The 56,410-nt window shown below is 63.8% G+C and carries 54 protein-coding genes and 1 pseudogene (2 of these 55 running past the window's edge); 25 read left to right on the forward strand and 30 right to left on the reverse strand.

Annotated features, from left to right (window positions below; genetic code table 11):
* From ligA to ACFEMD_RS10725, 4 genes are all read right to left on the reverse strand, one after another.
* On the reverse strand, positions 1-615 hold the beginning of the coding sequence (gene ligA / locus ACFEMD_RS10710; protein WP_394740996.1) for an NAD-dependent DNA ligase LigA. The gene continues 1,470 nt to the left of window position 1, outside the view; only the first 615 of its 2,085 coding nucleotides appear in the window; it begins with the start codon at positions 613-615; the stop codon falls past the left edge of the window.
* An 81-nt stretch (positions 616-696) separates the two neighbouring features.
* The gene (locus tag ACFEMD_RS10715) at positions 697-1,086 is read right to left on the reverse strand and encodes a 2Fe-2S iron-sulfur cluster-binding protein (protein ID WP_394740997.1); all 390 of its coding nucleotides are present in this window, start codon (positions 1,084-1,086) and stop codon (positions 697-699) included.
* The gene (locus ACFEMD_RS10720; protein WP_394740998.1) at positions 1,083-2,483 is read right to left on the reverse strand and encodes a selenium-binding family protein; all 1,401 of its coding nucleotides are present in this window, start codon (positions 2,481-2,483) and stop codon (positions 1,083-1,085) included. The genes ACFEMD_RS10715 and ACFEMD_RS10720 overlap by 4 nt, the downstream gene beginning before the upstream one ends.
* 50 nt (positions 2,484-2,533) lie before the next feature.
* Entirely contained in the window at positions 2,534-2,899 is a 366-nt protein-coding gene (locus ACFEMD_RS10725; protein ID WP_394740999.1) for a 2Fe-2S iron-sulfur cluster-binding protein, read from the reverse strand.
* 184 nt (positions 2,900-3,083) lie between these two features.
* Between ACFEMD_RS10725 and rio1 the strand changes: the two genes are divergently transcribed.
* From rio1 to ACFEMD_RS10745, 4 genes are all read left to right on the forward strand, one after another.
* The gene (rio1, locus tag ACFEMD_RS10730) at positions 3,084-3,953 is read left to right on the forward strand and encodes a serine/threonine-protein kinase Rio1 (protein ID WP_394741000.1); all 870 of its coding nucleotides are present in this window, start codon (positions 3,084-3,086) and stop codon (positions 3,951-3,953) included.
* Positions 3,954-4,161: 208 nt separating this feature from the next.
* Positions 4,162-5,373 (forward strand): tryptophan--tRNA ligase, encoded by a 1,212-nt coding sequence (locus tag ACFEMD_RS10735; RefSeq protein WP_394741001.1) that lies wholly within the window; start codon positions 4,162-4,164, stop codon positions 5,371-5,373.
* A gap of 52 nt (positions 5,374-5,425) precedes the next feature.
* Positions 5,426-5,944: a metallophosphoesterase gene (locus tag ACFEMD_RS10740; protein WP_394741002.1), complete on the forward strand. Its 519-nt coding sequence runs from the start codon at positions 5,426-5,428 to the stop codon at positions 5,942-5,944.
* Positions 5,945-5,993: 49 nt separating this feature from the next.
* Positions 5,994-6,521: a hypothetical protein gene (locus ACFEMD_RS10745; RefSeq protein WP_278290717.1), complete on the forward strand. Its 528-nt coding sequence runs from the start codon at positions 5,994-5,996 to the stop codon at positions 6,519-6,521.
* A gap of 151 nt (positions 6,522-6,672) precedes the next feature.
* On the opposite strand, the pseudogene ACFEMD_RS10750 reads toward ACFEMD_RS10745, so the two are convergent.
* Positions 6,673-7,925 (reverse strand): annotated as a pseudogene (locus tag ACFEMD_RS10750) (proteasome assembly chaperone family protein).
* Between ACFEMD_RS10750 and ACFEMD_RS10755 the strand changes: the two are divergent.
* The 3 genes from ACFEMD_RS10755 (at position 7,822) to ACFEMD_RS10765 (ending at position 11,403) form a co-directional block, all read left to right on the forward strand.
* Complete coding sequence (locus ACFEMD_RS10755; RefSeq protein WP_394741003.1) at positions 7,822-8,379, forward strand: KH domain-containing protein; 558 nt, start codon at positions 7,822-7,824, stop codon at positions 8,377-8,379. The pseudogene ACFEMD_RS10750 and the gene ACFEMD_RS10755 overlap by 104 nt on opposite strands.
* A gap of 177 nt (positions 8,380-8,556) precedes the next feature.
* Positions 8,557-10,215: a thermosome subunit alpha gene (gene thsA, locus ACFEMD_RS10760; RefSeq protein WP_394741053.1), complete on the forward strand. Its 1,659-nt coding sequence runs from the start codon at positions 8,557-8,559 to the stop codon at positions 10,213-10,215.
* Between the two features lie 195 nt (positions 10,216-10,410).
* On the forward strand, positions 10,411-11,403 hold the full coding sequence (locus ACFEMD_RS10765) for an ornithine cyclodeaminase family protein (RefSeq protein WP_394741004.1): 993 nt from the start codon (positions 10,411-10,413) through the stop codon (positions 11,401-11,403).
* A 52-nt stretch (positions 11,404-11,455) separates the two neighbouring features.
* On the opposite strand, the gene ACFEMD_RS10770 is transcribed toward ACFEMD_RS10765, so the two are convergent.
* The 6 genes from ACFEMD_RS10770 to ACFEMD_RS10795 form a co-directional block, all read right to left on the reverse strand.
* Positions 11,456-12,892 (reverse strand): sugar porter family MFS transporter, encoded by a 1,437-nt coding sequence (locus ACFEMD_RS10770; protein WP_394741005.1) that lies wholly within the window; start codon positions 12,890-12,892, stop codon positions 11,456-11,458.
* Between the two features lie 131 nt (positions 12,893-13,023).
* Positions 13,024-13,794, reverse strand: a complete 771-nt coding sequence (locus ACFEMD_RS10775; RefSeq protein WP_394741006.1) for a YqjF family protein — start codon at positions 13,792-13,794, stop codon at positions 13,024-13,026.
* A 76-nt stretch (positions 13,795-13,870) separates the two neighbouring features.
* A complete protein-coding gene (gene leuS, locus ACFEMD_RS10780; RefSeq protein WP_394741007.1) occupies positions 13,871-16,537 on the reverse strand; it encodes a leucine--tRNA ligase in 2,667 nt (888 codons plus the stop codon).
* Between the two features lie 156 nt (positions 16,538-16,693).
* Entirely contained in the window at positions 16,694-17,113 is a 420-nt protein-coding gene (locus tag ACFEMD_RS10785) for an Hsp20/alpha crystallin family protein (RefSeq protein WP_394741008.1), read from the reverse strand.
* Between the two features lie 342 nt (positions 17,114-17,455).
* Positions 17,456-17,911 carry a peroxiredoxin gene (locus ACFEMD_RS10790; protein WP_394741009.1) on the reverse strand — a complete coding sequence of 152 codons (456 nt, stop codon included), beginning with the start codon at positions 17,909-17,911 and terminating at the stop codon, positions 17,456-17,458.
* A 48-nt stretch (positions 17,912-17,959) separates the two neighbouring features.
* A complete protein-coding gene (locus tag ACFEMD_RS10795) occupies positions 17,960-18,580 on the reverse strand; it encodes an ABC transporter permease subunit (protein WP_394741010.1) in 621 nt (206 codons plus the stop codon).
* Positions 18,581-18,682: 102 nt separating this feature from the next.
* On the opposite strand from ACFEMD_RS10795, the gene ACFEMD_RS10800 reads away from it, so the two are divergent.
* On the forward strand, positions 18,683-19,981 hold the full coding sequence (locus tag ACFEMD_RS10800; protein WP_394741011.1) for an RNA-guided endonuclease InsQ/TnpB family protein: 1,299 nt from the start codon (positions 18,683-18,685) through the stop codon (positions 19,979-19,981).
* Here the strand turns inward: ACFEMD_RS10800 and ACFEMD_RS10805 are convergent.
* The 4 genes from ACFEMD_RS10805 to ACFEMD_RS10820 form a co-directional block, all read right to left on the reverse strand.
* A complete protein-coding gene (locus ACFEMD_RS10805) occupies positions 19,959-20,255 on the reverse strand; it encodes a hypothetical protein (RefSeq protein WP_394741012.1) in 297 nt (98 codons plus the stop codon). The two genes, ACFEMD_RS10800 and ACFEMD_RS10805, sit on opposite strands and share 23 nt — an antisense overlap.
* Before the next feature lie 145 nt (positions 20,256-20,400).
* Positions 20,401-22,515: an AAA family ATPase gene (locus tag ACFEMD_RS10810; protein ID WP_394741013.1), complete on the reverse strand. Its 2,115-nt coding sequence runs from the start codon at positions 22,513-22,515 to the stop codon at positions 20,401-20,403.
* An 81-nt stretch (positions 22,516-22,596) separates the two neighbouring features.
* Entirely contained in the window at positions 22,597-23,415 is an 819-nt protein-coding gene (gene pheA / locus ACFEMD_RS10815) for a prephenate dehydratase (RefSeq protein ID WP_394741014.1), read from the reverse strand.
* A gap of 168 nt (positions 23,416-23,583) precedes the next feature.
* Positions 23,584-23,892, reverse strand: a complete 309-nt coding sequence (locus ACFEMD_RS10820) for a non-histone chromosomal MC1 family protein (RefSeq protein ID WP_005555158.1) — start codon at positions 23,890-23,892, stop codon at positions 23,584-23,586.
* Between the two features lie 236 nt (positions 23,893-24,128).
* Between ACFEMD_RS10820 and ACFEMD_RS10825 the strand changes: the two genes are divergently transcribed.
* Positions 24,129-24,326, forward strand: a complete 198-nt coding sequence (locus ACFEMD_RS10825) for a hypothetical protein (RefSeq protein ID WP_005555160.1) — start codon at positions 24,129-24,131, stop codon at positions 24,324-24,326.
* Positions 24,327-24,522: 196 nt separating this feature from the next.
* Here the strand turns inward: ACFEMD_RS10825 and ACFEMD_RS10830 are convergent, their stop codons facing one another.
* From ACFEMD_RS10830 to ACFEMD_RS10855, 6 genes are all read right to left on the reverse strand, one after another.
* Positions 24,523-26,343, reverse strand: a complete 1,821-nt coding sequence (locus tag ACFEMD_RS10830) for a phenylalanine--tRNA ligase subunit beta (RefSeq protein ID WP_394741015.1) — start codon at positions 26,341-26,343, stop codon at positions 24,523-24,525.
* Positions 26,343-27,851, reverse strand: coding sequence for a phenylalanine--tRNA ligase subunit alpha (pheS, locus tag ACFEMD_RS10835; protein ID WP_394741016.1), 1,509 nt, complete (start codon positions 27,849-27,851; stop codon positions 26,343-26,345). The genes ACFEMD_RS10830 and pheS overlap by 1 nt, the downstream gene beginning before the upstream one ends.
* Positions 27,852-28,155: 304 nt before the next feature.
* Entirely contained in the window at positions 28,156-28,425 is a 270-nt protein-coding gene (locus ACFEMD_RS10840) for a hypothetical protein (protein ID WP_394741017.1), read from the reverse strand.
* The gene (locus ACFEMD_RS10845) at positions 28,422-29,120 is read right to left on the reverse strand and encodes a hypothetical protein (RefSeq protein WP_394741018.1); all 699 of its coding nucleotides are present in this window, start codon (positions 29,118-29,120) and stop codon (positions 28,422-28,424) included. Before ACFEMD_RS10845 ends, ACFEMD_RS10840 begins: the two co-directional genes overlap by 4 nt.
* The gene (locus ACFEMD_RS10850; RefSeq protein WP_394741019.1) at positions 29,113-29,799 is read right to left on the reverse strand and encodes a hypothetical protein; all 687 of its coding nucleotides are present in this window, start codon (positions 29,797-29,799) and stop codon (positions 29,113-29,115) included. The genes ACFEMD_RS10845 and ACFEMD_RS10850 overlap by 8 nt, the downstream gene beginning before the upstream one ends.
* 513 nt (positions 29,800-30,312) lie before the next feature.
* Complete coding sequence (locus tag ACFEMD_RS10855; RefSeq protein WP_394741020.1) at positions 30,313-31,893, reverse strand: tryptophan--tRNA ligase; 1,581 nt, start codon at positions 31,891-31,893, stop codon at positions 30,313-30,315.
* Positions 31,894-32,252: 359 nt separating this feature from the next.
* Between ACFEMD_RS10855 and ACFEMD_RS10860 the strand changes: the two genes are divergently transcribed.
* The 3 genes from ACFEMD_RS10860 (at position 32,253) to ACFEMD_RS10870 (ending at position 34,327) form a co-directional block, all read left to right on the forward strand.
* Positions 32,253-33,329, forward strand: coding sequence for a hypothetical protein (locus ACFEMD_RS10860; protein WP_394741021.1), 1,077 nt, complete (start codon positions 32,253-32,255; stop codon positions 33,327-33,329).
* Positions 33,330-33,361: 32 nt separating this feature from the next.
* The gene (locus ACFEMD_RS10865; protein ID WP_394741022.1) at positions 33,362-33,763 is read left to right on the forward strand and encodes a methylated-DNA--[protein]-cysteine S-methyltransferase; all 402 of its coding nucleotides are present in this window, start codon (positions 33,362-33,364) and stop codon (positions 33,761-33,763) included.
* Between the two features lie 78 nt (positions 33,764-33,841).
* Entirely contained in the window at positions 33,842-34,327 is a 486-nt protein-coding gene (locus ACFEMD_RS10870) for a hypothetical protein (RefSeq protein ID WP_394741023.1), read from the forward strand.
* A 33-nt stretch (positions 34,328-34,360) separates the two neighbouring features.
* Here ACFEMD_RS10870 and endA read toward each other — a convergent pair whose 3' ends face one another.
* Positions 34,361-35,398 (reverse strand): tRNA-intron lyase, encoded by a 1,038-nt coding sequence (gene endA, locus ACFEMD_RS10875; RefSeq protein WP_394741024.1) that lies wholly within the window; start codon positions 35,396-35,398, stop codon positions 34,361-34,363.
* Positions 35,399-35,443: 45 nt separating this feature from the next.
* Positions 35,444-36,208 (reverse strand): DUF91 domain-containing protein, encoded by a 765-nt coding sequence (locus tag ACFEMD_RS10880; protein WP_394741025.1) that lies wholly within the window; start codon positions 36,206-36,208, stop codon positions 35,444-35,446.
* 99 nt (positions 36,209-36,307) lie between these two features.
* On the opposite strand from ACFEMD_RS10880, the gene ACFEMD_RS10885 reads away from it, so the two are divergent.
* Positions 36,308-37,012 carry a hypothetical protein gene (locus tag ACFEMD_RS10885; RefSeq protein WP_394741026.1) on the forward strand — a complete coding sequence of 235 codons (705 nt, stop codon included), beginning with the start codon at positions 36,308-36,310 and terminating at the stop codon, positions 37,010-37,012.
* 22 nt (positions 37,013-37,034) lie between these two features.
* Here the strand turns inward: ACFEMD_RS10885 and phnE are convergent, their stop codons facing one another.
* From phnE to ACFEMD_RS10900, 3 genes are read right to left on the reverse strand one after another with little or no spacing between them, the layout of a single operon-like run.
* Positions 37,035-37,928 (reverse strand): phosphonate ABC transporter, permease protein PhnE, encoded by an 894-nt coding sequence (phnE, locus tag ACFEMD_RS10890; RefSeq protein WP_394741027.1) that lies wholly within the window; start codon positions 37,926-37,928, stop codon positions 37,035-37,037.
* Positions 37,925-38,692, reverse strand: coding sequence for a phosphonate ABC transporter ATP-binding protein (gene phnC / locus ACFEMD_RS10895; RefSeq protein ID WP_394741028.1), 768 nt, complete (start codon positions 38,690-38,692; stop codon positions 37,925-37,927). Before phnC ends, phnE begins: the two co-directional genes overlap by 4 nt.
* Positions 38,693-38,729: 37 nt before the next feature.
* Positions 38,730-39,740, reverse strand: coding sequence for a PhnD/SsuA/transferrin family substrate-binding protein (locus tag ACFEMD_RS10900; protein ID WP_394741029.1), 1,011 nt, complete (start codon positions 39,738-39,740; stop codon positions 38,730-38,732).
* 165 nt (positions 39,741-39,905) lie between these two features.
* Here ACFEMD_RS10900 and ACFEMD_RS10905 point away from each other — a divergent pair, with 165 nt between their 5' ends.
* The gene (locus ACFEMD_RS10905; protein ID WP_394741030.1) at positions 39,906-40,424 is read left to right on the forward strand and encodes an AAA family ATPase; all 519 of its coding nucleotides are present in this window, start codon (positions 39,906-39,908) and stop codon (positions 40,422-40,424) included.
* A gap of 69 nt (positions 40,425-40,493) precedes the next feature.
* A complete protein-coding gene (locus ACFEMD_RS10910) occupies positions 40,494-41,672 on the forward strand; it encodes an HD domain-containing protein (RefSeq protein WP_394741031.1) in 1,179 nt (392 codons plus the stop codon).
* 15 nt (positions 41,673-41,687) lie between these two features.
* On the opposite strand, the gene ACFEMD_RS10915 is transcribed toward ACFEMD_RS10910, so the two are convergent.
* Positions 41,688-41,996 carry a MazG nucleotide pyrophosphohydrolase domain-containing protein gene (locus ACFEMD_RS10915; RefSeq protein ID WP_394741032.1) on the reverse strand — a complete coding sequence of 103 codons (309 nt, stop codon included), beginning with the start codon at positions 41,994-41,996 and terminating at the stop codon, positions 41,688-41,690.
* Positions 41,997-42,057: 61 nt separating this feature from the next.
* Entirely contained in the window at positions 42,058-43,350 is a 1,293-nt protein-coding gene (locus ACFEMD_RS10920) for a hypothetical protein (RefSeq protein ID WP_394741033.1), read from the reverse strand.
* Positions 43,351-43,676: 326 nt separating this feature from the next.
* Here ACFEMD_RS10920 and ACFEMD_RS10925 point away from each other — a divergent pair, with 326 nt between their 5' ends.
* From ACFEMD_RS10925 to ACFEMD_RS10945, 5 genes are all read left to right on the forward strand, one after another.
* On the forward strand, positions 43,677-43,838 hold the full coding sequence (locus tag ACFEMD_RS10925) for a hypothetical protein (protein WP_394741034.1): 162 nt from the start codon (positions 43,677-43,679) through the stop codon (positions 43,836-43,838).
* Positions 43,839-44,068: 230 nt separating this feature from the next.
* Positions 44,069-44,857 (forward strand): inositol monophosphatase family protein, encoded by a 789-nt coding sequence (locus ACFEMD_RS10930; RefSeq protein ID WP_394741035.1) that lies wholly within the window; start codon positions 44,069-44,071, stop codon positions 44,855-44,857.
* Between the two features lie 88 nt (positions 44,858-44,945).
* Positions 44,946-45,542 carry a DJ-1/PfpI family protein gene (locus ACFEMD_RS10935; protein ID WP_394741036.1) on the forward strand — a complete coding sequence of 199 codons (597 nt, stop codon included), beginning with the start codon at positions 44,946-44,948 and terminating at the stop codon, positions 45,540-45,542.
* Between the two features lie 533 nt (positions 45,543-46,075).
* Positions 46,076-46,732 carry an HAD family hydrolase gene (locus tag ACFEMD_RS10940; RefSeq protein WP_394741037.1) on the forward strand — a complete coding sequence of 219 codons (657 nt, stop codon included), beginning with the start codon at positions 46,076-46,078 and terminating at the stop codon, positions 46,730-46,732.
* A 98-nt stretch (positions 46,733-46,830) separates the two neighbouring features.
* A complete protein-coding gene (locus ACFEMD_RS10945) occupies positions 46,831-47,064 on the forward strand; it encodes a DUF7385 family protein (RefSeq protein ID WP_394741038.1) in 234 nt (77 codons plus the stop codon).
* Position 47,065: 1 nt separating this feature from the next.
* Here ACFEMD_RS10945 and ACFEMD_RS10950 read toward each other — a convergent pair whose 3' ends face one another.
* Together ACFEMD_RS10950 and ACFEMD_RS10955 are read right to left on the reverse strand one after the other, a co-directional pair.
* Positions 47,066-49,480 (reverse strand): DEAD/DEAH box helicase, encoded by a 2,415-nt coding sequence (locus ACFEMD_RS10950; protein ID WP_394741039.1) that lies wholly within the window; start codon positions 49,478-49,480, stop codon positions 47,066-47,068.
* 217 nt (positions 49,481-49,697) lie between these two features.
* Positions 49,698-51,098: an MATE family efflux transporter gene (locus tag ACFEMD_RS10955; RefSeq protein WP_394741040.1), complete on the reverse strand. Its 1,401-nt coding sequence runs from the start codon at positions 51,096-51,098 to the stop codon at positions 49,698-49,700.
* 108 nt (positions 51,099-51,206) lie between these two features.
* Between ACFEMD_RS10955 and lipA the strand changes: the two genes are divergently transcribed.
* The 5 genes from lipA to lpdA all read left to right on the forward strand — a co-directional run.
* A complete protein-coding gene (gene lipA / locus ACFEMD_RS10960) occupies positions 51,207-52,172 on the forward strand; it encodes a lipoyl synthase (protein WP_394741041.1) in 966 nt (321 codons plus the stop codon).
* A gap of 243 nt (positions 52,173-52,415) precedes the next feature.
* Positions 52,416-53,546 (forward strand): pyruvate dehydrogenase (acetyl-transferring) E1 component subunit alpha, encoded by a 1,131-nt coding sequence (gene pdhA, locus ACFEMD_RS10965; protein WP_394741042.1) that lies wholly within the window; start codon positions 52,416-52,418, stop codon positions 53,544-53,546.
* A gap of 1 nt (position 53,547) precedes the next feature.
* Entirely contained in the window at positions 53,548-54,534 is a 987-nt protein-coding gene (locus ACFEMD_RS10970) for an alpha-ketoacid dehydrogenase subunit beta (RefSeq protein WP_394741043.1), read from the forward strand.
* Position 54,535: 1 nt separating this feature from the next.
* Complete coding sequence (locus ACFEMD_RS10975) at positions 54,536-56,188, forward strand: dihydrolipoamide acetyltransferase family protein (protein WP_394741044.1); 1,653 nt, start codon at positions 54,536-54,538, stop codon at positions 56,186-56,188.
* A 37-nt stretch (positions 56,189-56,225) separates the two neighbouring features.
* Positions 56,226-56,410: the 5' end (the start) of a dihydrolipoyl dehydrogenase gene (gene lpdA / locus ACFEMD_RS10980; protein WP_394741045.1), read on the forward strand. Its footprint extends 1,288 nt past the window's final position; the window shows 185 of its 1,473 coding nt (coding positions 1-185); the start codon lies at positions 56,226-56,228; its stop codon lies off the right edge, out of view.

The following is a 56,410-nucleotide window of genomic DNA, read 5'->3' on the forward strand; positions in this document are numbered from 1 at the left end:
AAAGGCCTCCTTCGGCATGTAGACTTCGCCGCGCACCACGAGGAAATCGGGGTGGTCGCCGTGGAGTCGCTGGGGAACCGAACCGATGGTGCGGGCGTTTTTCGTTACGTCGTCGCCCTCGCGGCCGTCGCCGCGGGTGACCGCCCGTTCGAGGCGGCCGTTCTCGTAGACGAACTCCATCGAGACGCCGTCGAACTTGGGCTCGCAGACGTACTCGACCGCGCCAACCTCGCGCTTCACCCGGTCGTCGAACTCCCGGACATCTTCTTCCTCTCCGCTCTGGTCGATCGAGAGCATCGGCGTGACGTGCTCGACCGTCTCGAACGCCTCGATCGGCTCGCCGCCGACGCTTCTGGTCGGACTATCCGGGCTAGTGAGATCGAAGGCGTCCTCGAGCTCCCGCAGGCGAGCAAAGAGGGCGTCGTAGGCTCGATCGGCGACGAGGGGATCGTTCTCGACGTAGTACCGCCGATCGTGCTCGCGAACGGCCTCGCGGAGCAGTTCGACCTGTCGCTCCGCCTCCGCTTCCGAGAGCTCCTCGAGCGGCTCGAAATCGGTCGGCGGATCCCGGAGGTACGGGTTCTCTTCGTCGGCGTTCTCGTCGGCGAGGGACATTCGTTGCTCGAGGGTTACGCCGCGGCTCCGTTAACGTTACTGACGTCGTTCGCGGAGCACACTCGAGCGGGCCGAGTCCCGCTACTTCCAGGGGTTGTCGACGAGGCCGCTCCGGGCTCGCGAGCCGACGGCGACCCGACAGTCCGCTCGCGGGGTCGCGATACAGAGCAGGACGTACCCCGCCTCTCGGTGACGCGGTTTTAACGCTCGCGGTTCGCGGCGGTACGCGAAGGCGTCTGCGACCGCCGACGATCCGTCGGTCGCCGACTCATCGATATTCTCGTGGACTACCGTGCCGTCGACCTCGAGCAGGCGTCCCGCGCAGGTTCCGCAGGCTCCGGTTCGACAGCCAAAGGGAACCGCCCGGTCGGTCCGTTCGCTCGCCTCGAGGACCGTCTCGCCGCTCCCGACCTCGATCGTCCTGTCGGAGCCGTCGGTCCGCTCGAGGGTGACGTTGTGGGTTCTCGTCACTGCCAGACGTCGCTGGTGCAGTCGCCGTCGGGCCAGCGGATCTCGTGGGCGCGGGCCGGTCCCTTCGGGCACTCGCCCCAGTCGACCAGGAAGTCCTCGTCGAGCTCGAGGGTACCGTTTCGGGGATCGACGTCGGCTTTCAGCATCACCGACCCCTTCTCGGCCTCCTCGGGGTAGAACTGGTCGTCCCACGTGGAGAACAGCGAGCTCGTCCAGTACAGGCGCTCGCCGTCGAGGCTGAGCTGGATCATCTGCGGGCCGGCCGCCAGCTCGCGTCCCTGGACCTCCCGGACCTCGCCGAAGGTGCCCCCGACCGACAGCGAGTCGGCCCGCCGCGGGTTCGACGGATCCGAGATGTCGTACATCCACAGCTCGCCGTGGAGCCAGTTCGAGCCGAACAGGTAGCGGTCGTCCATCGAGATCAGGATGTCGGTCGTCAGTCCCGGTACGGGCATGTCCCAGTCCTCGTGCTCGCGGGCCTCGAAGTCGATCGCCTTCTCGGCGCGGTACTCCCCGTCCCGATCGCGCCAGAAGTGGAAGATGTTCGAGGAGAGTGCGGTGCCGACGAAGCCGTGGGTCGACTCGGGCGTGTGGAGGAACCGAACCTCGAGCGGGATCTGGCCCTCCTCGCCGAGATCGATCGTCTGCTCGACGGTTCCGTTCTCCCAGTCCCAGAAGTGGAGCCGTCGGCCGTACTTGCCGTCCTCGACGTCCTCGAGGTCGAACCCGGGGTAGTAGGTCTTCGGCGCGGCCCACTCCGTCGAGACCATCACGTTCTGGCGGGGCTGGTACCAGTAGTCGTAGTTCATCTCGATCTCGCCCGGCGGCTCCCAGCGCCCCTCGATCTCGAAGTCGTGGTTGAGCTCGAGGAAGCCGCCCGGGAGCTCGCCGTCGGCGTCGCCGAGCATGCTGATGATGATCTTGCCCTCGGGCACGCAGTGGACGGTGTGGGGCGCCGAGAGGTCGTACTCGAAGACCTCCTCGGGCTCGATCACCTCGACGAGCTCCGGATTCCGGCGGTCCTTCGTGTCGACGACGTGGATTCGAGAGGAACGCTGGCCGGGGACGATCAGGTGCCGACGCTCGAGACCCTCGACGTGACACGACGACGAGCAGGCGTTCCACCCGAAGTGGTGGAGTTCGTCGCCTCGCTCGGGCATCTCGAGGCGATCGACGATCTCGCAGTAGGTATCGGAGTCCGGATCGAGGTCGACGACGGCAACGAAGTCGGGTTCGTCGATGTCGGTTCCGGTGTAGAGGCTCATCACGTAGGCGAGCTCCTCGCGCTCGCCCTCCTCGAGGGCGGCCTGCGGGGTCGCATAGCCCGGCCCCTCGTGACCATGGTGGTCGTGGTCGTGGCTCGGCTCGGCGTCGGCTGGAGTGTCAGCGTCACTCATGATTGGGCGTACCACGAACGCGGGGATAAAGCTGCCCGCGACCGGGGAACTTACCCCCAGGGACTGTCGCCAAGCTGGCTGCGGACCATCGGACCGACCTCGATGCGACAGTCGGCTCGAGGGTGGGCGATACACAGCAGCGCGTAGCCGTCGGCCCGGTCGGACTCCTCGAGCGCCCGCGGCGGGCGCCGGTAGTCGACGGCGCTTGCGGCGTCGGGCGACTCGTCGCTCTCGTCCCGACTTCCATCGACGGCGAGCACCCGCCCCACGCAGGCCGTACAGGTCCCCTTCCGACAGTCGTAGGGCAGCCGGATCCCCTCGCGCAGGGCCGCCTCGAGGACCGTCTCCTGTGGATCGACCGCCACCGTTTCGCTCCGGCCGTCGGGCCACTCGAGCGTCACGTCGTGGTCGCTCATCGCTCGCCCCTCGTCGGTTGACGTTCGACTGATCGGTTCATGCGGGCCGGTACGCTTCGCGAGCGGAAAAACGTAGAGCCGTCGATCGGGCGTTCGTCGCAGTCGGCCGAAGGGGGAACCGAGTTTCGGCGGCGATCCGCCGATACCCAGTCTTTACCCGCACCGACCCCGTAGACGCCGACAGATGGAACAGGGATCGGAGTACGGGCTGGTCGACCTCGAGGAGGTCGACACGCCAGGGGACGAGTGGGAGGAGATCGACGTCTCGGACACCGAGGCCGATCGGATCGCCCGCAAGCGCGATCGGGAGTTCGAGCAGTTCGAGGAGCGGATCAAGGACGCCGACCAGTTCAAGGTCGAGCAGTCGGTGTTCGACGACGCGACGCTGGCGGCGCTGTACAAGCTGGTCCAGGACGGCTACGTCGAGGCGTTCGGGGGGCCGCTGTCGACGGGCAAGGAGGCGAACGTCTACCACGCGCTGGGCGACGACCGCGAGGTCGCCGTCAAGGTCTACCGCATCAACGCTTCGAACTTCCGCCAGATGCGTGACTACCTCGAGGGCGACCCGCGCTTCGAGGGGCTGGGCGGCAAAAAGAAAGACGTCGTGCTCGCCTGGACGAAAAAGGAGCTGGCGAACCTCAGGCGGGCGAAGAAAGCGGGTGTTCGCGTGCCGGAGCCGATCGCGACCGAGCGGAACGTCCTCGTGATGGAGTACATCGGCAACGAGGACGGCCGCGCGAAACGCCTCGGCGAGGTTCACATCGAGAACCCCGAAACCGCCTACGGGGTCATGCGCGAGTACATGCGCCGGCTCTACTCCGCCGGAATCGTCCACGGCGACCTGAGCGAGTACAACGTCGTCTTCGACGAGGGCCAGCTCGTCGTCATCGATCTCGGCCAGGCCGTCACCGTCCACCACCCCAACAGTCGGGACTTCCTCGAACGGGACTGCGAGAACGTCGCGAACTTCTTCTCCCGGCAGGGCGTCGAGACCGACCCCGACGAACTGCTCGAGTTCGTCACGAATCCGGAGCCGGATCCGTCTCGAGGCTAACGGTCGGCCGAAACCTTCTTTATTATCTGATTACGTTACTCGACTGATGACGGCCGCTCTCGACTGGCGCTGGCACGCCCGCTCGAGAGCGAACAGTGTCGTCGCTGCGGACGACGCGGCCTAACCCGTGGTCGCAACGACGGTGGCTCCCTTTGCTCGTTCTGCTTCACGTCTCGCTCGCCAGCCATCGCCGTCAACTCCATACAGGATGCCGAACACGACCAATTCGACCGACCGCACCGATCATACGACTACCGACACCGACGACTTCACCGTTACGCCCTACGCCGTCTCCGGCAACGTCGACTACGAAAAGCTGCTCGAGCGCTTCGGTGCCGATCCCCTCACCGACGCATACATCGAGCGCCTCCCTGACCATCCCGCGATTCGCAGACGAACGTTCTATGCCGGCCGCGACGTCGACCGCTACCTCGAGGCTGCCGAGGCGGGCGATCCGCACGCCTTGGTCACAGGCCGCGGCCCCTCTGGTCCGATGCACCTCGGGCACGTCCTGCCGCTGTATCTCGCGAAGCGGTTCCAAGAGAAGACAGGGGCGACGGTCTACGTTCCACTCTCCGACGACGAAAAGTTCCTTGCGAAGGAGGAATCGTTCGACTCGATCGGCGAGCACACCCGCGAGAACCTGCGAGACGTGCTCGCCGTTGGGTTCGACCCCGCGAGGACCCGAATCGTCGTCGATACCGCCGACGCGGACGTGATCTACCCGATCGCCGTGCGACTCGCGAAACACCTCACGCCAGCGACCGTCGAGGCGGTCTACGGCGAGCAGGACACCGTCGGGCTGCAGTTCTATCCGGCCGTCCAGGCTACACACCTCCTCCTGCCCCAGCTGGTCGCGGGCCGCCAGCCCACGCTGGTTCCGATCGCCGTCGATCAGGATCCCCACGTCCGCGTCTGTCGGGACGTCGCGGCGAGAGAGGCCCTGCCCGTCGAGAAGCCGGGCGCCCTGCTCGGACGTTTCCTGCCGAGCCTCGAGGGGCCGGGCAAGATGAGTTCCTCGAGCGAGGCGGCGTCGATCGAACTCACCGACGATTCGGAGACCGTCGCGGAGACGATCCGCACCTACGCCTACACGGGTGGGCGAGCAACGCTCGAGGCTCACCGCGAGAAGGGCGGCGACCCGTCGATCGACGTTCCGTTTCAGTATTTACGGTTCTTCTTCGAGGACGACGACGCCGAACTCGAGCGCATCGCCCGGGAGTACCGGTCGGGGAACCTGCTCAGCGGGGAACTGAAGGAGATCGCGACCGATCGGATCGCCGATTTCCTGATCGAGCACCAGCGTCGGCGGGATTCGCTCGGCTCGCTCGCGGACGAACTCGAGCCCTACCGGCTGTCGGAATCCGAGCGACGGCAGGCACTCGAGTCGGCCGGCGTTCCGACGTCGCTCCGGCCGTAGTGGAAGGAGGTCCGTCCGAACGTCTTAGTGGCTCGACCGCACGCGATGTGGTATGAACATCGGGATCGTCTCCGACACCCACGACAACGTCGCCGCGGCCGAACGCGCAGCCGACGTTTTCGAGGCGGAGGACGTCGAGGTCGTCATCCACTGCGGCGACTTCGTCGCGCCGCCCCTGCTCTCGGCGTTCGAGGGGTTCGAACTCCACGGGGTGCTCGGGAACAACGACGGCGAAATCTCCGGCCTCGAGGCGACGTTCGACGCCCTTGGCGAGGGAAGCGAACTCCACGGCCGGTTCGCCGACCTCGAGTTCGACGGGCTCTCCTTTGCGGCCCTTCACGGGGAGTCGAAGGCGGAGGTCGAAGCGCTCGCCGCGGCCGAGACGTACGACGTCGTCTGCTACGGCCACCACCACCGACGCGACCACACCGACGTAGGCGACACGACGCTGCTCAACCCCGGCGCGCAGTTCCCGACGGTTCCCGACGAACACCGAACGGTCGCCGTCGTCGACACGGACTCGGCATCGGTTCGATTCCGTTCCGTCACCGGATCGGCCGAGAGCCGGTAACCTGCGGGGAGTCATCGGCTATTTATCGGTGGTGGCCGTTGTCACCGGTATGAGCAGAGACCGGCGCGATCGGACACCCGGCCGGCGGACCCGTCCCGCCCACACGCGAAAGCGTCAGTCGTGGTACGGGTACGGCACGATAGCCACCATGGAGAAGAGCCGATTCGGCTGCTTCCTTCACGACCTGACGTCGATCTTCGGCGAGGTGTCGATCCTCGGGCTTCCGGTACTGCTGCTCGTCGGAATGACCAGTTCGACGGCGAGTTACGGGGTAACGGCGGCCGCGATCGTCGCCTGGCTGACCATGGTGCTGGTCGGCACCCTCGTTCGTGGCGGATGGGTTCGGCCGCTTGGAACGGAGACGCTCGGCTGGCTCACGCTTTCGCCGGCGCTGATCGCCCTTCGGTTCGTCCACTACAACACCGCCCTCGCCGTCGCGGCCTACGGCGGTGTCGGGGTCGCGGTCGTCGTCGGCGTCCCGCCGCTGTCGATCCTCGTAGCGATCGTCGTCGGGGTGGGTTCGATGCTCGTGCTTCCGGCGATCGGAGAGTCGATCGCTCGTTCCCGACGCCCGTAACGCCGCTCGGCCGCGACGTCTCACGTGATTCGAGGAGGAAGCCCACGACTGTAGTCGTGGGAGGAATCCGACGGTCCTTCTGATCCCGCCGCCGATAGCACGGCTGGTTTCGCCACCGCTATCATTAAGTGTCAATGGAAACATGATTAGGTCACACTCTCGGTCGGCCAAATGTGTCGGCTGTGGAGGGGCCTCCGTAGGTAGGCCCTGATGTCGGGGACGGATGATACAGCGCCCCTCTGGTCGGACTACCCGACCATGAACCGGTGAGAGTCCACCGATAATTAAAGCGGTGTGAAGCAGATTCGGACGCAGACCACGGGTCGGAAAACCACGCAGGAAATCCCTCCGTGTGACTGACCTTCTGCCGTACAACCCGCCCGAGGCGACGGACGAAGCGTGGGCCGAAACCTCTCGCGGGGGAAAGCCCACGACTGAAGTCGTGGGTAACTTGCATGAACATTCGATCCATCGGCAACTGGCGTTCCTCCGAGCTCCCTCCCTCCGACTCGAGCGTCTCGATGCGATCCGCGAGCTCTCCGTAGTAGCGACTTATCGACTCCGAGCGCTCCCGGAGCTGTCGATCGTCGACCTCGAGACCGTACCCCTCGCGGAGAAAGTCCAGGAACCGAACAGCGGCGTCGAAGTCCGGTCCCGGCGGGTGGATCGGCGTGACGATCGTCCCGAGGGGTGGCAGCCTACCGTCCAGGCTCCGATTCGTGAACTCGCCGGGAACGCCGTCGAGGACGCCGCCACGAAGCGGTTCGAACTCGGATTCCTCGAGCCGCCGCTCACGGTACTCGGGCGTCGCGACGAAGAAGACCGCGTGTTCGTCGGGGCCGTGGGGGAACGGAACCCGTGCAGGAGGGCGATCTCCTCGAGCCGGCTCGAGGCGACGAGGTTCTCCACGGCGTCCGCGAACGCGGCGGCGGCCCACACCGGAACGACGACCTCGCTGACGAGCACGCAGATATCGTGATCGGCCGCCGCGTAGAGACGCATCGGCCGTCTGGGCGTCCCGTCTTCGAAGGGGGTGACCGTCGGCAGGTTTCGAGAGCGGACGTGGCCGACCTGCTCGAACTCGAACTGTGTGAGCAGGTGATCCGCCGCGGTGAGCCCCGCGAGCCCGAAGTTCGAGAGGCCGACGAGGAGCGTTCCCTCGAGCGATCGGTCGTCCGATACCGACACTTCGTACCGCGGTTCGTTCGCCATGTCGAGAGAGACGTCGAAACGGGGTATAACCGTTGCACCGTCGATGGCGGACCAAGGCCTTAACCTCGCTGAGCGAATACTGAAGGGCATGAAGCACGTGAAGATTCCGCAGGACCGCATCGGTGTCCTCATCGGCGAGGGCGGCGAGACGATGCGCGAGATCGAGGCGGCGGCGGAGGTCCGTCTGGACATCGACTCGGAGAACGGCTCCGTCGCCGTCGAGACCGTCGGCGATCCCGTTCGCGGACTCAAGGGACCCGAAATCGTTCGCGCGATCGGTCGCGGCTTTCCGCCAGAGGAGGCGCTGCAGCTGCTCGAGGACGACATGATGCAACTCGACATCGTCGACATCGACGCCGCCGCACGCAACAAAAACGACATGAAACGCAAGAAGGGCCGGCTCATCGGCGAGGACGGTCGCACCCGCGAGCTCATGGAGGAGCTGTCGGGCGCCGACGTCGTTATCTACGGCTCGACGCTCGGCGCGATCGGCGCCCCGCCGGAGGTCGACGCCGTTCGCACCGCCGCCGAGATGCTGCTCGACGGCGCCCCTCACGGAACGGTGTACTCGTTCCTCGAGGAGCGCCACAACGAAATGAAACACCAGGGGATGCAGTACCACCGCTACCCCGGTAGCGAATCCTGATCGCTCGCGTTCCGGTCGGAACGCGTTTTCGTCGCGCTCGTTGCATATAAATAGTGGAACGAGCGGCAGTACCGAATCCCCGTACTGAACCGTTGTGTGAGGGGTTGTGTCATCCTATAGCGAAGGTTTTATATAGAATAGCAATCAATCCATCAGGTGACTATGGCACAACAGCAGATGGGCAACCAGCCCCTTATCGTACTCTCGGAGGACAGCCAGCGAACGTCCGGCAAGGACGCCCAGTCGATGAACGTCCAGGCCGGCAAGGCCGTCGCCGAGTCGGTACGGACCACACTCGGTCCGAAAGGGATGGACAAGATGCTCGTCGACTCCTCGGGTAACGTTATCGTCACGAACGACGGCGTGACGCTGCTCTCGGAGATGGAGATCGACCACCCGGCGGCCGACATGATCGTCGAAGTCGCCGAGACCCAGGAGGACGAGGTCGGTGACGGAACGACGAGCGCCGTCGTCGTCGCCGGCGAACTCCTCACCCAGGCCGAGGACCTCCTCGACCAGGACATCCACGCCACCACCCTCGCCCAGGGGTACCGCCAGGCCGCCGAGGAGGCCACGGAGGCCCTCGAGGAGATCGCTATCGACGTCGACGAGGACGACGAGGAGATCCTCCACCAGATCGCCGCGACGGCGATGACCGGGAAGGGCGCAGAGAGCGCCCGCGACCTGCTCGCCGAGCTCGTCGTCAGCGCCGTCCAGTCCGTCGCGGACGACGACGAGGTCGACACGGACAACATCAAAGTCGAGAAGGTCGTCGGCGGCTCGATCGAGAACTCCGAGCTCGTCGAGGGCGTCATCGTCGACAAGGAGCGCGTCTCCGAGAACATGCCGTACTTCGCCGAGGACGCCAACGTCGCGATCGTCGACGGCGACCTCGAGATTAAGGAGACCGAGATCGACGCCGAGGTCAACGTCACCGACCCCGACCAGCTCGAGCAGTTCTTAGAGCAGGAAGAGGCCCAGCTCCAGGAGATGGCCCAGAAGGTCGCCGACGCCGGCGCCGACGTCGTCTTCGTCGACGGCGGCATCGACGACATGGCCCAGCACTACCTGGCCCAGGAGGGCATCATCGCCGTCCGTCGCGTCAAGTCCAGCGACCAGAGCCAGCTGGCCCGCGCGACCGGTGCGACGCCCGTCACCAGCGTCGACGACCTGACCGAGGACGACCTCGGCTTCGCCGGCAGCGTCGCCCAGAAGGAGATCGCGGGCGACCAGCGAATCTTCGTCGAGGACGTCGACGACGCCAAGGCCGTCACCCTGATCCTCCGCGGCGGCACCGAACACGTCATCGACGAGGTCGACCGCGCAATCGAGGACTCGCTGGGCGTCGTGCGCACGACCCTCGAGGACGGCAAGGTCGTGGCCGGCGGCGGTGCGCCCGAGATCGAGCTCTCGCTCGCCCTGCGGGACCACGCCGATTCCGTCGGCGGCCGCGAGCAGCTGGCCGTCGAGGCGTTCGCCGACGCCCTCGAGGTCATCCCGCGCACCCTCGCCGAGAACGCCGGTCTCGATCCCATCGACTCGCTGGTCGAGCTGCGCGCGGCCCACGACGGCGGTAACGAGGCCTCCGGACTGGACGCGTTCACCGGCGACACGATCGACATGGGCGAGGAAGGCGTCTACGAGCCGCTTCGCGTGAAGACCCAGGCGATCGAGTCGGCCACCGAGGCTGCCGTCATGCTGCTGCGCATCGACGACGTCATCGCCGCCGGTGACCTCGCCGTCGCCGACGACGACGATGACGAGGAGATGCCGCCGGGCGGCGGCGGTATGGGCGGCATGGGCGGCATGGGTGGCGGTATGGGCGGCATGATGTAGGCGAGATTCGAAGAATCTCACACACCTGAGCGAGCGGATTGCTCGCTCACTCGTCCACCCTGCCGTTCGACCGAAGTAACGCACCGTTCGATCGATTGGTCGGCCCACACGTCGATTTCTTTCGCTACCCCGCTCGAGGAGCATCCCGTCCGTCACTTAGCACCACTTAAGTAGCAGCCCGCAATATTCGCCGATATGCAGACGCTTCTCCTGGACAGCGACGACGTCGACGAGCACGCGCGGATGGCCGACGTTATCAGTGCAGTCGAGGACGCCTTCGGCGCCTACGAGCGCGGCGACGCCCAGATGCCGGCCAAATCCTACATCGACCTGCCCCAGTACAACGGCGACTTCCGGTCGATGCCCGCCTACCTCGACGCGGGCGAGTGGGACGCGGCGGGGGTCAAGTGGGTCAACGTCCACCCCGACAATCCCACCGATCACGATCTGCCGACCGTACTCGGGACGATGATCTATTCCGACCCGGAGACCGCCTCCCCGCTGGCGATCATGGACGGCACCGCGCTGACGATGAAACGGACGGGTGCGGCGGCGGCCGTCGCGACCGACTACCTCGCCGTTCCCGACGCCACGTCGATGGGGGTCGTCGGCGCGGGCGTCCAGTCGTACACCCAGCTCGAGGCGATCAGCGAGATCCGCCCGATCGAGGAGGTCGTCGTCAGCGATCTCGACGACGACCGCGTTCAGCGCTTCATCGACGCCTACGGCGACGAGTTCGACGTCCGTGCGGGCTCGATCTCCGAGGCGGGCCACTGTGACGTCCTCTCGACGGTGACGCCAGTCCGGGATCCCGTCGTCGGCCTCGAGGACGTCGGCGACCACACTCACATCAATGCGATCGGCGCCGACGCCGAGGAGAAACACGAACTGAGCGACGAACTGCTGCTCGAGTCGACGATCGTTATCGACGACCACAAGCAGTGTACCCACTCCGGCGAGGTCAACGTCCCGTACAACGAGGGGACGCTTACGGACGACGATATCTACGGCGAGATCGGCGAACTCGTTGCCGGCAAGAAGCCGGCTCGCGAGGACGACACCGGCGTCACCGTCTTCGACTCCACCGGGCTCGCGATTCAGGACGTCGCGGCGGCCCACGTCGTCTACGAGGACGCCCGAGAGCACGGGGCCGGCTTCGACTTCGGACTGATCCACACCGATCGATAGCCGTCGCGGTCAGCGACCGAACTCCTGTTCTTTTCAAAAAATAGAACTGCGCTCAGTCGTCGCTGCCGACCGCGTCGGGGTGGTCGTCCGGTCCGACGAGGGTGTTCTCGCGCAGATCGGCCTCGATCTCCTCGAGCGAGCGTCCCTTCGTCTCGGGAACGAGCTTGTAGCAGAAGATCAGCGCGGCCAGAGAGCAGGCCCCGAAGAGCCAGAACGTGCTGGCTTGGCCGACGGCGTCGACCAGTCCCAGGAAGGTAAGCGAGACCAGCAGGTTCGCCGCCCAGTTGACGACCGTCGCGGCACCCATCGCCGTCCCCCGGATCTGTGTGGGGTAGATCTCGGAGATCAGCAGCCAGAAGACCGGGCCGAGCCCGATCGCGAAGAAGGCGACGTACAGCATCAGGCCGATCGTCGCGAGCCAGCCGACGATCCCCGAGAGCCCGGGCAAGAAGAACGCGAGTCCGAGCAGGCCGAGCATGACGGTCATCCCGACGAGTCCGGTCAGCAACAGCGGCCGCCGACCAGTCCGATCGATCAGGAGCACGGCGACGACCGTCATCACGACGTTAACGACGCCGATCCCGACCGTCGCCAGGATCGAGGCGGTGTCCTGGAACCCGGTCGACTCGAGGATCACCGGCGCGTAGTACATGACGACGTTGATCCCGGTTACCTGCTGGAAGGCGGCCAGCCCGATCCCGACGACGAGCATCGGCCGAACCCACGGTTTGAACAGATCGCCGACGGTGCCGGACTCCGTTTTGACCGTTTCCTTGATCTCGCGGAGCTCCGCGGCGACGCGGCTCTCGGTTCGGGTTCGGGAGAGCACGTCGCGAGCGTCGTCGACCCGTCCCTGTTCGTATAGCCAGCGGGGACTCTCGGGCATAAACAGCATCCCGACGAACAGCACGACGGCGGGAATCATCCCGAGCCCGAGCATCCAGCGCCAGTCACCGCCGCCCGAAAAGGCGTAGTTCACGAGGTAGGCGATGAGGATACCGCTCGTAATCGTCAGCTGATTGAGCGAGACCAGCGAGCCGCGGATCTTCGGCGGCGCAAGCTCGGAAATGTAGAGGGGGCCGACCACGGAGGCGAAGCCGATCCCGACGCCGTTGATCAGTCGGCCGAAGATCAACACCTCGACGTTCGGGGCGATCGCCATGACGAGCGAGCCGACGAAGAAGATCACGGCGCCGACGAGGATGAGTCGACGCCGTCCGAGTCGGTCGGCGAGTCGGCCACCGAACGCGGCGCCGACGATCGCACCGCCCATCGCGCCGCTGACGATGAGCCCCTCGACGAACGAGGCGCTCATGGGGTAGCCAAACAGCGCGGTCAGATCGAAGCTGTTCTGGATGTACAGCATCGCGCCGGCGATAACGCCGGTGTCGAAGCCGAACAACAGTCCGTTGAGCGCCGCCAACGCGGCGACGACGTAGACGAAGGAGTTTCGTCCGGTCTCCTCTGTGGTCGCGTCTTTCGTTGCCATGCGGTTAGAACTCGAGCGTTCTTTCTAACCCGAGTAAACTAATCTGTCGCTTTCATATAATATACATGGATAATAGGAGAATATAATGAACAACTGTCGACACTGGATCCGCTCCGTCTGAAACCCGTCTTCTACTCCTGATCCGGAAGCCAACGCGGGATCGACCCCCGAATCGGAAGCCGGTCGCAGTAGTGAACGACCGGATCGCCGGTCGGCGACGGAAGTCCGTTAGCCGCGAACATCGTGTTCTCGTGGATCGTGGCCTCGGCCGGCTGGAGCGGCCACGGATCGTGAGCGATCTCTCCACCCATCACGCCTTCGCCGGACGGGGCGTAGAACCGTCGTCGCTCGGTGAGCCAGTAGGCGAGCGAATCGGTTTTGGGAACGGAGACATCACCAGTAGGACGGTACGACGCCACGAACCGGGCCGGATCACCCGTCTTCGACCAGCGTCGCTCGCTCGAGAACTCGATCCGATCATCGCGATCCTCGAGGGACATACGGGCGGTGTAGACCGGAAGTCGGGTCGCGCGGCCGATCGATTCGCCGATCGCCGGATTGTCGACGTCGACGCTGAAGAAGTAGAGCGCTGGATCGCCGCGGTGTTCGACGTACGTCCGGACGTTGAGCTCGGTGACGTCGAGCCTCGCGACGGAGGGGGTTCCTCGCAGTCCGGCGTCGGCGAGGACGAACGGCAACACGCTGAGCCAGGCCTGCCCGTCTCGAGTCTCGAGCTCGAGCTGACCGGGAACGTGGGGCCGAAGCGCCTCGGGGTCGACCGGCCAGTGAGCAAACAGTCCCGTTCGCCAGGTCATCGCGGCGACGTACGGCGCCCTCGGGCTCGAGACGCCGGCGACCGGCCACCGCGCTGGGTCCGACTGCGCTCTGCCGTCGTTCGTCATTCGGTGTTCCCACTACACACGGACGCAGAAATAAAAGAACAGCCTGCCCGTTCCACGCTCGTCGGCGAGGTCGCCGTCAGTTCTCAGCGCCGTCCTTGATCTCGATCGCCGGCCGTCCGGGTTCGGCGTTTTTCAGGACGCTCTCGTCGACCTCGTCGGCGCGGCGAACGCTGACTGAGGCCTCGAACTCGCGCTCGAGCAGCCACGCCGCCGACTCGAGGGCCTCGCGCTCCGCGTCGGGCTTGAGGGTCCTCGACAGCGCCTCGCGCTCGGCCTGCAGGTCCTGGCCGTAGTCGGCCGCGGCGTCGCCCTGCTCGCGGATGTGGGACTCCTGCATGAGCTCCCCGATCAGGTTCGGCGCGTCGCTCTCGACGGCGATCTCGAGGGCGTCGTACTTCCAGTCGGGCGCAACGACGACGTCGATCGCCTGGGGGTCTTCGATGCCGGCGACATCGACGATGTCGCGGACGTCCTCGCGGGTGTTCTCGACCAGCTGGCGGCGTTTTCGGACGTGGTCGCGGTCGACCTCGGCGGTCGGCCACTCGGCCTCCGCGGCGAACCCGTCGTAGCCGAGCTCGTCGTACAGCTCCTCGCCGATGTGGGGTGCGACGGGCGCCAGCAGCCGGACGACCGCCGACAGCCCTCGCTCGTAGGTGTCGGCGTGGGGCTCGGCGTACTCCGAGTACTGTCTGAGCGTCCGCACCAGGTCCTGGACCTCCCGCAGCGCCCGGTTGAACGTCAGCTCGTCGTACTTCTCGGTCGCGATGGCGACCGTCGCGTCGATCTCGCCGTCGACGTAGCTCGCGACGGCGTCGTCGTCGCCCGCGGGATCGTCGTACTCTTCGACCATCCCCTGCAGGCGCGTCAGGAAGGCGTACGTCGAGCGGACGCCCTCCTCGCTCCAGTCGAAGTCCCGCTCGGGCTGGGCGGCCTGCATCATAAAGAGGCGAGCGGTGTCGGCGCCGTACTCCTCAACGATCCGCTGGGGCGAGACGACGTTGCCCTTCGACTTCGACATCTTCTCGCCCTCGAGCTGGACCATTCCCTGGGCGAGCAGGTTCGTGAAGGGTTCGCGGTGCTCGAGGCCCTCGTGATCGGCAAGCACCTTCGTGAAGAATCTCGAGTACAGCAGGTGCATCACGGCGTGTTCGATCCCGCCGACGTACTGGTCGACGGGCATCCAGTCGTTAGCCTGCTCGAGGTCGAAGGGGGCCTCCTCGAGGTCGGGCGAGACGTACCGCAGGAAGTACCACGAAGAATCGACGAAGGTGTCCATCGTGTCGGTCTCGCGGGTGGCGGCCCCGCCGCAGTCGGGACAGGTCGTCTCCTTCCACTCCTCGGCCTCGTCCAGCGGGTTGCCGGTGGTGTTGATGAACGCCGGCAGCTCGACGGGCAGCTCCTCCTCGGGGAGCACGACCGATCCACAGCCGTCGTGGCAGTGGACGACCGGGATCGGCGTCCCCCAGTAGCGCTGCCGGGAGATCCCCCAGTCCCGGAGCTGGTACTGGGTGGTCCACTGGGCGGTGTCGATCTCCTCGGTCAGCCGTTCACGGGCGGCGTCGCTCTCGAGGCCGGAGTACTCCCCGGAGTTGACCAACACGCCGTCTTCGGTGTAGGCTTCCTCGCTGACGTCGGGCGCCTTGGGGGCTGTTTCGCCGTCCCAGTCGTCCGGTTCGGGGGCGACGACGGGAACGATCTCCTCGCCCATCTTCGTCGCGAAGGCGTGGTCGCGCTGGTCGTGGCCCGGCACCGCCATCAGCGCGCCCGTCCCGACGTCCGAGAGGACGAAGTCGGCGACGTAGACGGGAATCTCCTCGCCGGTGACGGGGTTCGTGGCGGTCAGGTCGGTCGCGACGCCGTTTGGCTCGTCACCCTCGGGGTCGGCCTCCTCCTCGATGAAGTGGCGCACGTCTTCGTCCTCCTCGGCCACCTGCTCGCTGATCGGGTGGTCCGGTGCGAGCGCGAAGAAGGTTGCGCCGTGGATGGTGTCGACGCGGGTCGTGAAGGCCTCGACGCTGCCGTAGCCCTCTATGGAGAACTCGAGTTCGGTCCCCTCCTGGCGACCGATCCAGTTGCGCTGCATCTGGCGTACCGAGTTGGGCCACCCCTCGAGGTCGGCGATATCCTCGAGCAGTTCGTCCGCGTACTCGGTGATCTTCAGGAACCACTGCTCGAGTTCGCGCTCCTCGACCGGCGTATCGCAGCGCCAGCAGAGTTCGGCCTCGCCCTCGACCTGCTCGTCGGCGAGGACGGTCTCGCACTCGGGACACCAGTTGACCTCGGCGTCCCGTCGATCGACCAGCCCCTCCTCGTGGAACCGGGCGAAGAGCCACTGGTTCCACCTGTAGTAGTCGGGCGTGCAGGTCGCGATCTCGCGCTCCCAGTCGTAGCCAAAGCCCATTGACTCCATCTGGCTGCGCATCGTCTCGATGCAGTCGAACGTCCAGTCTCGCGGGTTGGTGTCGCGCTCCTTGGCTGCGTTCTCGGCGGGGAGGCCGAACGCGTCCCACCCCATCGGGTGAAGCACGTCGTCGCCCTGCAGCCGTCGGAACCGGGCGTAGGCGTCCGTGATCGTGTAGTTTCGGACGTGACCCATGTGGAGCTTCCCCGACGGGTACGGATACATCCCGAGGACGTACGTCGGATCCTCGACGTCGTCGGGCGTCCGGTAGACGTCCGCCTCGTCCCACGCCTCCTGCCAGCGTCGTTCGACCGCCGCGTGGTCGTATCCCGCGTCGCTCATCTGTTTATATACGTGTGGTAGCGTCGCCGTCGTATACCTTTCTATACAGTGGGCGGACCCTCAACCGGACTGGTGGGTCGAAAAGAACGGCGTCCACGTTCGGTTCGGCTCGATTGCTCGAGCCGTCGAGAACGGGCGTTTCGATCTCGAGGCCGACTACTCGATGTCGATCGCTCTCGAGTCGTCGCCGCCCTCGACCTTCGGCAGGTGGACCGTCAGGACGCCGTTTTCGAAGCTCGCCGACACCGACTCCTCCTCGACGGGGTCCGGAAGCCGAATCCGACGGTTGACCGACGTTCGAGTCCGCTCGCGCCGAATGTACCGTTCGGAGGCGTGCTCGAGTTCGTCGGCCCGCTCGGCCTCGAGGCGCAGGGTCCCCTCGGCAAGGGTGAGCTCGATGTCGTCGGTGTCGTAGCCGGGAAGATCGGCCGTGACGACGTACTCTTCGGCCCTGTCGGCGACGTCGACCGGCACCGAACCCGGCACCTGAAGCCCGCCGCTGCCCATCCCGCCTTCGACCTGCTTGCTGACACGGTCGAGCATCTCCTCGATCTCCTCGAACGGGTTTCGTCGCATACTTCGGCGTAGGTGCTCGAAAGGGATAAATTCTGCTCGGAACGGCGTTCGAAAAGGACCACGCAAACAGGTGGCTCGGCTCCTCCGTTTTCTTTGCTCCGATCTCGAGGAGGCGTGGTCCGTATCGTCGTGCTCGGCTCTCGACACGCGATACGCCGTCTGGCTGATCACCGGACTTGCTATCGTCCCGCGACGTCAGTGCGTTCTACGTCCGAGCATATAAACACTGTGCTTGGTATACTCACGCATTCGGTGTCGGCGATCGACGAACTCTGACGCGTCCCTCGAGACGGCTACAGCGGCCTCTCTCGAGGCCACGGCGGAACTGACCGGGAGGAACGACTACTCGGAGAGGGTTACGCGCCCGTCCTCGAGCGCGTCGAGCAACACCTGTCGGGCGTGGCCGTCCGGGTCGACGTCCTCGTAGGCGGCCTTGACCTCGCCGTCGCCGATGAAAAAGGTCGTCCGCGCGGTCGCGCCGTTTCGAACCTCGACGTCGAACGCCTCGGCGAGCTCGGCGTCGGGATCCGCCAGCAGGTCGAACTCGAGCCCCTCCGACTCGCAAAACGACTGGTGGGAGTCGACGTCGTCGGTCGAGACGCCGTAGACGTCGACGCCGGCCTCGTGGTAGGTCTCCAGTTCGTGCTGGAACTGGGTCGCCTCGGTCGTACAGCCCGGCGTCTCGTCTCGCGGGTAGAAGTACAGAACCGTCGGACGTTCGAACTCGAGGACGACCTCCTCGCCGTCCTGGTTGCGCGCGGTGACGGTCGGTGCGTCGTCGCCTGCGGTGAGTGCCATACCCGCAGTACGGTGGGAGGGTGAAAAACGATTTGGACAGCGACCCGGCTACGAGAGATCGGCGTCGCGAAAGCGGAGGTAGCCGACCGCGAGCGGGAGGGCGATCCAGAACAGCAGTACCGCGGTCAGGAACAGCGGTTCGTGGACGAGCGTCTCGGTCGTCCTCGTTGGAGTCTGGTCAGTCTGGGTTGCACTGACTCCCTCCTCCGTCGCGGTGATGGCGATCTGGTTCGCCTCGGGAAGGAGTACGTCCGCACTCGTACTCATCGCGGTAAGGGGATTGAGGTGGTCGACGACGGCAATCCACGTCGGCGGGTCGGCGCCCGGAAGACTTCGGTTGACCGCGTAGTAGAGCCCGTCGACGACGTACGACCAGAGGACGGTCGCGAGGAGATACCCCCCGATGGCGACGCTGATCGCTCTGGTTCTGGTCTCGGCGACGGCCGAAATCCCGACCGCGATCGAGACGATCGCCGCTACCGAGAGGAGGACGAACAGCACGTACGCCGCGATCGAGGCGAGCGGCGGGAGTCCGACCGTCGTGGCGATCATCCCGATCGCCGCCAGGAACCCGCCCAGAACGGCGACCGCGAGAACGGCCGTCCGGCCGACGAACTTGCCGAGCAATACGTCCAGCCGGGAGTGGGGAAGCCCGAGCAGGAATTTCATCCAGTGATATAGGAGAAAGCCTTGGGCTTGATCCTAGGGCGAACCCGATAGACAGAGCGATATAAACTATTAAGAAGACATATTCCTAACAAATAGGTGGTGATGGAACACAGTCACCGCTACCGCGCTTACCCGAGTGACGAGGTAGCGGCGGCTGCTAACCATCATATCGACGTTCATCGTCAACTCTACAACCACGTTCGATGGGACTACGAAAACAGTCCCGAAGACGACAAACCGAGCGAATACGCGCAGAACAACAAACTTCCCAAGTGGAAACGTAAGTGGCCCGTATTCGCAGAACTTCACTCGAAAGCCGCACAAGCCACTGTTGCACGCTTCCACCGCAACCTCTCGAATCTTCGCAAGCAGAAGGAGAATGGATACAACGTTGGTCGGCTCAAACGACAATCACCAGCCGACTATCGAAGTGTCACGTACAGCCAGTCAGGCTTCGACCTCAATAACAAGAGGGGCCGAGACGGGGACGCTTACGTGCGCTTCAGCAAACTCGGTTGGATGAAAATCCGCTACCACCGACCACTTCCAGAACACGCTTCCATCAAAGAAGTCACGCTCAAAAAGGAACGGACAAACGACTGGTTCGTCTCTTTCAGCCTCGAAACCGACGACGAATACGTCCCAGAGAAACCCGCGTTAGACACACTTGATGCGAACAATAGCGTCGGGATCGACCTTGGAATCCAGAACTATATCCACACGTCTGACGGTAAGACAGTGGACTGGCTCGATCTTGAAGACGAGTATCAGCGACTCCGGCGTGAACAGAGGAAACTCTCGCGAAAGGAACACGGGTCGAACAACTACGAGAAACAGCGCCGAAAAGTCGCCAAGGCAAAGCGAAAGATTCGGCGGAAGGTGCTGGACTACCAGCACAAACTCACGACATGGCTCGTCACAAAGTACGACGCCGTATTCGTGGAAGACCTCAACGTTGCTGGAATGCTTCAACGAGATGGAAGCGCTCGAAACAACCAAGATGCGGCATGGCGGCAATTCATCACTCTCCTCGAATACAAGGGCGACCTATACGGCACGCACGTCGTCCAAGTGCTTGCTCGCGGGACGACCAAAGAGTGCGCGAAGTGTGGCGTGGAGACAGCGAAGCCATTGTGGGTTCGTGACCACTCATGCCCATCGTGTGGTTTCGAAACCGATAGGGACGCAAACGCGGCGTTGAATGTCCTACAACGCGGATTTTCCGAGTTAGGGCTGGGATGGCCCGAAGATACGCCTGTGGAGACTGTGGCCGCTACAGACACCGCTGATTTCCAGCGAGTGTCTGCAAGTCACGTCATTGAAGCAGGAAGCCTCAGGGTCGTTCGAGAGAGTTCACTCTCTCGTGATGACGAGACGCCTACAGCGTCTCGAACCACTTGACCCTGAGGTGATTCACGTTGCCAGTTTCGCGCCCGCTGCCGATCGCCTGGTATCCGATCAAAAGACCGAGTATCGGCAGGACGGTCTCCGTCTCCAGGTCCTCGAGAAAGCGCGCCGCGAGTTCGGGATCCGGATCCTCGACATATATGTGGCTGCTGCAGCCGTCAAGGACGCCGTAGTCGAGCCCAGACGAGAATTTCGCCACTACCAAGAGCAACTCAATGGCAAGCGAGAGCGACTGTTGGAATAGGGGAATCCTCGTGAGGCACAGCAAACTCGAGGCGAGCGTGAACGTTACCGAAAGCGTTAATAGATAAACTACGACTACCGTAATGGATTGAATTCCCTATTTTGGTACAAATATAATATTTATACTAATGTAATGGAGATCTCAACATCACTCTGTATTCATAGAACTATTATTCTGCATTAGAGGAGTCACGTTCAGAAGGAGGATTATTTATTGTTGATTGGATATCTTCTATAAGACTCTGGAACGATTCCAGAGTTTGTTCTTCAATAGTGTCGACGCCCCATTCATCATGTGCTATCTTCCGGTCAATATGATCCGCCATTGCGGCCTTGTCAATTGAGTCTGGTTTTTGTTCAATTTCACCTTTGCCATATAGACTATCTAAAACAGCATTCACTCTTCTTTTGAAGTGTTTTCCATCACCTAGTTCATTCTCAAATTGAGATCTTGAAATTCCTTCATGAACTTCACAATACACCTCCGAAAGACGACCATTGGGAAAGAAATCTTCAATCATTCCAGAATCGAACCGGTCCGGTAAGAAATCAGTCACCTCTCCGATCCGGTTTTCTGAAATACCTGCATTTAGGAGGCTCTCTTTAGTAGTCTGACCAGCAGAATCATCGTCAATTAGTATATAATATTCATAGTCTTCAGCCTCCATTAGTTGTGCAAGAACCGTTCCATTTCCGGAACCTCTCATATCAATTATAGACGCCTCCTTAGGTAAAGATAGATAATCATTCTTCTCAAACAATTTTGAGAATCTATTTAAATATACTCGATCTGTATATCCTTCAACAATAATATTAGAAGTACTAGTAAATAGTGATCTAGCATATGTTGCCCCAAGAACCGTACGTATTGGTGCCAAACTGTCTAATCCGCTTGATTCTACTTTCGATAGGTCCTCCTTCACAACTGTTCCAGTGTGACTTTCGTTTCTCTCAACAACCCTTACTTGTCTTAATTCGGATGGTTCAATCAAATAGGGCGAATGAGTACTATAAACTAGACTACTGTCCTGTGCAATACTCTCGAAGGCTCTTCTAAGGTCGACATGTCCTTGAGGATGGAGATAGGTTCCCGGATCATCAAGTAGGATAAGATCATCGTCTTCTGTATTTTCTCCTGTTATAAGCTGGATACAAAATGATAAGAACCACCGAAAGCCCTCACTTCGATCAGAAGCGAAAGTGAATATTTCTTTTCCTTGATTGTCCTTTTCATATATTTTTATGGATAGATCCCCGTCTAGAAGCCTAAGGTTAAAACGAATGTCCGTTTGATCCCAGTACTGGTTGAACTTTCTAGTGAGTTCCTTTTCAGCAGATTCAATGTATACCTCTCTCTCGTGTCTAGTGTAACTCTCACGCTGCTCTTTTCGAAGTTCGAATTTCTCGAGCAGTTGATCATATGGACTGCCCGGTTCTATATCTTCCTTCTTTCGATTGGTCTTTCTCTCGATTGTTTCTATATTCTCGAAATATGCTATGCTAGGCAATCCTTCTAGTTCATCTTTTGATAGCTTAAAGTCACCTTCAGGCAGATTCCTCCTTAGATCTGCCTGAATACTCTTCAAAAATGAATAATATTCTATTTCATTTCTATGAAAATTCCTGGCGTACTTGACCTTGTTTCGAATATAATCGGGGTCTATAGGGTCTCTTTGTCCGGAGAAATCCAAACCCTCCCAAGGAGAGTTTGCTATCTCTTTATTTATAACATCCAAATATTTTCTTATACTCCGGTGTTCTGTGCTCTGAATGGATGATTGTAACTCCTCTGGGTTTATTTTTAATCTCTCGAAGCAACTCTCGTAACCCCTACTTCTTAAAGTTCTAATAGTTGTTGCTGTTTTCCTCTTTTGGGACGCATATTCAGATTCTTGTATGTAGATTCTATGACTCCCATCTGCGTATCTCGACAGAAATATTGGAATATCTGATAAGTCTCTATCACTATTGCTTCGTTTTTCATTTTTATGTGATTGAACAATATTTCCGAGAGTTAACCATAGTGCAGGCGATGTTTGAGATGTTACTGGTACTGTTAGGATTTCAATTTTCTCCTTCTCTAAATTGTTTATTTGTGGATTTCTCCGGGACAAAAACTCCCTTTTTATTTCCTCATCTTTGCCTAGGTGTGATATCGCTTCTAAAATATTAGTTTTTCCTGCTTCATTTCTACCCACAAAACTAGTTATATCTTCTTCAAGACTTATCCACCCAGAATCGACTATTGATTTATAGTTCTTTATTCTAAACTCGCCAATTCTCATGTATATGTTGCTTTTCTACACATGCAAAAATCATCGGATATGCTATCTCCTATATCCGAGATCCAATATAGATCGACTCACTCACTCGACGACGTGTTCGGTATCGTACGATCCGAGCCGTCGCACCCAGCCCTTCTCGGCTAGCTCCTCGATATCCTCGAGCGCCTCGATCGTCCGGGACTCGTACAGCCCCGCCTCGACGTCGATGTGGAAGACGTAGTCGCCGAGTCGCTGGCCGCTGGGGCGGGACTCGACCCGCGAGAGGTTGATGTCTCGCTCGGCGAAGGGCTCGAGCAACTCGAGCAACAGCCCGGGGTAGTTCGCGTTCGGATAGACGACGAACGTCGACTTCCCGCCGCCCGTCGAGCGCTCGTCGGCGGGCGCGAGCGCGAAAAACCGCGTCGCGTTCGAGTCCTGGTCCTGGATGTCCTCGGCGAGCACCTCGAGTCCGTTCTCGATGTCGGCGTTCGCGGGGTGGCCGATCCCCGCGATCGAGGCGTCGTCGCGGGCGAACTCGACGCCCTGGGCGGTGCTGGCGACGGCCTCGAGGGTGGCGTCGGGGTACTCGCGCTCGAGGTAGGAACGACACTGCGCGAGCGCCTGGGAGTGGCTGGCGATCGTGCCGAACTCCGGCCCTTGGGCGAGCAGCGCGTGGCGGATCGGGGTGACGATCTCGCGGACGATCGCGACGTCGTACTCGGCGACGGCATCCAGGCTCTCGGTGACGCTGCCTTCGATGCTGTTCTCGATAGGAACGATCCCGCGGTCGTACTCGTCGGTCGCGACGGCCTCGACGATCGAGGTCACCGACTGTCGGAACCCGATCTCGTCGTCGTCGGCGATCGCGCTCGCTGCCCGGTGCGAGTAGGTCCCTTCGGGACCGAGCGTGACTGTACGCATTGGCTCAGTCTTTGCCGGACCGCGTCAAAAGCGCGTCGGAGCGGACGCGTTCGGCCCGACCGATCGCTCGACTCGCCTCGAGGACGGACCCGGAACCCGAGTCGCGATCGAGCGTTCGACTCGCGGTTCGGAACGACGTCCTCCGCAAAACAATCGGTTCTTGGACGGCTACTCCTCGAGGTGGTCGATTCCCTTCTTGGCGACGTTCGCTTCCGTGATCTCGCTGGGCATCCAGTCGGGCTTGTCGTCGGGGGCGGTCTCCTCCCAGGCCCAGCCGTCGTAGATGTGGACCTTGTCGGTACCTTTCTCCCGGAGCCGGAGCTCGATTCGATCCGCCGCGTCCTCGCTCGAGCCCGGCTCGAGTCGGCGGGCCGCCTTGAGTGCGGCCTGTCGCGGCGTGTTTCCCGAGAAGACGCTCGTCTCGTCGCCGCCCGATTCTCGCAGTGCGAAGTTCCGCTTTCCGTCCTCACGTACCATAGTTTTAGCCTCCATGTCAGTTCTGCACACGATCAGACATAAAGATATCCCCCAAAATCGACGGACTGCGCTACTATGTTTAAATGATCTTGTTGGACCGACCCGGTCAGTGCTCTTCCCGAATCAGTGCTACGGCACGGTCGCGCGGTAGGTTCGGACCCGAAACGAGATCATTCGCTGTGTCGTAGAAAACACTTAAGTATATCCTACGGCGAAGTGCGACCTAGAATCCCGCGATGGTCCGGAAAAAGAAGTTGAGTCCAAGCGGTGCGAAAGACGAAGACGGCAACTACCACAACGTCCATCTGAACCTCCACGAGGACGAACTCGCAGTCGCGGGTATGGATATCGGCGACGAAGTTTTCGTTCGCGTCCGGGACGGGAAGATCATCATCCAGAAAGCTAACGAAGAAGAGGTAGAACACGAGTTTTGACGTTTGCTCCGTCGAGTTCCGTTCCGTTTTCGTGTAGCCGCAGCTTCGAACCGGCGTTCGCGGTCGTCGCTGAACTGAGATCGACGTTTCCCGACTATCCGGGTAGCCACACCGTTTCTGGCCGTTCGCCGGTCGCTTCTCTTCCGAACTGACGGTCGAGAGAGTAACGTCTGCTCGATCGCGGATTCGATCCGCTCTACCGTAGCGCCTCGAGATCGAACTCGAACGCCGCGACGGGCACCTCGAGGTCGTGCTCGACGAGCACTTTCGGGTGGATCTCGCCGACGACACCGACGACCTCGCCATCGATAACGACGTCGGCCGCTCGACCTGGGATGAAGGTCGGATGCTCCGTGGCGGGCGTTCCGAGGTCGACGTTGAAATCACGGGCGAGCGCCTGAAGCCGCGCCTTGGCATCCTCGTAGCCCGAATCGTGGCTCGCGAGGACGGCCCCCACGTGGCGTCCCTCGCCGACCCCCGTGTTCTCGGTTCCGTCGAGTTCGGCGGCGAAGCCGACCTCCGAGAGGTGCTGTGGGTACGCGCGGTGGGTGTTGTTCTCAAGAACTTGTAACAGGGAGGGCAGACACCAGGTTCGAAGCATCGTGTAGTCCTCGCTGTAGGGCTCCTTGATCGTCGCGGGCTCGCCGGCGCCGTAGACGCCAGTCCCCGGTTCCACGTCGAGGCGCTCGTAGTTCTGCCCCTCGTCGATCATGTGGAAGTTGAGCATGTCCTCGAAACCCAGCCCGACGAGCTGCGTTCGAGCCGTGCGCTCGAGCCGGGACCGCTCGTGGCGGCCGCCGACGGTGCCGACCTCGGGGTAGCGGGGCTCGAGGTCGTTGAAGCCGTAGGCCCGTCCGAGGTCGTCGATGACGTCGAGCGGGTGGAGCACGTCGACGCGGTAGGGCGGGATCGTCACCTCGTAGACGAGATCGTCCGTCGACGCGTCCTCGGCTTTCAAGTCGTCCGAACTGCTCGGATTGTTCCGTTCCTCGAGTCCGTCTCGGTCCTCCAGGGGTGTGATGGGACTCCCGGCGTCGCCCGTCGCTTCGTCCTCGCTTCTCGTGGCGTCGAGCCCCGAGCGCTCGGCCAGTTCGATCACCTCGTCGGGATCGAGATCGATTCCGAGGAGGGTCTCGATACGGTCGTGGGCGACCCGCTTCGTCTTCGTCGAGAGGTCGGGACGCACCAACTCGCCGTCGGGGTACTCGACCCGGACGTCCTCGAGCGTCGCACCCCGCGCTGCGAGCGCGTAGCAGACGATGTTGAGCATCTTGTCGATCGTCCACTGATCGGTGCCGGTCATCTCGACGAACAGATCCCGGGAGTCGGTCGAAACCTCGGTCCGGCGGCCGTTGATCACCGGCGGGAACGAGAACAGCCCGATATCGTCGTAAATGGCGGGGTAGCGCTCGTACTCGCTGACGAGCTCGGCGTACTCTCGGCCGGTCTGGTGTTCCTCGAGCACCTCTGCCGGTGTCAGCTCGGCGTCGGAATCGAGCGGGACGAACTGGTCTCCGTCGGGTTCGACGCCGACGTACCGGATGGTCGGGTTACCCTCCGTTGCGGCACTGCCTTTGAGCATCGTCAGGTCGTGAATGCCGATCGCGCCCTTCGCGCGCTTGCGGCCCATCGTGGCGTGGAGCTTCTCCTGGAGCTGGATGAGCGAGTCGAGGCCGTCCTCGTCCAGGTCGACGTCGCGGATCACCGCGCCCGTGACGTAGGGTCGCTCGTCGGGAACCGACTCGTCGACCTCGATCGTCCAGTCGGCGGCGTTCGTCGAGGGGACGTGCACCCCGCGGGAATCGCCGTAGTGGTAGCGCATCGAGCGCGCGACGCCCTCGACGGAGAGCCGGTCGAGGCGGTCGGGCGCGAACTCGAGTTCGAACTCGTCCTCGTCGGTCCAGCCCTCGAACTCGAGGCCGAGTCCGAACAGGTCCTCCTGCAGTTCCTCGTCGCTTTTCTCCTCGCGGCCGGTCAGCTCGCGCAGTTCGTCGGGGTCGATGTCGACGGTTGGCATCAGTAGGTCACCTCCGCGTTCCGCAGGAACTCGAGGTCGGCCAGCGTCCCGTGCAGGTCGCGGATGTCCTCCGCGCCCGTGGTCAGCATGGCGAGGCGCTCTAAGGCGAGCCCCCAGGCCATGACGTCGCAGTCGACGCCGAGGGGCTCGAGCATCTCCTCACGGAAGATGCCCGAGTTGCCGATCTCGATCAGTTCGCCCGTCGTGGGGTGTGTGCCAAAGAGCTCGAAGCTCGGTTCGGTGTAGGGGTTGTAGTGCGGTTTGAACCGGATATCCTCGATACCGAACTGGGCGTAGAACTCCTCGAAGGTGCCCATCAGATCGCGCACCGAGAGGTCCTCGGCCATCACCCAGCCCTCGATCTGGTAGAACTCGAGCAGGTGGGTCGCGTCTAAGGTGTCGTTGCGGTAGGCCTTCTCGACGCTGAAGAAGCGCGCGGGCGGTTCGATCTTGCCGATTTCTTCGCCCGAGAGGTATCGCGTGGAGAGCGAGGTCGTGTGCCCGCGCAGCGCAAGGGCTCGCGCGAAGTCCTCGTCCCAGGGGGAGTGGTACCCCTCGCCGTCGTCGCCGACGCCCTCTCGGTGGGCGCGTTCGACGCGCTCGACGAGGTCCTCCGGCAACTCGTCGATGTGGGTCGGCTGCTCGAGGGCGAACCGGTCCCAGTGGGTTCGCGCGGGGTGGTCCTGGGGCATGAACAGACAGTCGTTGATCCAGAAGTCCGCGTCGGCGTGGGGGCCGTCCATCTCCTCGAACCCCATCCCGACGAGGACGTCCTTGACCCGCTCGGACATCTCCCGCAGGACGTGCACCCGGCCGCCCTCGACGGTCTCGGCGTCGGCCTCGACGTTGTACTCGGCGAACTCGACGTCCTGCCAGTCGCCGCTGGTGAGCAGCTCGGGGGTCACCTGGCCGACCGTCTCGGCGGTTTCGACGCCGGCCATCAGCTCCGTGACGCCCTGCTCGGTGAGTTCTACCTCGCGGACCGTCGACTCGGCGACCTCGGCGAGACCGCGGCGCTCGAGCTGATCGAGGACGTCGTCAGCCTCAAGCGATCCCTCGTCGGCGAGCGACTCGAGGGCGTTGGCCTCCGGATCCGCGGCGGGGTCGGCGTCGGGATCGGCCGTGATCTCGCCGCTGTCGATCGAGCCGTACCCCTTCCGAGCGTAGTTCGAGAGCGCGATGTCGACCTCTGCGCCCTCGAGTCCCGAACTCCCGATGACCTGCCCCATCGGGGCGGGATCAGCGTCGGCGCCGGCCTCGAGGGCGGCCTCGTAGAGCCGAACCTCGGGCAGCCCGTCTTCGACGTACGTCCGTCCCTCGTCGGTGAGCGAGATCGTTTCGTCGACGCGCTCCGTGACGGCGACCAGTCCCTGCTCCTCGAGCTCGAAGGCCGCCCCGGTGACGGTTTCGGGCGGCAGGTCGGTCGCCGCGGCGAGGGCGTCGATGGGCGTCGCCTCGTCGGCGTTCGCGGCCTCCAAGACCGCGACCTGTGATTCTGGTAGTTGCATTCGCTTGTCTGAATGGCTGTCGGTCGGTCAGTTAGCGGTTCCGACTCCGTTCGACGCGTCCTCGACTCGAGTTCGGCACCTCCAGCGTCGCTCGAGGGCGCGACGGGACGTGGACGGTTTCGCCGAGGACGATCGGTGTGGTCGCCCTCGAGTCCACCGGTCCGGCGTCACCGGGCGAAAAAGAAGCCGAACCCCGAGGCCGTAGCTGACTGGCGGACGATACGCCGATCGCGGGGTTCGGATGCCATGTGTGAAAGATAGAAACGGGAGTGGAAAGACGTTGTGATAAGTTTGTCATTTACTTCTAATCATCTTCACTATCTTCATACCACTGTAAGTATTTGGTTACAAGAAGCCATTTTGTAGAGCCAACAGCAGCGAATAAGGCCACCCATTCAGGAATATCTTGAAGGATAGCTGCTTGAGAAATCCCCTCAATTCCAAAAACATTGTCGGGGTTCAACAATACAATAGATCCGAAGAAAAAGAATATAAGGAAGTTAGATATTTCATATATTGTTGTTATATTACCCATAGTTATTATTTCATATAATGTTTCAATTCGTCCGCTCATCTGTTTCTCCCTTTCCATAATGCTCTAAGTGTGAATAGTGGAGCAAGAAAAAGAGCAATTCCTGCTATGAAAGCACCAGCCGCAAAAGCACCTATACTCGCAATCAAAAGTAATAAACTGAATCCGTATAGTAGAGGTGCGATGAATCTTTTGTTAATTTCATCAATGACAATCTTCCTTACTGCTTCGTCAGTGAAGTCCTCAGAGGTTTTAGATCCAGCCATCTTGGCTGAATCGCTACCAGTGGGAGAGTCTTTAGTAGATATCTCATAAGGAACTGTGGGAACTGTATAATCTGACCGTTCAGTGTCAGTATCCGTCTGAGAAGATGAATTTTCATACACTGATTCTAAAGTCTCCTGCGTCTGTTCTTTTTTGATCTTTGTTGGTAATTTTGTAGCTTCAGAATCGGATCTTCTGTCATCTACATCAACATTATCAAATGATTTCTCTGGGTCGAGAGAAGTAGAGGTTGTTTTTGTAGTATACGCTGAAGAAGGGGTGCTCCCTCGTATTGTCTTTTCTTGTTCAAATTCCACTAGATACCTCAACTTTTCTCCTTTTGGAGATATTTCTTGAACTTCGCCCGCTCCTTTTATATTCCTTCCCTCTGGCTCGGAATGAAGGAACACATTATTTTCCTCTCCCTCTCCTTCATTTCCAGTTTGTCCTTTTCCACTTCCCATTTCAATCATCTGCCTCCTCTATTTCACCCTCGTCGGACACCCTTTCGACTAACTCATTGTGTTCATCAATCAAATCATTAAGGGTGTTTTGTACTACTTCTAGGTGAGAGGAACTCCAGTTCTGAAGTGCTTTTTCATCAAGTTCTTGTAAAGCTCGTTTCTGGTTCTTCAACAGATGATTAATGAGCCTGAACTCAGATTCTATATCTGTGTGTATCTCTATTTCCTCAGAATAATCTATTTCTAATTGATGAGAGAATCCCACAGTATTGCCTTTGCGTATTACGAGATCAGTATCTATAGAACTATAGAAGCGTCTCCCCTCAAAAGGACGTCTACCAATCCGGTCTAATTCACCTTCATATAATACATTCATTTCAAACATAAAATTTATGAATTCATCGGAGAAGTTAGATGTGTCAATGTTGTCTCTGAGCGAAGAGTTCCATTTCACAATACCTAGCACTAGGGCTCGGGCAATTTTCTCGGGCTCTTCTTGTTCAAATTTGCCAATAGAACGCGATAGTACAGTTAGTAACAAATCTTGGTCAATAACCCGCTCGACATTGTTTATATTTTCATGGAGGGTGAGTTCTATATGTTCCCTATTTTCCAATATTTTTTCTGAATGTTCTAATAAAACAGAAGAAACCGACTCCTCGAAAGAACCGTCCTGAGATTCACTCATAGAAGTCATTTGAGTCTAAGTACTAATTACTGTTATGATGTATACAAGTAATAAAGTCGACATCACAGTACTATTCATTTGGTAAAAACCCCGATGCCGTGCGCTCGAGAGCGCTCTGGGTCACCACCGCGATCCTCCTCGGAATGATCACCCTCACGCAGGCTATTGTCGTTACGGTCGTCGAGGACCCGGATCCCGAACTCGCGACGGGATTTCTCGGTCGCGATCGGGAATTTCGGCCACCGTTGGCGGGTTCCTCCTCGAGACGGTTCTGTGGTCGTACGTCGTCGACGGGCTCTACTACGTGGTCGCTCGAGAGCTGCCGGGAGCGGAGCCGCCGATGTGGCTCGTCGTCGTCGAGCACCTCAAGCCGCTGACAGCGATGAATGCGAGTGCCGGCTGTTGCTGCCCGAAGCGAGCCAGATCGTGATTATGGTGACCGCGGACGGAGCGACCGCGACGCAGACCGACAAGCACCGTCCGGAACGACGGACGGCTCGCGATGAGACGCGCTCAGGCCTTCCGTGGGGACTCGAGTTCGATGTCGGCCGCCTCGAGCAGCTCCTCGACCTCTGCGCGCTTCGCCTGGTGTTCCTCGAGGAACTCCCGCATAAGCTGGGCGGCCTGTTCCTTGCAGTCGCCACAGAGCCGTTCGCCGCCGACGCACTCGTCGTAGACGCGTTTAGCGAACTCGTCGTCGTCGCCCGCCAGCAGGTAGGCGTACAGCTCGTAGACGGGACACTCGTCGGCCTTTCCGCCCTTTTCGCGTTGCTCTTCGGCCGTTTCGCGGCCCCCGGTCGTCGCGGATTTGACCTTGTCGTACCCCGTCTCAGGGTCGTCGAGCAGCGAGATGTGGCTCGCCGGAACCGACGAGGACATCTTCCCGCCCGTCAGCCCGGTCATAAACCGGTGGTAGATCGACGACGGCGGACGGAACCCGTAGCCGCCGTTGTCGACCTCGACCTCGCGGGCCAGCTCCTCGGCCTCCGCGCGATCGATTTCGAAGGCGTCGATGTGGTTCTCGTAGACGCGCTTCTCGCCGTCGATCGCCTCGATGAGCGCCTCGAACGCCTCGTCGGTCGCTCGCCGATCGAAGAAGCGGGTTCGCGGGCGGACGGGCTCCATACCGGCTTCCTCGAGTTTCGTCAGCACCGAACTCAGGGTGTCGGCGGCGACGGCAAGCTCCTCGAGGGGCGTCTCCTCGATCGCCTCGGCGACGTGCACGCAGCGAAGCTGGTCGTCGTCGAAGGCCGCGGGATCGAGCTTTTCGTAGAAGGCGGTGACGAGCTCCCGCTCCTCGGGCTCGAGCTCGAAGCTCGCGTAGGCCTTCGAGACCTTGAAAAAGCGGGTGCGCTCGGCCAGATCGCGGGCTAGGCGGACGTGGGGATCCTGATCGGGTCCGACCGGGATGACGGTCGGTTTGGGCTCCTCGAGCTGGGGGTAGAGGATGTCGGCCATCTGGGTGACGACCGACTGCATGTGCGAGACGTCGGTTTCGCCGTCGAAGCCGTAGATCGCCTGGAACTCCGAGAAGTTGGCGTCGGCGCCGATATCGAAGGCCAGATCCTGGACCTCCCGGTTCGTCGACTGGCGGTACAGCGTCCCCTCGTCGGGGTCGAACCCGAGCGCGAGCAGCGAGAGGAGGTAGTCCCGGGCGTGCTCGTCGATCTCGTCCCAGCTCATCCCGCGGGCCGAGTTCGCCTCGAGGTCGGCGATCAGTCCGTAGGCGTCGGCACCCTGCTGCTGGTGCCAGATGATCTCGTCGAAAACGAGCTTGTGGCCGATGTGGGGGTCGCCGGTGGGCATAAAGCCCGAGAGGACCGCGGCGTCCTCGCCCTTCCGCAGCGCCTCGGCGACCGGTCGGTAGTCCCGGTGGCCGAAGATGACTCCCCGGCGCATCAGATAGTGAGGGTTGGGCACCTCCTCGAGGACCTCGTCGAACTCCTCGATGCCGAACTCCTCGAACAGTTTGCGGTAGTCGGAGACGGCCGAGGAGCCCCACGGATCCAGCGCGACGTCGTCGGCTCCGGCTGCCCCGCCGTCCGCGATCGGTTCTCCTGACTCGGACTCCTCGACTGGCTCGTCTCCGGTCATTAGCTGCGTTTTGGCGCGCCAGCGCGCAAAAGGCTTCGGCTTCGCGACTCGAGGTCGATCCGTCGAGAATCGTTTCGTAAAACGGTTGTCGCCGACCGCTGAGCCGTACCATCGACCATGGCGAACAGCGCGTCGACTCTCGTTCGACGCAGATTTTTGTCGGATTGTGGGGATATACGCGTACTGAACTGATGCCGAATATCGAACACTCTCCGGACCACATCGCTCACAAACTGGTCACGAACACCGGATCTCCCGCCAGAATTCACCTGGCGGGCGAGACGCTCACGGTTCCCACGAAACCGTATCGAAGCGGAACTCCGCCGACCATCGAGCTATCGGTTTCCCACCTCGACGCCGTGATCGAGCGTACTGACGTAGTCGATGGTGGACGCACCGTCGCAGGATTCGGCGGCCTCCACGTACCGGCTTCGGAGTGGGAGCGAACCGGACTCGGACGGCACTGGAACGCGGACGGCGCCGCCGTCGGCGAACCGTTTTCGAACACCGCCCGACGGCTCGAGGTGTGGGCCAGTCGGGAGGATGCGCTCTACGAAAGCGAGCGCGACGATTGGTCGTTCGACTACCTCGAGCCGATTCCGGAGGCGTCACCGCTGATCCAGGAGTGGGAACCAGCCGCTGATGACGGACCTGATCGGCCGCCGGTTCCGCTATCGACCCCGGAGCTCGTTCTCTCCGTTCTGCACGCCGAGGACGCAGCGTCGCGAACCAACGGCTTCGACCGGCTCGAGGTCGGCCGAATCAGCGGTGTCGAAATCCTCGATGAGCTAGAAGAGTGGCCGACCGAGCCCGAGGTCGAGACGGTGAATATCGACCTGTCGCCCTCGCCTCGACACCCGCGCGTCGACTACGACGCGCTCGACCCGCTGCCACAGACCGGCGACGTCCTCGCGGCGGTTCACGCGATCAATCGCCACGCGAAACGGTTCGACACCGAAGCCGATCGAGCGTACCGGATCGGCGACGGTGCTCGGGCTCGCGTCTACTCGTTGAAAAAGAAGGCCCTGTACAGAACGAAGACGATCGCGATCCACCGGCTCGTCAAGGCGGATCCGGAGCGAACGCGGGCGGCCCGTCACGATCTCAACGGCGCCGACGAGATGTACTGCTTCTATTTCGGGGACGAGTATTCGTTCCATCAACCGATCCCTGCGGTCGCTGACGAGCTACTGGACGATATCGCCGCCGACGATTTGGAGGCGACGGCGATCGATTTCGAGCCGTCGGCGGAGAGGCAGGATCTCGAGTACTCGCTCGACGAAGCGCTGCGTTTCCTCGCGAGTCACCGGCTCGACGCTGCCGACTACCTGGACGCGACGACCGTAGAAGACTACGACTGGGGAGTCGAGCTCTCGACGACGTTCGACTGTCTCGAGACGGACGACTCGAGTGAGTCGAGCCACGGCGATCGGTAGCGTGAACCGTTAGCGAACCCAACCGGGACCGAATGCGGAGTCACGTGTTCGACCCCGGGATCGAAATCGACGACTCGAGAATCGACGCGTCCTCGGAGACGATTCGCGGCCAGCTGCGCGAGTACGAGGACGGCGCCCGCGAGACGTTCGCCCTCGAGATCGAGTACCCCGACGATTTTACGGGAGCCGTCATGCGATCGATCGCGGCGATTCCGTTCGGCGAAACCCGCACCTACGGCGACCTCGCGCCCGACCTCGAGACCGCGCCGATCGCCGTCGGGCAGGCCTGCGGCCGGAACCCGATCCCCGTCGTCGTCCCCTGTCACCGGGTCGTGGGTCACGACTCGCTCGGCGGGTACGGCGGCGGCCTGGAGCTGAAACGGCGCCTGCTCGAGCACGAGGGAATTGCGGTTCCGGAAGCCAAACACCGGTAGCTCGGAGCCGAACCCGAACTGGCCCGTTCGGTCGCGAGAAACGTGCGGTGATCGCCGCTCCCGCCAAAAGGACCATTAGTGACAACGACAGTTCAGATCATGATGAGCTACCGGGACCGCTTCCGTCCACACGTCGTCGGGGAAGGGCGGAACGGCGGACTCCTCCTGTTGGCAGTGGGTGCCCTCTCGTTGCTCCTCTCCGGCGGGTTCGTGCTCGACGTAGTGGATATCGACCTTTCTCTTGGCTGGATCGCGGTCGCGTTTGGGATCGCTATCACCGCAGGAGCGGTGCGGGCGGGTCTCGTCCCGACGATCGGTACGCTGTGGCTTTTCACCCTCTGGTGGTACGTCTTTCCACCGCTGGTGGGCTATCTCACCGGGAACTGGGAAACGGGCTCTCGGTACACGTACCCTCGGCTGTTGGACTACGGGTATACCTCGGCGTACGACGAACTGATCGGTGGGATCGAAAGCGGTGTCGGGTTCGGTCTCCTGCTTGCGATCTTCGTCGGAACGGTCGGATACATCGCTGGAACCGCTATTTCGTGGTACTCGGCACGCTAACGTCTCGCCTGTAGGAAACGGTCGTGGGATTTCTCAGGGCGTCAGCCGCTCGAGCGACCACCACTCGATGCCGTCCTCGCCGACCAGGGCGAACACCATCGTCTTGCGGACCCCGTGGGCCAGCCGGACGTCGAGGGCGATGTCGCGGGGCTCGAAGACGTGGTCGGCGGGGTGGACCCGAACCAGCAGCTCGGAGTGACCGAGGTCGTCGACGCTCTCGACGTCGGCGTAGGTCCGGAAGCCCGCGCCGAACTTGTAGCCCGTCTTGGGGACGAGCCCGCGCTCGCGCAGCTCGGCGTAGACCCGCAGCCGGCGGTCGAACCGCTCGCCCTCGACCTCGCGGCCCCGTTCTCGGAGGGCCGCGGGATCGAGGTCGAGCGCGCCCCGCTCGGCGAGGTAGGTCGCCTCGAGCAGGGAACACTGGAGGGTCGGTTCGTCGTACTCTCGACCCTCGAGGGGCTGGCCGTAGAACGTCTCCTCGTACAGCTCGAGGGGCGGTTCCCAGACGACCACGCGGTCGGCGAGCAGGTCCGCCTCGCAGCTCTCAGGGAGTCCGGACGCCGAAGATCCCGTGGGATCCCGACGGTTCACCTCGAAGTACGTGATCTCGCTTTCCTCGTCGACGACCGCGAGGACACCCTCCTCGAGGTCTCGTCCGGCGACGTCGGTCCGCTCGCCCAGCACCCGCAGGGCGTAGGCGATCTCGCCATCCCCGGGCCCCTTCCCGCGCGGGAAGACGGCGAACTCCGTCTCCGGGGGATCCTCGACCCACGGCTCCGCCGCGGGCGAGAGGTAAAACCCCCGCTCGCGGAGGTCGGCGTAGACCAGAAACCGGACCCCGAAATCGGGGCCGGGTTCACGGGCTAGAAACGACCGGAAGTCGAGTCGCTCGCCGCCGTCGACGACGGCCGCGAGGTCGCCTCGGTAGAGGAGGTGGGCCGCCTCGACCGGCGCGAGGGCGATCTCGTTGCCCGAAAGCGGGTAGCCGTAGCCCCGCGAGTCGTGATAGCGCTGGCGGGCGTCGCCGCCGACGCGGACGACGCCGTCCTCGAACCGCCCCTCGAGTGACATACCCGGCTCTTTGCCGGGGATCACTAAGTGGCTGTGGATCCCGTCTCAGTCGTCGACGCCGGCCTCCACGCGATACTCCCCGACTCGCCCGCAGGTCGCGTCGAGACAGCGCGCGCCGGTTCCAGTCTCGAAGGTCGGCAGCCCGCAGCCGCAGTCGCCGTCGATGACGCCGGCGGGCACCGCGAACCCGGTGTCGCAGTCGGGGTAGTGCTCGCAGCCGGCGATCAGCCCGCCACGACGGAGGATCCGCAAGTCGCCGTCACAGCCCGGTTCGGGACAGACCCACTCGCGGTCGAACGCCTCGCGGACGGCGTCGTCCAGCGACTCACAGCTCCGATCGAGACAGACGTCGAACGCGAGCCCGCGCTCGACGCGCATTCGCGGGAGTCCGCAGTCACATCGCTCCTCGCGAATCGTCGCGTCCGAGGGGATCCCGTAGCGGTCGCCGCAGTCGACGCAGTGGACACCCGAGGAGCGAACGAGCGCGCCGTCACAGTCAGGGCAGGTTCCGACTGGCGTTCCCGCGGCCGAGGCCGGGTAGTGGGCGAACCCCTCCTGTTCGTGAGCGGCGATCCGCAGCGTCTGGGTGTCCTTCTTCGCGACGAGCGTGAAGTCGCCCGCCCGATCGCTCGAGACGCTGTCGGCCCGGGTGAGCCAGGCGACGGGCTGGTAGCCGTCGATATCGTGGACGAGCACGGTGTTGTCGGGCTTGACGATCGTCGTTACTCGACCGCGGTACTCCGATCGGTCGGCGTCCTCCGCGATGACGGTGCAGTCGCCCGCGAGTACGCGGATGGCGTCGTCGATCATGGGGTCGTTGGCCGCGCTCCGGTACTTAAACCCGAGGGCGAGAGTCAGGTTCTCCGGCACAACGTTACGCTTTTTCCCAGCCCGCGAATCCACGACGGTATGGCCGATTTGAACGAGGGATTTGCCGAATCGGTGGATCCGTCCCGGCTCGAGGACGAGGTTGCGACGCTGACGCAGGCGCTGCGGACAGCCGAGGAACCGGACGACGAACTCCGACGGCGAGCGGAGTCGGTCGCCGGAGAGCTGCAGGACGTTCTCGCGGAAGCCAACGGCGGGCACGCCCCGATCGACACCCGAACGGGCGGAACGATCACGCCGCTGGCTCCGGAACCCGAGCGGATCGAGCTAGCAGACGTCGCCCACGCGCTCTCGAACCTCAGCCGGTTCACGGGTCAGGGGAAGTGCTTCTACAGCGTCGCTCGCCACTCGGTTCACGTCAGCCGCGAGGTCGAGGCCCGCGGCGGAAACAGGTCGGCACGACGGTGGGGACTGCTCCACGACGCCAGCGAGGCCTACCTCTCGGACGTCCCCGCCCCGGTCAAGCGGAGCCTTCCGGGGTACACGGCCGCCGAGCGTCGGCTCCAGGCGGCCGTCCGGGACGCGGTGGGACTCGAGCTAACGACCGAGGACGAACGGCTGGTCGACACCGTAGACGGCGCGATCGGGCGGTACGAGCTCGCGGTTCACTTTCCGAGCGAACGCCGAGAGAAACCCCAGCTCGAGGTCGCTCCCTTAGATATTGATCCCGATACTGAACCGAAAACGCTGTTCCTCGAGCGGGCGCGCGAACTTGATCTCGAGTGAGTCGAAAACCGGAGTAGACGGGTTACTTGACGGCCGATTCGGCCATCCGCTGCGGGAAGCCGACGATGAGCGCGATCAGCCCGTCGGCCTCCTCATCGTCGCGGAGGTAGGATCGGATGCGCTGACTGACCATCTCGACGGCGACGATCAGCACGAAGACGACCAGGATCCCGGCCATCATGTTGTCGTAGGCGCGCATCCCCTGCTGGACCTCGATGACGACGCCGATGCCGCCGCCGCCGAGCAGTCCGAGCGTGACGGCCTGGCGGACGTTCACCTCGAAGATGTACAGCGTCCAGGCGATGAAGGAGGTCTTGACCTGGCTCAGCATGCCGAAGCTAACCGTCTGGGACTTCGAGGCACCGGTCGTCTCCATCGCCTCGATCGGCCCCTCCTTGATCTCCTCGAGTTCGTCGGTAAAGAGACGGCCGAGGTTACCGATCGTGCTGACGAAGATCGCGATCGTCGAGGTGATCGCTCCCAGTCCGCTCAGCGGGATGAAGATGAAGAACCACACCAGCGCGGGGATCGCGCGGGAGACGGCCATGATCGACCGGAAGATGAAGTTAAACGGGAAGGGAGTCACCCGACCGCTTCCCAGGACGCCCAGCGCGAGCGCGAAGGGGATCCCGAAGACGGTTCCGACGAACCCCATCGCGAGCGTGATCCCGGCCTCGAGCGGCAGGTTCTCCTCGATGAGGAACTCGAGGTCCGGGACGTAGTTGACGATCTGGTCGGTGAAGTACGGCCACTGCTGGTAGAGGTAGCCAAAGGAGAAGTCCATCAGCCGTATCGAGCCGTACAGCGCGGCGACGAACAGCACCGAGAGGAGTCCGTACATGATCCACCGGACTCGGCGGGTGAGCCGGATCTCCTCTAACCGTTGTTCGATGGCGGTGTCCGCATCCGTACTCATTGGGTCGCCTCCGTTCTGTCGTCACCGGCCGATAGGAACTCTTCCATGTCGATCCCGCCGTACAGTTCGTCGATCACGTCGAGAGTCAGATCGTCGCCGTACCCGTCGAAGACCAGCTCTCCGTCCGCGAGCCCGATAAATCGCTGTCCGAACTGTCGGGCGAGATTGACCTGGTGGAGACTGATCATCGCGGTCAGGCCGCGCTGTTCGGCCGCGGAACGGAGATACCCCATGACCGTCTGTGCGCTGCCGGGATCGAGACTCGCGACCGGTTCGTCGGCGAGCAGGATATCCGACTCCTGAACGAGCGCCCTGGCGATGCCGACCCGCTGTTGTTGGCCACCGCTCATGCGACCGGCTCGCTGCTCGGCCTCGTCGAGCAGTCCGACCGTCTCGAGCGCCTCGAGCGCTCTGATTTTGTCCTCGCGGTCGTTAAATCGGAGCACGCTCTCCAGGTAATCGGCCCGGCTCAGCGCGCCGGTGAGCGCGTTCGAGTACGCGCTCATTCCCTCAATGACGTTGTGCTGCTGGAAGACCATCGAGACGTCGTTTCTGTGGGACGTGACCGGTTCGTCCTGGACGTACACTGCGCCTTCAGTCGGCGCGGCGAGTCCGTTGATACATCTGAGAAGCGTCGACTTTCCCGACCCCGAGATGCCGAGGACGACGACGAACTCCCCCTCTTCGATCTCGAACGAGACGTCGTCGAGAGCGACCGTCTCCCCGTACCGTTTTGTAAGGTTTTCTACTCGAATAGCGGACATGATTAAATTTGGGTGCGGTACCTATCGTGTCTGGCCGCTACTCTTCCTCAAAGTCTTCGAATTCGAGTCCAAGTTCGTCGAGGACCTCGTTGACCGGTTCGTAGTCGTCCATGCTGGCTTCCTCGATACCGGTAAACCAGAGTTCGTAGTCCTCGCCGACGTCCTCTGGGATGAGGTCCTCCTCGTCGGCCGAGAGCAGCGCCTCTTCGATGTCCTCACGGACCGGATCGTCCCACTCGCTGCGGGCCATGATCGGCGCTCGAGGCAGCGACTCCGAGACGTCGAGCAGCTGCAGTTCCTCCTCGCCGTCTTCCAGTGCCGAGCCGGCGTCGTCGTACTCCGCGGAGTGCTCGACGAACTCCTCGTACTCGTCGAACTGTTCCTGGGGGATCTGGGGCGCGGACGCGAACGCACCCGTCGCCGCGGCCGCGACCGTATCGTCGTTGACCATCTGCTCGCGGGCCGTGTCGTGGTCGCCCGCGGTCTGGATCTCGAGATCCTCCGCATCTCCCTGCGGGAAATCACCGATATCCAGTCCCGTATCGCTCAGCATCGTCGCCGGTGCCAGCGTTCCGCTGAACGACATCAGCGCGCCGACGGCAACCGACTCGCCCTCGAGATCCTCGACGCTCTCGATATCGCTGTCCGGCGTGGTCACGATCGTCGAAAAGTACAGTGGACCGCCGAAGGCCGTCCGCATTCCGAGGACGTCGGCGAACCCCTCGCCGCCCGGCACCGCCGTCGGCGACGTGTCGGCCATCTCCGCCTGGTTGGCGTCGAGCGCCTCGAGGGTTTCGACGTAGCTGCCGGCGCGGATGAGTTCGATCTCGGCACCGGTTTCCTCCTCGAGGTACTCCTTCATCGGCGTGTACTCCTCGATGATGTCGGTCTGTTCCTCCGCCGGGTTCAGAATGAACCGAACGGCGTCGCCGTCACCGTCGTCGCCGTTCCCCCCGAGACAACCAGCCAGCCCCGCCAGTCCGACCCCTCCGGAGCTCGCCAGAAACGTTCGTCGTGTGCTATCGCCACAGCGTGGTGTCCGGACCATACATAGTACCGTAAGCGAATCGGGATAAAGTCAATGATAGTTTCGCAGTATGGGCGGTTTCTTTTCATATTTATCGCTACAAGATCGATAAAATCTCACGAGCGATCATCGATCGCCCGATCGGATTTCGGTCGGATTTAATACCTGTACGGACGACCACCAGTCGTGGCCCGTCCAACCCTGATCGTCTACTGTGGCTTGCCGGGCGTGGGCAAATCCGTCGCTTCGGCGTACACAGCCGACCGGCTCGAGGCCGAGCGCTACCGAAGCGATCGGGTTCGGAAGCGACTTTTCCCCGATCCCGACTACACCTCGGCCGAAACCGACGCGACCTACGCCGAGTTGCTCTCGCTCGCGCGGTCGACTCTCGAGTCCGGAACCGACGTCGTCCTCGACGCGACGTTCCAGTCGAAACCGTACCGCGATCGAGCCGCCGAGATCGCCGGCGCGGTCGGCGCCGACTGCACGTTCGTCTACGTCGACTGCGACGTTGACGTCGTCGAGGAGCGCATCGAGAGCCGAACCGACTGCGTCAGCGACGCCCACTTCGAACAGCACCTGCAGCTGCGCGAGACGTTCGACTCCCTCGAGTGCGAGCACGTGACGATCGACAACTCCGGCTCGCTCGAGGAGACCCGCGAGCAGATCGACCGCGCGCTGCTCGCGCCGGTCGCCACGCAGTAACATTGGGATCGGTTCGCAGCCGACGTCCAGACCACCGCGGCTAAGAGCCCGGTCCGCCGAGTGTCGGCTATGACGACGACGATCAAGGATAGCGTTCACGACTACATCGAACTCCGCCCGGTAGCGGAGGCGCTGCTGGACACCGAGCCGATGCAGCGACTCCGCTACGTCCGGCAGCTGAGCACCGTCCAGCTCGTCTACCCCGCCGCGAACCACACCCGCTTCGAGCACAGCCTCGGCGTCTACCACCTCGCCTCGCGGGCCGTCGACCAGCTCGAACTCGAGGACGCCCTCGCCGATCGCCTTCGAGCCGCGGCGCTGGTCCACGACGTCGGTCACGGCCCCTTCGGCCACCAGACCGAGGCCGCTATCGAGCGCCACCTCGGGCGCCACCACGACGAGATCGGGTGGTTGCTCGCCGAGACCGAACTCGGAACGGTCCTCGAGGAGCGAGGAATCGACCCCGACGCCGTCGCGGCGACCGTCGACGGCCGCGGCCCGCTGGGCGAACTCGTCTCCGGCGCGCTCGACGTCGATCGGATGGACTATCTCGTTCGCGACGCCCACCACACGGGCGTCCCCTACGGAACGATCGACCACGCGCGGCTGATCCGGGCGTTCCGACGGGCCGACGGCGAGCTGGTGATCGCCGACGGCAACGTCGCGACCGCCGAGAGCGCGCTGATCGCCCGGACGCTGATGAACGCGACCGTCTACCGCCACCACGTCTCCCGGATCGCCGGTGCGATGCTCGACCGGGCCAGCGAGCGCGTCCTCGCCGACGGCGTCCTCGAGCCCGAACGGTTCGCCCGCCTAACCGACGAGGAGCTGCTGGCGGCGCTCGCCGACCACGAGCCGACGGCCGACGCCGCGAGCCGCCTGCGCAACCGCCGGCTCTACAAGCGCGCGGCCTGGGTTCGACGCGAGGGTGTTCCAGAGCGCTTCGTCGGCCTCGAGTACGACCGCACCCGGGAGCTCGAGCGCGAGATCGCGAGCGTCGCCGACGTCGCCCCGTCAGCCGTGATCCTCGACAGCCCCGGGATGCCCTCGTCACCGGAATCCAGAGCGAAGATCCTCGTCGACGGGGAACCCCGACGACTCGGCGATCGGTCGCCGCTGGTCGCCGGCCTCGACGCCTGTGCGCGCGAGATCTGGCGCCTCGGGGTCTACGCTCCACCGGATCGCCTCGACGCGGTTCGCGAGGCGGCCGCCGACGTCCTCGAGCTCGAGGGCGACCCCGAACCGTAGCCATCGTTCGTCCTCTCAGTTGCCCGAGCTCGCCGATCCGTCCTCCTCGAGCCGACGTTCGTACTTCTCGAGCGCTTCCTCGAGCGCCTCGCCGGCGTCGATCTCGAGGTCGTCGGCGAGCGCCAGCAGCGCGAACAGGACGTCGCCGACCTCGTCGGAGCTGATCTCGATATCGTCCGGCTCGGCGCCGTAAGCGGTCGACTCGTTGGCGTCCTTCGCGAGTTCGCCGACCTCCGAGACGAGGTCGAGCAGCCTGTACGTCGGCGGGGTCTCGAGGTCGTGGTCGTCGACGAACGCCGCGACTCGTCGCTGTTGGTCCTCCATGGTGCCGGAGACGAGAGCTGGTCCAAAAACGTACGGCGTTTCGAAACGACGGCGACCGTCGCTACAGGTAGCCCAGAAGCGGCATCGCGAGGCCGATCATCCAGCCCAGAAGGCCAATGCCAAAGAGCACGACGCCCTCGGTGTCGTTGCGGGCGGTTCCCGCGGCGAGCAGCCCGAGGGTGACGATCAGCCCGATCCGGTGGAGCAGCAACTCGAGCGGCAGCGTCGTCACCCCGACCGCGGCGAAATCCAGCAGGAACCCGAGCCCGAGCCCGACGACGGTAAACGTAAACGCCGACTGGGGCGCAAGCGGCCGACCGAGCCAGTTCACGACGCGCTGCAGTCGCAACAGCCGGCCCGCCCGCTCGAGCGACTGCGTGAGCACGATCGCCGTCACCGGTAACCCGACCGCCAGGATCGGGTAGAGCGCGACGACGAACGCCTGCGGCGTGATCCACGGCACCGCCGCTTCGACGGCGATCCCCGCGCTTCGAACGCCGACGACCAGTCCGGCGAGCGCCCCGACGAGCACGAACCCGCGGACGTTCAGGTACGCCCACTCGAGCAGCCGACGGGCACCCCGCAGGGCTCCTTTGGCCTTCCCGCTACCGGCTAGCCCGAGGACGCCGAGCACGCTCCCGATCACGACGGGGCCGACGGCCGCCAGCTCGACAACCGAGAGCCAGCCGTCGTTCCACCCGCCGTGCGTGCCGTGGTACTCCCGTCGCACCTCCTCGACGAACGGCTCGTCGAGGAACTCCCCCTCGAGCGTGTTCTGGGACTGCTGGATGTCGGTCACCGTGTGTCGAAGCCGGAAGAAGTCGAAGTGCTCCTGGTGGACCTGGATGGCCGTCCAGTCGTCGTGTTCGGTCGTGTACGCTCGAATGTGGTGTCGACTGCCGAGGTACGTCCCCGAGTGGAGCTGGTAGCTCTCGTCGATCCAAACGCCGTCCCCGCCGTGGGGTTCGGTGTCGACGTAGGTGTACCGCGTCGAGCCGTGGGCGTCGTCCCACTGGATCGCGTCCTCCTCGTCCTCGTAGGCCTCGGCTTCGTCCTCCTCGTCGGGATCGAGCTCCTCCCACTCGAGTTCGTCCTGGGCGACCAGCGCCCGCTGGACGCGCTCGTCGTCGCCGTGGACGATCACGTTGAGCGCGAGGGTCCGCTCGTCGGTCGACCGATCTCGGCTCGTGTAGGGCCAGACGTGGCTGCCGTTCTCGTCGGGCTGGATCAGTCGGTCCTGCTCGAGCGTTTCGGGTTCTCCCGGCTCCGTCGTCGGATCGACCGCGCCGCCGGCGACCAGGTAGCTGCCGACGAGGACGAACAGGCCGATTAGCAGGAGGTAGCGCCGGTTCATCGAGCCCTCGACGCGGTTTTCGTCGGCCGCCCACCGCGCCGCGAACGGCGCCGTCCTCGGCGGGACTCTCGTCCGTTCGACCCGGCGAGCGTCCGTCCGTCCGGTCCACACTGAATCCGTCGCGTCCCCCGTCGTCGCATCTGCTCTGTGTCTCGAGTCGAGAATTGAAGTAACTACTGCAGGCTCGAGAGCGGGGCCGGGACCGAGAGTTACGCCTCGCACCGACACGTTCGGCAAGATACCGAGACAGACGTAGTGCTCCGGATACGGATTGTGGGCTCCTAGCAGCGTTCATGGCGCTTCCCGCGGTACGCTCGAGCGGGACGATGGCTTCGATACACGAGCGTCCGAAGACGGTCGCGATCTGCGAGAACTGTACCCGCCCCGTCGCCGCCCGGCTGCTGAACGACGGAACGCTCCTGCCGATCGGCGGGAAGCGGTGTGCGTGCGGCAGCTCCAGCTACCGCGGTCGAGCGAGGGATCGATGAGCGTTCCCGTCTCGCTGGTCGTCGCCGCCTTCTGGACGGTCGTCCTGGCTCTCTACCTCGCTTTCTTCTTCGGAATCGCCAGCAATCGGCCGCAGGCGGCGGAGACGACCAGGTAACTCCGGCTCGGACGTCCTCGCAGACGCCTCTAGCGTCTCGGAAGCGCCGTGAGGAACCTCCCGGGCGAGCGGAACCCGAACGTTCAACTGCCGGCTGGCCGACTCGTTCGAACCATGAAACCGTCTCTCTCGGAACTCGAGGCGACCGCGATCGAGGCCTGCACCGTCGGCGGGCAATACTTGCGCGAGGCCTACCGAGCCGGCGACACCGACGTCGATCGGCTCGCCCATGACGTGAAATCCAGCGCCGACACCGGCTCGGAGGAGCGGATGCTCGAGGCAATTCGCTCGCGGTTTCCGGACCACCCGATCCGCGCCGAGGAGTCTGGCGTCCACGAGGGCGACGGCGCCTGCGAGTGGCTCGTCGACCCTCTCGACGGGACGAACAACTTCGAGTCGGGACTGCCCTCGTTCGCGACGGCCGTGACGGTGCTCGAGGACGGCGAGCCCGTTCTCGGCGTCGTCCACGTCCCGCTGCTCGAGGATCTCTACGTCGGGAAACGCGGAGGTGGCGTCAGGTACGACGGTCGGCCCGTAACGGCCGAGGTCGACGCGGCGCCGTCGACGGCGACCGTCGCCTCGGTTATCGGCCACGACGTCAAACTCGAGCCCGACCGCGCCGCGGTTGCGGAGCGGATCAACCGCGCGATCGAGGACCGGTGCAAGCGCCGCCTCGAGAGCTGGTCGCCGACGGTCCACTGGGGGCTGCTCGCCCGCGGTCGTCTGGACGGGATCGTCTGCTATCGGCCCGACGCGGAGGAACAGCGCCTCGGCGAGCTGTTCGCCCGCGAGAGCGGGCTCGAGACCGCGAGCGGCGAGGAGTGGTTCGTCGGCGCCGGCAACGAGGCGCTGCTCGAGGAACTCCTCGAGATCCCCCGGGATGCGATTTCGGACCGGGCCTGATCGCTCGCGGATTGGTTGTGTCGTCGCGGAACGGTAGGCGACGGCGTCCGCCGAAATACGTTTCCCCGACGGCGCGAACCTATCGCATATGGCCGACGTTACCGCGGAGATCCTGCTGTTCGACGGGTTCGACGAACTCGACGCGATCGGGCCCTACGAGGTCCTCGCAAACGGCGCGGAGGCCGGCGCCTCCCTCGAGGTTCGGCTAGTTACGCTCGAGGACGCCGACCTCGTCACGGCGAGTCACGGGCTCCGTGTGGAACCCGACGGCACGCTCGGCGAGTCAGACCTGCTGGTCGTCCCCGGGGGCGGGTGGACGAGCGACGACGGCGGGGTGCGGACCGTCGTCGACGACGGCTCGGTTCCGGACGCCGTCGACGCTCGGTTCGCGGCGGGCGCGACGGTCGCGTCGGTCTGTACCGGTGCGATGATCCTCGCCGAGGCGGGGCTGCTCGAGGGTCGTCCCGCGACGACCCACCACGACGCGCTCGAGGACCTCGGCGACTCGGCCGCGAACGTCGTCGAGGAACGGGTCGTCGACGACGGTGACGTCCTCACCGCCGGCGGCGTCACGGCCGGGATCGACCTGGCGCTGTGGCTGCTCGAGCGCGAGTTCGGCGCCGAGATCGCCGAGGCGGTCGAGACGGAGATGGAACACGAGCGCCGCGGCGAGGTCTTCGGCTAGCCGTCGTCGGTAATACGATTTTCATCAGCCTCGAGGTCACTCGAGTGAACCGATTCGTTACGTAGCGAGTACGTATGGGCTGTTCGACGTTGTATCTGCAGCCCTTCCTAACCACCGCCGGGTGGGGCTGAAAGGGGCTGGCGTTCCCGGGCGTTCCGACGACGCAAGCACGCGACTGCAAGGAGCGCGCGCAGCGAGTCAGAACGCCCGGGAACGGCAGGGGCTTTCGCGGTAATATCTCCGGAAGCGGATCCTGCTTGCACGAACACAGGGGATTACCACACCCTCCCCAACCGATTCGCTCGGTCACTTGGTTCCCTTCGCTCATCCCTCGCACAATGTCGTCGACCGTCCTCACTGGTGTTCGGCCGGTCGACAGCGCGCGCCACCGCGGCGGGATGGTCAGACCGAGCTGAGACGGAGTTCACCTGTACTGTGCGTTCGTCTTTTAGATGACTTGCCGACAGAACCGCCCGGCGGTGTACGCACGACGGCCAAACGGCTATACGTCCGTCCCCGGTAGCCTGACGTACATGAGTGCAGTTCTGTTCGATATGGACGGCGTGCTCGTCAACTCCGAGGACTACTGGGTCGAGTTCCAACGCGAGGAGATCCTCCCCGCGGCCGTCCCCGACGAGGACGTCGACGTCGCCGAGGTTAGCGGGATGAACTACGCCGAGATCTACGACTACCTCGAGGCCGAGTACGGCACGTCGATCTCCCGCGAGGAGTACCTCCAGCAGTTCAGGGAGGCGGCCGAGGAGCTGTACACCGAGCGCGTCGAACTGCTCGAGGGAACCCACGACCTGCTCGCCGAACTCGACGAGCGGGGCGTGCCGACGGCCGTCGTCTCCTCCTCGCCTCACGACTGGATCGGGATGGTCCTCGAGCGCTTCGAGCTCGAGGGGGCGTTCGACGAGGTGATCAGCGCCGAGGAGATCGACGGTGACAGCAAGCCCGAGCCGGACGTTTTCGAGTACGCGGCCGACGAGGTCGGCGTCCCCGCCGACGAGTGCGTCGTCGTCGAGGACTCCGAGAACGGCATCAAAGCCGCCGACCGCGCGGGCACGATCGTCGTCGCCTACCGAATCGACGCCCACGGCGACATCGACTACTCGCCCGCTGATCGGACCGCCGACACGCCGGCCGAGGTTCGGGAGGGGGTCCTCGAGCTCGTCGAGGAGGCGTAGCTGCCGTCCTCTGGCTGGGTGCCAATCGCGTCGGCAGAAACCGGATGATCGATGATTATCCTGCCTGATTTTATAGGTGCTCGCTCGAAAGGTTCGGTATGGACGATATCGACCTCGACGAACTCGCCGCGTCGTTGACCCTTCGCGAGGAGAACCAGGCGATCAAGAGCTACCAGAACACGGTCGCGCTTTCCTGTCCGGCCTGTGACGTCCAGTTCGACGACCTCGTCGTCTGCAAGGAGAACCCGACCAGTCTCAACCTCTCGCAGCAACTCGACCTCTGTATCGGGTCGGCCGACGGGCAGGCGGTCATCTTCACGCACAAGAAGTAGTTCAGACGACGTCGACCGTTCGGCGCTCCTCGAGCGGAACCAGCGGCTCCTCGGGGAAGGCGACGCTGACGCTGAACTCGAGCGCGTCGGCGTCGGCGCCGAAGACGCCGACCGGAACCGTCTCCGTATCGCGCAGGTAGGCGTTCGTACTCGTCATCTCGACGCCGTCGTCGGGAACGTTCGTTCCCGACTGGCTCGAGAGAGCGTCGCTCTCTCGAACATTGACGGTGACCCGAATCCCCGCCCGCGCGGGCTCGCCGACGTTTCGGACGGTGACTTCGCAGACGTTGTTCTCCCCGGCTCCGATCGTTTCCGGAAACGCGCCCCACTCGAGTTCGACGGCGGGCAGCGACTGGGCGCCCTCGTAGACGCCCTCGGCGACGCCCTCCGAGAGCCCGGCCTCGACGAGTCCCGCGACCCCGGTGTCGACGACGTCGCCCGGCGTCGACAGCCCCTCTTTCGAGAGCTTGCTCGCTCGTCCGGGGCCGACGCCGTCGATCGCGGTGAGTCCCACGGCGTCCTCGGCGACGCCGTTTTCGACCCGCGCCTCGACTCGTCTCGCGAGGTTCGCGGCGTGTGGGCCGGCCAGCCGGTCGAGGAAGGCGCCAAGCGCCGAGAGCAGGCGAGTCGCGTTCTGTCTGATGACCCAGGCGTCGCTTCTGAGGTCCGGCGGAACCGAGCCGCTGGCGGCCCCGTGCAAGATTGCGAGCACCTTCCGCTGGCCCGCCTCGAGGTCGCCCGTCTCCTGGCCCACGAGCACGGCGCTGATCGCGTCGCGCTCGTCCTGGCGGGCCGATACCGAGTCGAACTCCGCGGCGCTCGCGACGGCCTCGAGCAGGTCGTCGGGCTCGAGAGTCTCGCCCCCGACCGCCCGATCACAGAGGGCGGCGAAGGAAGCGGCGGTCTCGAGGCGGAGGTAGTACTTCGAGGCGAGCACCCCGCGGGGGGTCGCCTCGATCGAGAGGTCGCCGGACTCACCCATCGCGACGAATCCCCGGTCGACCAGGCCCTCGAGGCAGTCCCGGACGCGCTGGCGGAGGTTCGGGAAGTCGTACTCTTCGGGTTTGGACTGGCCGCGGACGTAGTAGAAGGTCGTCTCGAGCCAGTCCATCACGTCCTCGAGGTCGGTGATGGTACCCATCGCGATCTCGGCGTTGAGGTGGGTCTCGAGGGTCTCGGCGAGGCGGGACTCGATCTCCTTGCCGTCCCGAAGCAGTCGTCGGTACTTGTCGGCCTCTGCCGTATCGCAGACGACCCAGCCGTAGCCGACGTCGTCGTACCCCGGTCGACCTGCCCGCCCGAGCATCTGGAGGACGTCGAGCGGGCTCATGTCGACCTCGCCCTCGAGGGGGTCGTGCAGCTTCGTGTCCCTGATCACGACGCAGCGGGCGGGGAGGTTGACGCCCCAGGCGAGCGTCGAGGTCGAGAACAGCAGTTCGACGTGGCCCGCCTTGAACCACTCCTCGACGAGGTCACGGTCGTTCTTCGAGAGCCCGGCGTGGTGGAAGGCGACGCCGTCGAGTACGGAGTTACGCAGGGTGTCGTTCTCGAGCTCCTGAGCCTCGGTGTGGAAGTCGTAATCCCCCCGGACGCCCATCGGGATATCGCGCTCGGCGATCTCGTCTCTGGCCTTCTCGGCCGCCCGAACGGTGTCCTGCCGGGAGGAGACGAACACCAGCGATTGGCCGTCCTCGCGGAGGTGGGGCTCGGCGAGATCCAGCGCCCGGTAGAGCCGGCGGTACTTGTCGGCGAAGGCGTTGTCGCCGTGAGTGTAGGTCCTGACGCCGGCGTTGAGTTCGACGGGGCGGTACTCCGCGCCGAACTCGAAGGTCGCCTCCTCGGGGGCGTCGAGCCAGGCCGCGACGTCGTCGACGTTGGGCATCGTCGCCGAGAGGGCGACGACCCGCGGATCGCAGAGCCGCCGGAGCCGGGAGATCGTCACCTCGAGCACCGACCCTCGGCGGTCGGCGTCGAGCAGGTGCACCTCGTCGATGACGCAGACGTCGATGTCGGTGACGAAGTCGTAGCGTCGGGAATCGTGTTTCCGGGTCGCCGAGTCGAGCTTCTCGGGGGTCATCACGAGGATGTCCGCGTGGCGGGCCCGCCGCGGGTTGAGGTTGCGCTCGCCCGTAACGACGTACACCGAGTAGTCGAGAGCCTCGAAGCGGTCCCAGTCGTCTTCCTTCTCGTTGGTCAGGGCCCGCATCGGCGCGATAAACAGCGCGGTGCCGCCGTCGGCCAGCGTCTTGCAGATCGCCAGTTCGGCGAGCGCGGTCTTGCCGGAGGCCGTCGGCGCGCTCGCGACCACGTTCGCGCCGGACTCGAGCAGCGCGGGCAGGGCCTCGCGTTGCATCCGGTTGAACTCCTCGAAGGCGAAGGCGTCGGCGAACTCGGGTAGAACCTCGGCGACCTCCATCGGATGGAGACGGGGATCGACGGGCAAAAGGCGTTTCCTTCGGCGTCTCTCGAGTTCGGCGGTGATCGGCGAGGACGGCGTTCGCGATCGGCTGCCGGCGGCGGCCTCGTCGGCCCGATCCGAAAGCGTGCCGTGGTGCGCTCGGTCGTGGCGTCCGTTCGAATATATGACGAACGACGGACGGATCCCAGGTACGTCGCTAAAACAGCAGTCCGTCTCAGTCCGCCGCCTCGGAGCTCGCGGTTTCGACGGCGCGGGCGTTCATACCCGTCTCGGTCTCGTACCAGTAGTACGCGCCAAGTCCCAGCGCGGCGACGATATTCGAGATCGTGACGCCCCAGAAGATGCCGATGACGCCCAGCCCGAGCAGGTAGGCGCCGGCGAGCGCGACGGGCAGCCGGACGATCCAGTACTGAAACAGCGTCGCGACCAGACTCGTTCGCGTCCGCCTGGCGCCGTTGAACCCGGCCTGGAGGAGGTAGGTGGCGCCGATCGCCCAGTAGCCGTACGCCAGGATCTGCAGGTACTCCGCGGCGAGTTCGACCTCCGCCGGACTCGCGTCTGGAACGAACAGCACCGACAGCGTCTCCGGGATCGCCCACTGGGTGGCGCCGACCGCGGTGAGCCCGACACTCGCGATGACGACCCCGACCCACGTCGTCTGCCGGGCTCGCTCGGGGCGTTCGGCGCCGAGGTTCTGCCCGACCATGCTCTGTGCGGCCTGTTGCAGTCCGATCGCGGGAACGAACGCGATCGCCGCGACCCGGGCGCCGATCGTGTACGCCGCCAGCCCTGCCGCGCCGCCGACGATCGCGACGAGCCAGATCATCCCGACGCGGGCCGACTGGCTCGAGAGGTACTGGCCCGCGGTCGGCCACCCGATGTCGACGATCTCGCGGCAGTCCTCGAGCGTGAGATCGGCGTCCGCCCGCGAGAGGGCGAACCCGTCTCGACCGCGGATCGCCGTGCCGAGTCCGAACGCGAAGCCGACGCCGTACCCGATCACCGTCGCCAGCGCGGCGCCCGGGACGCCGAGTTCGGGGAACAGCCACCAGCCGAAGATCAGAAACGGGTCGAGGACGAGGTTCGTCGCGACCGCCACGACGTTGATGTAGAGGGCCGCGCGGGTGTCGCCCCAGCCGACGAAACTCGCCTCGACGGTGTCGCTCGCGCTCATCAAAGGAATCGCGAACGCGAACGTCGCGAGGTAGGCGGCGGCGTACTGGGTGACGACCGTGCCGGCTCCGAAGAGACCGACGATGTGGCCCGCGAGGAACCAAACTGCGATACCGACGAGCAGCCCGGCGACGAATCCGACGACGGTTCCGTTGACCGCGGCACGTCGCCCCTCTCCGAGTTCGTCCGCGCCGACACGCTGTGAGACGAGAACCTGGGTGCCGACGCTGGTGCCGACCGCGACCGCGGCCAGCAGGCCGATTATCGGAAACGTCAGACCGACGGCGGCGACCGCCTCGAGGCTGTGGCGGCCCAGCCAGAGGGTGTCGACGAGCTGCTGGAGGACCTGGACGAGGTTCTGGACGAGCAACGGTGCGGCGAGGACCGCGAGCACCCGCGGTATCGAGCCCGTCGTAATCTCCTCGCGGTCGAGGTCGAGCATCCTGACCATATAGATGCCGACATGCACGATAAATATTTTTATCGGATGTCGTGTGAGATAAGGTCGGCGACCACAACCGTTTTTCACGCTGGCCCGCCAGATCGGGGTATGAGCAGCGTCCGCAAGCCCGACTGGCTCAAGATGCGTCCGCCATCGGGCCAGGAGTTTACCGACATTCGCAAGCGCCTCCGCGAGCGGAACCTCCACACCGTCTGCGAGGAGGCCAACTGTCCGAACCTCGGCGAGTGCTGGTCCGGCGGCGCCGGCACCGGCGACGGCGCGGGCGGGACGGCCACGTTCATGCTGATGGGCGATCGCTGCTCTCGAGCCTGCAACTTCTGTGACGTCCAGACCGGGGGGATGGAACCGCTCGATCCCGACGAGCCCGCGAACGTCGCCGAGGCCGTCGCCGAGATCGGCCTCGACTACGTCGTCCTCACGAGCGTCGACCGGGACGACCTCCCCGATCAGGGCGCCGGCCACTTCGCCGAGACGATCCGCGAGATCAAGGCCCGCCACCCCGGAATTCTCGTCGAGGTCCTGATTCCGGACTTCCAGGGCGAGGACCACCTCGTGCGGAAGATCATCGACGCGGAACCCGACGTAATCGCCCACAACGTCGAGACCGTCGAGCGACTCCAGTTTCCCGTCCGAGACCGTCGAGCGGGGTACGAACAGAGTCTGGGCGTGCTCGAGCAGATCGAGCGTGAGTCCGACGTCTACACGAAGACGTCGATCATGCTCGGCCACGGCGAGTACGACCACGAGGTGTACCGGACCCTGGCGGATCTCCGGGAACGGGGCGTCGACATCGTCACCCTCGGCCAGTACCTCCGGCCCTCCCGGGACCACCTCGAGGTCCGTCGGTACGACCACCCCGACAAGTACGAGACCTGGCGGCGAGTCGCCGAGGAGGAACTCGACTTCCTCTACTGCGCCAGCGGCCCGATGGTCCGCTCGTCGTACAAGGCCGGCGAGCTGTTCGTCGACGCAGTCCTCCGCGAGGGGAAGACCGTCGCCCAGGCGCGCCAGGACGCCCGCGCGGAGTCGGGATCGGCGACGACCGCCGAGTAGTTCGTTCGCGACTCGTTCTCGTCCCCGGAGACCGACCGATCGTCCACTATCCGGATTATTTTTCGATATCCACTCCACGACCCCCTCCTTTCGGCACCCTGACACGGACGATCGGTCGGTTCAAGCCAACTTCCCCGACCACTCTCGGCGCGTCGAGCAAGAATCTCATCGATAGTAAACTATTTACGAAAATCCTTTAACGCGAGCGATAATTCGTTAGGGTATGCACAGGTGGGTACACCCGTGAGTACGATACAGCGAGACCCGCAGGACCGCGTACAGGTGCTCGACGACGCCGGACGCGTTCTCGAGGGCGCCGAGGTGCCCGACCTCCCCGAGGAGGAGTTCGTCCAGATCTACGAGCAGATGCGCCTCGTCCGCCACTTCGACGAGCGGGCCGTGAGCCTGCAGCGCCAGGGTCGGATGGGAACGTATCCACCCCTGTCCGGCCAGGAGGGCTCCCAGATCGGCAGCGCCCACGCGTTGGCCGACGAGGACTGGCTGTTCCCGAGCTACCGCGAGCACGGCTCGGCGCTCGTGCGGGGCATGTCGCTCAAGCGGACCCTGCTGTACTGGATGGGCCACGAACTGGGCAACCAGATCCCCGACGACGCCAATATCTTTACCGTGGCCGTCCCGATCGCAACCCAGATTCCACACGCGACGGGTGCGGCCTGGGCCTCGAAGCTCAAGGACGAGGAGAAGGCGTTCCTCTGTTACTTCGGCGACGGGGCGACGAGCGAGGGCGACTTCCACGAGGGGCTGAACTTCGCCGGCGTCTTCGACACGCCGAACGTCTTCTTCTGTAACAACAACCAGTGGGCGATCTCCGTCCCTCGAGAGCGCCAGACCGCGAGCGAGACGCTCGCCCAGAAAGCCACCGCCTACGGCTTCGAGGGCGTTCAGGTCGACGGAATGGACCCGCTGGCAGTGTACAAGGTAACCCGCGACGCCGTCGAGAAGGCGAAGAACCCGGATGCAGTCGAGGACGACTCGCCCGGTAGCGCGACCAGACCGACGCTCATCGAGGCAGTCCAGTATCGCTTCGGCGCCCACACGACGGCCGACGATCCGTCGGTCTACCGCGACGACGACGAGGTCGAGCGCTGGAAACAGAAGGATCCCATCCCGCGCATGGAGACGTTCCTGCGTAACAACGGCATGCTCGACGACGAGCGCGTCGACGCGATCGAGTCCCGGATCTCGGAGGACGTCGCCGAGGCGATCGACGCCGCCGAGGCCGTCGAGCGACCCGACCCCGAGGAGATCTTCGCACACGTCTACGAGGGCATGCCGAAGCGACTACAGGAACAGCTCGAGTGGTTCGAATCGATCCGAGAGCGACACGGCGACGACGCGCTTCTGGAGGGCTAATATGGCTGCAGAATCGGAAAATCTCACGCTGGTACAGGCGGTACGAGACGGGTTGCAAAGCGAGATGGAACGCGACGACGACGTCGTCGTCATGGGCGAGGACGTCGGCAAGAACGGCGGCGTCTTCCGCGCCACGGAGGGGCTGTACGACGAGTTCGGCGAGAACCGCGTCATCGACACGCCCCTCGCGGAGTCGGGCATCGTCGGGACGGCGGTCGGGATGGCCGCCTACGGGATGCGTCCCGTCCCCGAGATGCAGTTTCTCGGCTTCATCTACCCGGCGTTCGACCAGATCATCTCCCACGCCGCGCGCCTGCGGACGCGCTCGCGCGGCCGGTACACCTGTCCGATGGTCATCCGCGCCCCCTACGGCGGCGGGATCCGGGCGCCCGAACACCACTCCGAGTCCTCGGAGGCGATGTTCGTCCACCAGCCCGGTCTGAAGGTCGTCATCCCCTCGACCCCCTACGACACGAAGGGACTGCTGGCGAGCGCGATCCGCTCGCCCGACCCGGTACTCTTCCTCGAGCCCAAACTCATCTACCGGGCGTTCCGCGAGGAGGTTCCGAACGAGTCCTACGAGGTGCCCCTCGGCGAGGCAGCCGTCCGCCGCGAGGGGTCCGATATCTCCGTGTTCACGTGGGGTGCGATGAGCCGCCCGACGCTCGAGGCTGCGGGGAACCTCGCCGGCGAGATCGACGTCGAAGTCGTCGACCTGCGGACGCTGTCGCCACTCGACGAGGAGACGATCGTCGAGTCGTTCAAGAAGACCGGCCGCGCGGCGGTCGTCCACGAGGCGCCCAAGACGGGCGGTCTGGGCGCCGAGATCGCGGCGACGATCCAGGAGGAAGCGCTGCTCTACCAGGAGGCTCCCGTCGGTCGTATCACCGGGTTCGACACGCCGTTCCCGCTGTACGCCCTCGAGGACTACTACCTGCCCGAGCCGGCCCGCATCGAGGACGGAATCCGAGACACGATGGGGTTCTAACATGGTACGAGAGTTCAAATTACCAGACGTCGGCGAGGGAGTCGCCGAGGGCGAACTGGTCAGCTGGCTGGTCGAGGAGGGCGACACCGTCAGCGAGGACCAGCCGGTCGCGGAGGTCGAGACCGACAAGGCCCTCGTCGAGGTGCCCTCGCCGGTCAACGGCACCGTCAGAGAACTTCACTGGGAGGAAGGCGAGATGGTTCCCGTCGGCGATCTGTTCATCACGTACGACGTCGAGGGCGAGGAAAGCGAGGCGCCGAGCACGGAAGAACCGACCGCGTCGGAAGACGAACAGGCGAGCGAACCACCGGGTGTGGACTCGCCCGAGGAGGCCCAGGCGGACGCCGACGGCGAACCCGCCGGCGACGCCGGCGCGACGGGTGCCGAAACCGGCGAGGTCGAACCACCGGAGGATCGGGTCTTCGCACCGCCGCGGGTGCGACGGCTGGCCCGCGAGGAGGGGATCGACCTCTCGACGCTCGAGGGCAGCGGTCCCGGCGGTCGGATCACCGCGGCCGACGTGGAACCCGCCGCGGGCGGCTCGGACGCGTCCTCGGAGTCGGCGGAAGCCGAGACGACGCCCGAGGAATCCGCGTCCGACGCGGGGGCGGACTCGAGTTCCGACACGGCCGACACCGCCGCGGCCGACACCGGAACGGCCGGAGCGCAGACGACGCAGGCGACGGCCACACCGGCACGGGTCGAGTCCGCCGACCGCGATCGGACCCTGGCCGCGCCTGCGACCCGGAAGCTCGCCGAGGACGAGGGCGTCGACATCGACGCCGTCCCGACCGACGAGGAACGCGACGGCGAGGCGTACGTCACCCCCGAAGCCGTCCGGGAGTACGCCGAGGCCCAGCAACGGGCCCAGGAGGCCGACACCGAGGCAGTCTCGGCGGGCGAACCCGTCGGCGCGAAGGGAACCGAGTTCGCCGAGGGCGAACGCGAACGTCGGGAGCCGTTCAAGGGCGTCCGCAAGACCATCGCCGACGCGATGGTCGAGTCGAAGTACTCGGCGCCCCATGTCACTCACCACGACGAGGTCGACGTCACCGAACTCGTCGAGGCTCGAGAACGCCTCAAACCCCGCGCCGAAGAACAGGGGATCAGCCTCACGTACATGCCGTTCATTATGAAGGCCGTGACGGCGGCGCTGAAGGAGTTCCCCGAGATGAACGCGGTGATCGACGAGGACAACGAGGAGATCGTCTACCGCGACTACTACAATATCGGAATCGCCACGGCGACCGACGTCGGCCTGATGGTCCCCGTCCTCGAGGACGCCGACCGGAAGGGACTCCTGCAGCTGTCATCGGAGATGAACGAACTCGTCACGAAGGCCCGAGAGCGCTCGATCAGCCCCGACGAGCTCCGGGGCTCGACGTTTACGATCACGAACGTCGGCGGGATCGGCGGCGAGTACGCGACGCCGATCATCAACTACCCCGAGGCGGGGATCCTCGCCGTCGGCGAGATCAAGCGCAAACCCCGCGTCGTTACCGACGAAAACGGCGCGGAGTCGATCGAACCCCGTTCGGTGATGACGCTGTCGCTGTCGTTCGACCACCGGCTGATCGACGGCGCGGTCGGCGCACAGTTTACGAACGAACTGATGGAGTACCTCGAGAATCCGGAACTGCTACTGCTCGAATGATGAACCTTACTACGCTACCACGAGAGAGGTCCACGTAATGGTCGTCGGAGACGTCACCACCGGAACGGACGTACTGGTAATCGGCGCGGGCCCCGCGGGCTACACGGCCGCGATCCGGGCCGGCCAGCTCGATCTGGACGTAACGCTCGTTGAAAAGGACGCCTACGGGGGAACCTGCCTGAACGACGGCTGTATCCCCTCGAAGGCGCTGATCACCGCCAC

It is taken from the genome of Natronococcus roseus, assembly GCF_043677095.1.
Classification (GTDB): Archaea; Halobacteriota; Halobacteria; order Halobacteriales; family Natrialbaceae; genus Natronococcus; species Natronococcus roseus.

Bases quoted from the DNA above. Each gene is read 5' to 3' on its own strand.
- ACFEMD_RS10720 (WP_394740998.1), bottom strand. From the start codon at position 2,483: ATGAGTGACGCTGACACTCCAGCCGACGCCGAGCCGAGCCACGACCAC.
- ACFEMD_RS10725 (WP_394740999.1), bottom strand. From the start codon at position 2,899: ATGAGCGACCACGACGTGACGCTCGAGTGGCCCGACGGCCGGAGCGAA.
- rio1 (WP_394741000.1), top strand. From the start codon at position 3,084: ATGGAACAGGGATCGGAGTACGGGCTGGTCGACCTCGAGGAGGTCGAC.
- ACFEMD_RS10735 (WP_394741001.1), top strand. From the start codon at position 4,162: ATGCCGAACACGACCAATTCGACCGACCGCACCGATCATACGACTACC.
- ACFEMD_RS10740 (WP_394741002.1), top strand. From the start codon at position 5,426: ATGAACATCGGGATCGTCTCCGACACCCACGACAACGTCGCCGCGGCC.
- ACFEMD_RS10745 (WP_278290717.1), top strand. From the start codon at position 5,994: ATGAGCAGAGACCGGCGCGATCGGACACCCGGCCGGCGGACCCGTCCC.
- ACFEMD_RS10755 (WP_394741003.1), top strand. From the start codon at position 7,822: ATGAAGCACGTGAAGATTCCGCAGGACCGCATCGGTGTCCTCATCGGC.
- thsA (WP_394741053.1), top strand. From the start codon at position 8,557: ATGGGCAACCAGCCCCTTATCGTACTCTCGGAGGACAGCCAGCGAACG.
- ACFEMD_RS10765 (WP_394741004.1), top strand. From the start codon at position 10,411: ATGCAGACGCTTCTCCTGGACAGCGACGACGTCGACGAGCACGCGCGG.
- ACFEMD_RS10770 (WP_394741005.1), bottom strand. From the start codon at position 12,892: ATGGCAACGAAAGACGCGACCACAGAGGAGACCGGACGAAACTCCTTC.
- ACFEMD_RS10775 (WP_394741006.1), bottom strand. From the start codon at position 13,794: ATGACGAACGACGGCAGAGCGCAGTCGGACCCAGCGCGGTGGCCGGTC.
- leuS (WP_394741007.1), bottom strand. From the start codon at position 16,537: ATGAGCGACGCGGGATACGACCACGCGGCGGTCGAACGACGCTGGCAG.
- ACFEMD_RS10785 (WP_394741008.1), bottom strand. From the start codon at position 17,113: ATGCGACGAAACCCGTTCGAGGAGATCGAGGAGATGCTCGACCGTGTC.
- ACFEMD_RS10790 (WP_394741009.1), bottom strand. From the start codon at position 17,911: ATGGCACTCACCGCAGGCGACGACGCACCGACCGTCACCGCGCGCAAC.
- ACFEMD_RS10795 (WP_394741010.1), bottom strand. From the start codon at position 18,580: ATGAAATTCCTGCTCGGGCTTCCCCACTCCCGGCTGGACGTATTGCTC.
- ACFEMD_RS10800 (WP_394741011.1), top strand. From the start codon at position 18,683: ATGGAACACAGTCACCGCTACCGCGCTTACCCGAGTGACGAGGTAGCG.
- ACFEMD_RS10810 (WP_394741013.1), bottom strand. From the start codon at position 22,515: ATGAGAATTGGCGAGTTTAGAATAAAGAACTATAAATCAATAGTCGAT.
- pheA (WP_394741014.1), bottom strand. From the start codon at position 23,415: ATGCGTACAGTCACGCTCGGTCCCGAAGGGACCTACTCGCACCGGGCA.
- ACFEMD_RS10820 (WP_005555158.1), bottom strand. From the start codon at position 23,892: ATGGTACGTGAGGACGGAAAGCGGAACTTCGCACTGCGAGAATCGGGC.
- ACFEMD_RS10825 (WP_005555160.1), top strand. From the start codon at position 24,129: ATGGTCCGGAAAAAGAAGTTGAGTCCAAGCGGTGCGAAAGACGAAGAC.
- ACFEMD_RS10830 (WP_394741015.1), bottom strand. From the start codon at position 26,343: ATGCCAACCGTCGACATCGACCCCGACGAACTGCGCGAGCTGACCGGC.
- pheS (WP_394741016.1), bottom strand. From the start codon at position 27,851: ATGCAACTACCAGAATCACAGGTCGCGGTCTTGGAGGCCGCGAACGCC.
- ACFEMD_RS10840 (WP_394741017.1), bottom strand. From the start codon at position 28,425: ATGAGCGGACGAATTGAAACATTATATGAAATAATAACTATGGGTAAT.
- ACFEMD_RS10845 (WP_394741018.1), bottom strand. From the start codon at position 29,120: ATGATTGAAATGGGAAGTGGAAAAGGACAAACTGGAAATGAAGGAGAG.
- ACFEMD_RS10850 (WP_394741019.1), bottom strand. From the start codon at position 29,799: ATGAGTGAATCTCAGGACGGTTCTTTCGAGGAGTCGGTTTCTTCTGTT.
- ACFEMD_RS10855 (WP_394741020.1), bottom strand. From the start codon at position 31,893: ATGACCGGAGACGAGCCAGTCGAGGAGTCCGAGTCAGGAGAACCGATC.
- ACFEMD_RS10865 (WP_394741022.1), top strand. From the start codon at position 33,362: ATGCGGAGTCACGTGTTCGACCCCGGGATCGAAATCGACGACTCGAGA.
- endA (WP_394741024.1), bottom strand. From the start codon at position 35,398: ATGTCACTCGAGGGGCGGTTCGAGGACGGCGTCGTCCGCGTCGGCGGC.
- ACFEMD_RS10880 (WP_394741025.1), bottom strand. From the start codon at position 36,208: ATGATCGACGACGCCATCCGCGTACTCGCGGGCGACTGCACCGTCATC.
- ACFEMD_RS10885 (WP_394741026.1), top strand. From the start codon at position 36,308: ATGGCCGATTTGAACGAGGGATTTGCCGAATCGGTGGATCCGTCCCGG.
- phnE (WP_394741027.1), bottom strand. From the start codon at position 37,928: ATGAGTACGGATGCGGACACCGCCATCGAACAACGGTTAGAGGAGATC.
- phnC (WP_394741028.1), bottom strand. From the start codon at position 38,692: ATGTCCGCTATTCGAGTAGAAAACCTTACAAAACGGTACGGGGAGACG.
- ACFEMD_RS10900 (WP_394741029.1), bottom strand. From the start codon at position 39,740: ATGGTCCGGACACCACGCTGTGGCGATAGCACACGACGAACGTTTCTG.
- ACFEMD_RS10910 (WP_394741031.1), top strand. From the start codon at position 40,494: ATGACGACGACGATCAAGGATAGCGTTCACGACTACATCGAACTCCGC.
- ACFEMD_RS10915 (WP_394741032.1), bottom strand. From the start codon at position 41,996: ATGGAGGACCAACAGCGACGAGTCGCGGCGTTCGTCGACGACCACGAC.
- ACFEMD_RS10920 (WP_394741033.1), bottom strand. From the start codon at position 43,350: ATGAACCGGCGCTACCTCCTGCTAATCGGCCTGTTCGTCCTCGTCGGC.
- ACFEMD_RS10925 (WP_394741034.1), top strand. From the start codon at position 43,677: ATGGCTTCGATACACGAGCGTCCGAAGACGGTCGCGATCTGCGAGAAC.
- ACFEMD_RS10930 (WP_394741035.1), top strand. From the start codon at position 44,069: ATGAAACCGTCTCTCTCGGAACTCGAGGCGACCGCGATCGAGGCCTGC.
- ACFEMD_RS10935 (WP_394741036.1), top strand. From the start codon at position 44,946: ATGGCCGACGTTACCGCGGAGATCCTGCTGTTCGACGGGTTCGACGAA.
- ACFEMD_RS10940 (WP_394741037.1), top strand. From the start codon at position 46,076: ATGAGTGCAGTTCTGTTCGATATGGACGGCGTGCTCGTCAACTCCGAG.
- ACFEMD_RS10945 (WP_394741038.1), top strand. From the start codon at position 46,831: ATGGACGATATCGACCTCGACGAACTCGCCGCGTCGTTGACCCTTCGC.
- ACFEMD_RS10950 (WP_394741039.1), bottom strand. From the start codon at position 49,480: ATGGAGGTCGCCGAGGTTCTACCCGAGTTCGCCGACGCCTTCGCCTTC.
- ACFEMD_RS10955 (WP_394741040.1), bottom strand. From the start codon at position 51,098: ATGCTCGACCTCGACCGCGAGGAGATTACGACGGGCTCGATACCGCGG.
- lipA (WP_394741041.1), top strand. From the start codon at position 51,207: ATGAGCAGCGTCCGCAAGCCCGACTGGCTCAAGATGCGTCCGCCATCG.
- ACFEMD_RS10970 (WP_394741043.1), top strand. From the start codon at position 53,548: ATGGCTGCAGAATCGGAAAATCTCACGCTGGTACAGGCGGTACGAGAC.
- ACFEMD_RS10975 (WP_394741044.1), top strand. From the start codon at position 54,536: ATGGTACGAGAGTTCAAATTACCAGACGTCGGCGAGGGAGTCGCCGAG.